Source organism: Microcoleus sp. AT3-A2 (assembly GCF_036705685.1).
Taxonomy (GTDB): Bacteria; Cyanobacteriota; Cyanobacteriia; order Cyanobacteriales; family Microcoleaceae; genus Microcoleus.
The window spans coordinates 1-57,671 of sequence record NZ_JAUBVF010000006.1 but is presented as its reverse complement, the minus strand read 5'-3'; the positions used below and the strand labels follow the sequence as shown (position 1 = coordinate 57,671).

Genomic DNA, 57,671 nt, shown 5'->3' with positions numbered 1-57,671 from the left:
ATCAGGTTAGCCCCGCTGAGATTGGCCCGGCTCAAATCGGTACCGATGAGATTTGCTTCGCTGAGGTTGGCTTCTGTCATGTCCACCCCTGCCAATTTCACCTCGCGCAAGTTCGCTCCCGTCAGGTTAGCGCCTTTAAGGTTTGCGTCTTGGAAATTCGATCTGGTAAAGTTAGCCTCGCTGAGGTTTACCCCTTTTAAGTCGGCCCCGACGAGGTTAATCTCTCGAAAATTTCTTTCTCCGGCCGCATATTGCCTCAGAATTCGATCGGCCTCCATGTCATTCGCCTCGCAATTTTTTTTAAACGTTAGAGTGATGGGTGTTACCACATCATCCCAGATAACCACGGTATTCACTCTGCACGCTGTAGTATCTGTAGAATTTTTCCCTTGCTTTCCGGACACTGCTGTGCCACTGCCTCCTAAAACGTCTGACCGAAAAACGAGACGCAAGCCCCTGGCTTCAGACACGGGGATAAGTCGGCAGCGGTTTCAACCGCCTTCAATTCTTGGTATAATTCACACAGCAAGTAAGAATAACCATCTACGTGTTGAAACAACAAGCGTACGGTGAAATCCCGGCAACGGACATATCCAACTTGATTCGGAATAGTTAAAGGGCAAACAAAAGGCAGGTTGTTGAGCGTACCTATCTGGCATTAGTGGTGGACTCTAAAAGCGCAAAAGCTAAAAGTATACGCAAAGTTTGGATTTGTCTAAGCTGAGTGGGTAGAGGCGCTTTGATTTCGCCTTTGAAAGTTCAGATACGAACTCTTCAAGAATCCCCGTCCCTTTAGGGCCCGGGAGTATCAAAAATATCAAAGCTTCTGAGAAAATCAACAATAGGGTAAAACTCTCGGCGCTCGGCACTGAGTCAGTCGATTTTAGATTTTAGATTTTAGATTTGCTCCACAGATTCATCTGGGAGCCGGAACTTTGGTCTAAAATTATGGGCTCACCACGACGATTATCGGAAACTTGTATTCGTTTTTGGGCGAGCTGGCAGTTGACAACTGACAACTGTCAACTGTCAACTGTCAACTGTCAACTGTCAACAGAGAAAGGAAATTTTAAAATGCCTGAAAATTTGAGAAGCCAAGCTGTGACTGGAGGCGTGCAGCGCGCGCCCAACCGAGCAATGCTGCGGGCAGTCGGTTTTGGTGACGACGATTTCACTAAGCCGATTGTGGGGATTGCCAACGGGTACAGCACGATTACGCCCTGCAATATGGGATTGAACGAGCTCGCTTTGCGCGCTATTGCGGGTGCAAAGGAAGCCGGCGCCATGCCACAGATGTTCGGTACGATTACTATCAGCGACGGGATCTCGATGGGAACTCAAGGGATGAAATATTCTCTGGTGTCGAGAGATGTGATTGCTGATTCGATAGAAACTGTTTGCAACGGCCAAAGTATGGACGGGGTGCTGGCTGTCGGCGGTTGTGATAAAAATATGCCGGGGGCGATGATTGCGATCGCCCGCATGAACATTCCTGCTATTTTTGTTTACGGCGGCACGATCAAACCAGGACACCACAACGGACGCGATTTAACCGTTGTCAGCGCTTTTGAAGCAGTCGGTCAATTCAGCGCGGGCAAAATTGACGAAACAGAACTCAATGCAGTCGAACATAAAGCTTGTCCGGGCGCTGGTTCTTGCGGCGGGATGTTCACAGCAAATACGATGTCGAGCGCTTTTGAAGTGATGGGCATGAGTTTGCCTTATTCTTCGACAATGGCTGCTGAGGATGCCGAAAAAGCTGACAGCGCTGCCGAATCGGCAAAAGTTGTCGTGGAAGCTGTCCGCAAACAGTTGTTACCAAGCCAAATTTTGACGCGCAAGGCCTTTGAAAATGCGATCGCGGTAATCATGGCAATCGGCGGTTCGACCAATGCTGTGCTGCATTTATTAGCCATTTCCAATGCGATCGGCGTTGAGTTGTCCCTCGACGATTTTGAAACTATTCGAGCAAAAGTACCAGTGCTGTGCGACCTCAAACCCAGCGGCAAATACGTAGCAACCGATTTGCACAAAGCCGGCGGCATTCCTCAAGTAATGAAAATGCTGCTAGAAAAAGGTTTACTGCACGGAGACGCGCTGACAATTACCGGCCAAACTGTTGCTGAAGTGTTGGCAGATATTCCAGCCGAACCCCGCACCGACCAAGATGTCATCCGCCCTTGGAACAACCCGCTTTACGCCCAAGGACATTTAGCAATTCTCAGAGGAAATCTAGCAACAGAAGGAGCCGTTGCTAAAATTACTGGCGTTAAAAAACCGCAAATTACCGGCCCGGCGCGGGTATTTGAATCTGAAGAAAATTGTTTGGATGCAATTTTAGCGGGCAAAATTCAAGCCGGCGATGTGATTATCATCCGCTACGAAGGGCCCAAAGGCGGGCCGGGAATGCGCGAAATGTTAGCACCAACTTCGGCAATTATTGGCGCCGGTTTGGGCGATTCCGTAGCATTAATTACTGACGGCCGCTTCTCTGGCGGAACTTACGGCATGGTTGTCGGTCACGTTGCACCGGAGGCGCAAGTAGGAGGCACAATTGCTTTAGTAAAAGAGGGCGATTCGATTACAATTGATGCTCAAAATCGCTTGTTGCAGCTCAATGTTTCTGATGCCGAATTGGAGCAGCGCCGGGCTCTTTGGCAGCCTCCTAAACCTCAGTATACTAAGGGCGTTTTGGCTAAATATGCTAAGTTGGTTTCTTCTAGCAGTCTTGGTGCTGTGACTGATTTGGGTTTGGGTTAAAGTAGGAAATTTTTTAACTGCAGATGAAGGCAGATAAACGCAGATGAACGCAGATAAAATCCTATCTGCGTTCACCTGTGTCCCTCCGCTGATATCTGCGGTTAAAAAATCCTAAATTAAGGGCGCTGATTCAAAAAGCGGCCTGCCATCGACATGGCGTCAGTAATATCTACATCGCCGTCTCCATCTGAATCTAAAAACGTATTCAAAACGGGATTGCTGCCTTGGGCTGGATTTTGGGCGTTGCCGCCGGTTTGTAGCAAATTAAGCAGCAGCGGCACCAAGACAGGTATCATCGCCTGGACTGTGGCGTTATTCAAACCGGTTCTGTGGGCGATATCGTTCACTATCTGCGTCAGTTGGCCGACTCCGAACAAACTCTGTACCGCTTGGGGATTGGGATTTGTACCGCTAAATTGGTTGACAAGTTGTTGAGCTTGTGCGTCTCCTGACTGCGATCGCACGTCTTGTAATGCCGATCGCACGTATCCGCCCAAAACCGACATCGCCAACTGAGTCGTACCCGTATTGACGCCCTGGTTGCCGCTCAACTGCTCTACCGCACCGAGAATGTTGCCCAACTGATTGGGGCTTGCTTGTTGGTTGGGATTGTCGATCGCGCTCAAAATTTGGTCAAATAGTCCCATAATTTTCGCTCCGTACAGTGATTGCTCAACTTTGAATTATAGCAAATCCTGTTTTTCAAGATTACTGAAAATACTTTTGATTTGCGTATTATCACTCATTGAGTGGGAGAGCGACAGCCAATCAGTAAGCAATCTCATACAATTTAGATTGTAGATTGTAGATTTTAGATTTTAGAGTTGGAATAAATTAGGACATCAGAGTTTAGATCGCGGGCTGAGAGTGGTCTTATTTTTTGAAACTGCTATAAAAACTGATAATTTTTAATTTTTTACAGTTTCTCTATCCTCGGACTTGGCTGGTGCCTTACCGTTGTAGAGGGAATTCTCTTCGCGAGCCATTGGAGGTTTTACCTGCGTATTTTGCATCAAATCCTCATGCTTAATCGGCAGGGCGATCGAAAATTCCGTCCCCGTTCCCACCTCCGACCAAAAGTTAATTGTCCCCCCATGTTTCTTAACGATAATTTCGCGACCAATTGCCAATCCCAAACCAGTACCTACACCTCTCGGTTTAGTAGTAAAGAATGTTTCAAACATTTTTTCTTGACTCTCTGGCGCTATTCCCATACCGTTATCAGAAATTCGCACTACCACTGAGTCGTCGTCCAAGTATTCTGTAGCAATCACAATCCTCGGCGAAAAACTCGGTGTTGCCTGGAGTGGCTCCGAAGCCGATTGTTTTTTCGCCTCCTCAGAGCTGGATTTCTCACTTTTTGCTTTCTCTTCTACAGCATCTAGTGCATTGTTGAGAAGGTTCACAAATACCTGGTAAAGCAAACCCATATAGCCTTCCACAGTCGGAATATTGCCGTAATGTCGCACCACTTCAATGCCCTGTTTGATGCGGCTGTTGAGAATCAGCAAACTGCTGTCTATGCAGGCGTGCAAATCGACGGGATGAGGGGCTGTCTCATCGAGGCGAGAAAAATCTTTCAAACTTAAGATAATAGCTTTTGCTCTTTCAGCGCCTACTTGCATTGAGTCAAATATTTTGATCAAATCTTCTTTGAGAAAATCGATGTCTATTTCTTCCCCTTTGGCGATCACAGCAGGAGGGGGGGTGGAAATTTCTGTCTCGTAAGTTTTGAGCAAATCTAAAATATCTTCAACATAATTTCTGGCAGGAGCGATATTGGCATAGATAAAATTGATTGGATTGTTAACTTCGTGAGCAACACCGGCTAACATCCGCCCCAAAGTTGCCATTTTCTCATTTTGAAGTATCTGGCTTTGTTGTTCAGATTTCAATTCTTCGAGCAATTGATTTACTTTCTGAATCAGTTGATTCAGCGAAGCTGCTAATACTCCCACTTCATCGGTGCTGGTAACTGGTACTTGCAACTGAAAATTAGATTCTTCAGTCACTCGCTGAGCGATTTTAGTTACAGCGGCGAGAGGTTTGGCGATCGCCCGACTGGTGAAGCCCGCCAGCACTGCTGCAACGACGATCGACAGTGCCATGCTACCCAAAATTATTTGCACCCGCAGCGCCTGCGCTCGCAGCAGATCCTTCCGCCCTGCATCTTCTTGCTCTTGAGCGCGATCGATAATTTCTGCTATATCATTAACCGCCCTATCGAGTTGCAACCCAATTTTATCTCGATCGAAATTTAACAGCAACTTACGTTTAATACTTTGTTGAGCCGGGTTATTTGGCAACTTACTAATTTTTTTATTAACTATTTCTAGTGGATAAATATAATTAGCCCGTAGCGAATCGCCAGTTTTTCTAATTTTTTCTATCCCTTCAATGTGATCCAGATAGTTAGGTTTTTTAAATTCTGAAAATAACACTTTTAAAGTGGAAAGATTGTTTTGTAACTGTTGGTATTTTCTGTCAAATGTTTGGGGCTGTCCTAGCCCGTAAATCAGCCATTCTTGGCTGTTTTGCGTCCGCAGTAAAGCCACCTGCAACTTATTTAAAATCTGACTTTCTCGCTCGATGTGTACTTGATTATTAGTTATTCGATAGTAATGAGTGCCCACCAACATCCCGACAGCCGTTCCCCCAATCGCAACAAAAAGAGCCAGTGCGTACCCACGGCAGATTTTGTCGTGAATACTGAGGTTGCGGAAGGAACGGGCTATGTGAGCGAAATAATAGGGCTTTGGTGGCTGGGTCTCTTTGATGTGATGCTCGCAAGACGTAGAGAGTTCTTGTGAAGGCTGATTGAGATGTTTGAGGTGCATAGATGCTAACCTGTGAATAATTCACGCACTGACCATTCAGTCTAACTTAAGTCGCGGCTGATTTGAGAGTGCCGCATTGATATTTAATGTGATAATTTTTGTAAATTAGGACGCTCTTATCTTGCCGAAGAAACCCGGTTTCTCGTTTCTACTTTCGGAGCTTCCAGGAGGCACTGGTGTTAAAAAACCAGGTTTCTGTTAATATAGCGCCCATATATTCAATTGCCTCAGTAGAAACATTCTCTGTATTCACTTATTTTTTTAACATAATTCGTTTTTTTCACGCCGAGTTACTTAAACTCTATTTGCTTTGTGACATCGTTTCAGATCAGCGGTTGTCTTCCCTTTCTTTTGATTTATTAGTTTCTTAACAATAATTATACAAATTGATCTTACGGCTAGTTCTTGTAGAATAAGGTTTAACCTAACATTTTTCAAGCGTTATACTTTCAAGGTAATTTGCTGAGAAAATGCCATAGTTTTGGTTCATTACTTAATCCCCCTACACGAGATATTGCTGGTAATGTTTTACGCTTAATATCACAAAATCCCACAGGAAAATAATTAAAAATCTCACAAACTCTCACTTGCGGGAATAGTGTTCGGTATGCTCTGTATAATTCACGGTAATCGTCAATCGTCAACAAATTTTATCGTTACGGCGGGCTCTCCGAGCTTCAACATAGTCGTAAAGTGTTTACGGCACTTTCTATTTTTATTATCTCAGGAAAGTGATGAAACAGCGTTACTTTCTATTTTTATTATCTCAGGAAAGTGATGAAACAGCGTTACTTTCTATTTTTATTATCTCAGGAAAGTGATGAAACAGCGTTACCTTAGAGTCACGGAATTTCCCTAACTGATTTCATGCAGAAGCGAACTGTAAGTAAATATAATATTTAGAGAAAGTCGTGCAGCTAAGTAACTCTTCTCGTTACTATCGCTGACCCCAGGCTACGCTATCAGCTCATGTGTTTAAGGCGAAAAGTTTAAAAAAATAATCAGCAATCAAACCCTATAAACTCATGTTCATGCGTACTACGGCTCTCACTCCAATAGAACTCAGGACTGCGATCGTCCCGGAGCCCTTGGTGGTTTCGCCCGATACGACGGTGATGGATACGATCGCCCAAATGAGCGGCGTGCGATCGCTCTGCAACACCCCTAGAACGGCGGATGGTCAACTCCACGACCTCCACATAGAGACCCGATCGAGCTGCGTGTTGGTAGTGGAAAACGAGCAATTGGTCGGCATACTGACCGAGCGAGACGTGGTGCGGCTGAGTGTCCAGCAGCGTTCCTTGGAGAATTTGGCGCTCCGGGAGGTGATGACACATCCAGTCGTTACCCTTCGCGAGTCCGCCTTCACCGATTTATTTTTTGCGATTAACCTGCTCCAACACCACCAAATTCGCCATTTGCCCATCCTGGACGAACTCGATCGCCTAGTGGGCCTAGTGACTCACGAAAGTCTGCGCCACACCTCTCGACCGATCGACCTGCTGCGGTTGCGTATGGTAGCAGAAGTGATGACCCGCGAAGTGATTTGTGCTGCGCCAGATTCTTCCCTACTGGCGATCGTCCAACTTATGGCAGAGCATCGCGTCAGTTCCGTGGTGATTGTACACCCAGGCGGAATCTCTACTGAACCGCTACAAATTCCAGTGGGGATTGTCACCGAGCGGGATATTGTGCAATTTCAGGCCTTGGGCTTGAAGCTGGAAACCTGTCTGGCTGAGGCGGTAATGAGTACGCCGATTTTTAAGGTCAAGCCAGAGGAGTCACTCTGGACTGTGCAGCAGATCATGGAGCAGCGATCGATCCGTCGGTTGGCGGTGACAGGGGAGCTAGGAGAACTATTAGGCATCGTCACCCAGACCATTTTGCTGCAAGCCCTCAACCCGCTGGAGCTATATAAACTGGTCCAGAAGTGGGAAGAGAAGGTGGTGCGCCTAGAGGCGGAAAAGGTGGCGCTGCTGGCAAATCGCAACCTTGAACTCGAGCAGCAGGTGGAAGCTCGGACAGCCGCCCTCAAAGCAAAGGCCGATCGAGAGCAACTTCTCAATACAATTGCCGAACAGATCCGCTCGTCCCTGAATTTGTCAGATATTCTGCATACTACAGTGCACGAAATTCACTCGCTTCTGGGGTGCGATCGCGTCATCATTTACCAGTTTCGGCCTGACTTTAGCGGCACCGTGATTGCGGAAGCCATTACTGACACAGGGCGATCGGTGCTTCATAGGGACGCCCACGATCCTTGCATGAGCCCAGAATGGCTTGAACCGTATCGCCAGGGCAGAATTCGCGTCATCAACGACATCTACGGCGAAGAAATGACCCTGTGCCATCAGGAAATGTTAGTGGGGTTTGATATTCGCGCCAAGCTGATGGTGCCGATCGTGATTGAGGAACAACTGCGCGGATTAATGATCGCCAGTTATCGAGCCACTCCGCACCCTTGGACGACAGACGAGATCGAACTCCTGCGACAAGTTTGTCTGCAGGTGGCGATCGCCCTGGGGCAAGCCGCGATCCAGCAAAAATTGCAGAATGAACTGGTAAAGCGACAGCGGATCGAAGCCACCCTGATCGAGAGCGAACAACGCTACGCCGCCCTTGCCGCTGCTGCTCCGGTGGGGATTTTTCGCACCGATGCCGAGGGGCTATGTACCTATGTCAACGATCGCTACTTTCAGCTCAGCGGACTCACACCAGGAGCCACGATCGCACAGGGATGGCAACAAGCAGTGCACCCCGACGATCGCGATTTGGTCATTGCCCAATGGAAGCAATTCATTCAAGGAAACCACTCTTTTGAACTCGAATATCGCTTTCAACGTCCCGACGGTACCGTAACGTCGGTTTATGGGCAGGGCGTCGCCGAACTCGATGCCAATGGACATCGGAGCGGCTATATAGGCACCATTACCGACATTAGCGATCGCAAACGAACTGAAGCCCGCCTGCAAGAAAGCGAAAAACGCTACGCCAGCCTAGTGGAAGCCGTACCTGTGGGGATTTTCCGCGCTGATGCTGTGGGCAAGTGCATCTATGTTAACGATTGGTGGTGTCTGATCAGCGGACTCACCCCAAAAACTGCCATCGGGCAAGGATGGCAACAAGGGCTACACCCCGACGATCGCGATTGGGTCATCGCCGAATGGGAGCAATCTATCCAAGAAAGTGGCTCTTTCCAACTCGAATATCGCTTTCAACATCCCGACGGTGCTGTGGCTTGGGTATATGGGCAGTCAGTTCCCGAACTGGATGCAGACGGGCAAGTAGTCGGGTATGTAGGAACTACTACAGACATTAACGATTGCAAACTTGCCGAACAACAACTCCAGCAACTCAACCAACAGCTAGAAACCAAAGTCGTAGAACGCACCCAAGAGCTTTCCCAAGTCAACAGCCTGCAACGCGCCATCCTCAATGGTACTGATTACTCCATTATCTCCACTGACCCAACTGGCATCATCCAGACCTTTAATGCTGGAGCCGAAAAAATGCTGGGTTACACGGCTCAAGAAATCATCGGCAAAGCCTCCCCCGCACTCTTCCACGATGCAAATGAGATAATTGACCGGGCAGCATCACTATCTGCCGAACTAGGGCAAAATATTCCCCCCGGCTTTGAGGTTCTTGTTGCCAAAGCACGCCAAGGTATTGTCAGCGAAGAAGAGTGGAGCTATATCCGCAAAGATGGTTGTCGATTTCCTATGTCACTATCCGTCAGCGCGCTCAAGGATGTCAATCAGCAAATTATCGGCTTTTTAGGCATCGCCCAAGATATTAGCGATCGCAAACGTGCAGAAGTGGAACTACAGAAAGTATCGGATCGCCTCGCCTTGTCCCTCAAATCAGGGGCGATCGGCTGTTGGGACTTCGATATTGTACAGAACACTGTCTTTTGGGATGAGCGAATGTACCAACTGTACGGTGTCACAAAACAATCTGATGCCCCTCTGCCTTACGACATTTGGGCAAACCGGCTACATCCCGAAGACCGCACCGCCACCGAAACATTGCTCCAGCAAGCCGTCTTAGGACACGCAGAATTTAATACCGAATTTCGAGTGTTGCATCCCGATGGCAGCCTCCACTTTATTAAAACCTTTGGTATGGTCTTGCAAGATGCCCAAGGCAATCCCCAGAGCATGATTGGGGTCAACTTGGATATTAGCAGACGCAAACAGGCTGAACTCCAACGCCACCAGTTAATTCAAGAATTATCAGCCTTTAAACAGGCCTTGGATCAGTCTGCCATTGTGGTCATCACCGATCGCGAAGGGGTGATATCCTACGTCAACGATCGCTTCTGTGTAGTCTCTGGCTACTCCCGCGATGAACTGATCGGACAAACCCATCGCATTGTCAACTCTGGCTATCATCCCCCTGCTTTTTTCCAAGACTTGTGGCACACCATTAATAGCAGTCAGATTTGGCGCGGTGAAATTTGCAATCGGACAAAAAACGGTAGCCTGTACTGGGTTGCCACCACCATCGTCCCCTTTGTGGACGAACAAGGGCGACCTTTTCAGTATCTAGCCATTCGCTTCGACATTAGCGATCGCAAGTTGGCCGAAGCAACGCTTCAGCAGGAAAATACTTTCCGTCAACAAATTGTAGAAAACATGGCAGAAGGGCTGTGCGTTTTCCATGAAGTTGAGGAGTTTCCCTTTGTCCGCTTCACAGTCTGGAATCAGCAAATGCAAGTGATTACGGGTTACACCTTAGAAGAAATTAACCGTCTGGGGTATCAAAGCTTGTACCCGAATCTAGAAGATCGAGAACAGGCGATCGCCAACGGTAGACAGATGCAGCCGATCGCTGCGGAAAGGGAAATCCAGCGTCAAGATGGACAGCGGCGCACTATCTCCATTTCCACCTCTATCCTATCGGGTGATGATGGACATCTCTATGCGCTGGCTCTGATCCAAGACATTACCGATCGCCAACAGACAGAGCGAGAAAATCGCCTGTTGAAAGAACGCCTCGAATTTCTTCTGGCATCCAGTCCCGCGATGATCTATAGCTCTAAGCCCTATCGCGACTATGACTCAACCTTCATCAGCAAAAATATCGAAGCCATTTTGGGCTACAAGCCAGAAGAAGTTGTATCGACCCCCAGCTTCTGGATTGACCATCTTCACCCAGAAGATGCCCCTAGAGTTTTGGCAGATCTATCGGCTCTCTTTGAGTACGACACTCATCAGCATGAATATAGATTTTTGCATCGCGATGGTCACTACGTTTGGATACGGGATGCAATGCGCCTGGTGCGAGATGAAGAAGGCAAGCTAACCGAGATTGTTGGCTATTTGGCCGATATTAGCGATATCAAACAAACCCAAGAAACCCTAAAAATACAACTGGCGGCAATTGAGGCGGCGATCGAGGGCATTGCGATTCTCCAAGGAGATACCTACCTCTATTTGAATCAAGCCCATCTAGAATTGTTTGGCTACGAACATCCCCAAGAACTGCTGGGCAAAACCTGGCAACTTTTGTATTCCCAACAGGAGTTAGAACGGTTTGAGCGGGAAGTCTTGCCGGTGCTGAGGCGCGATCGCGCTTGGGAGGGAGAGGCGATCGCCCTCCGCAAAGATGGCTCTACCTTTGCCCAAGAGCTATCCCTGACCCTCACAGACGATGGATTATTCATTTGTGTATGCCGCGATATCAGCGATCGCAAACAGATCGAAGCCGAATTAGCAGAGAGTGAAGCTAAATTCCGGCGGCTGGTAGAAGGCGCTAATGATTTGATCTGGTCATGTGAACCCGATGGCATACTCACTTATTTGTCACCGCAATTCAAGACGATGTTTGGCTGGGAGGAGAGTGCATGGATTGGCAAGTCGTTTATATCTCTGGTGCATCCAGACGATCGCCCTTTGGTGGTTACTGGTTATCGGGAGAATATCAAAGTTAGTAAAAAGTCAAGTGATTATGAGTTCCGACAGCGCCACCGAGATGGCAATTATGTCTGGGTGAGAAGCAGTGCCACACCCGTTATAAATGCTGAAGGGGAATTGATTAGCATCCAGGGAATTTTATCGGATATCAGCGATCGCAAACAAGCTGAACTCGCCAGAGAAAGCAGTGAAATGCGCTTCCGCCGGGTGTTTGATTCCAGTGTGAGCGGCATGATGTTTGCCGATTTTCAGGGGAACATTACCGATGCCAACGATCGCTTCTTACAGATGGTTGGCTACACTAGGGAGGAACTAAATGCTGGGATGATTCATTGGGGTGCTATGACCCCCCCCGAATATCTCGCCGCTGATGTTTTAGCGATCGATCGCCTGAGACAGGAGGGCGAGATCGAGTCCTTGGAAAAGGAATACTACCGTAAGGATGGCAGCCGGATTTCTGTTTTGCTCGGAGCCGCACTCCTCTCAGGCTCAGAGGATCAAACTATTTGTGTATTAGTAGATATCAGCGATCGCAAACAGGCCCAGAAGGCTTTGCAAGAATCTCAGCAGTTTCTGCAAACGGTACTCGATACCATCCCGCTCGCCGTGTTTTGGAAGAATCGAGAGTCTGTTTTTTTAGGATGCAATCAGCAGTTTGCCAAAACTCTAGGCTTGCCATCTACGATCGAAAGTATAGGTAAAAGAGATTTAGATATTTGCCAGAAAGAAGTGGAGGCGAACGAGTATTGTGCGATGGATCGGCGGTTAATCGAAACGGGTGAAGCTATATTAGGGATCGAAGAAACGCTAACTCTACCCAATGGTAAACCAATATTTCTCGAAACCCACAAGGCTCCCCTGCGAGACTGCTCAGGTAATATTATTGGTCTGGTAGGCACGTTTCAGGATATCACCGATCGCAAAGAAGCCGAAGTGAGATTGCAACAACAAGCAAAACATGAACGTTTGCTGGGAGCGATTACTAAACGGATGCGATCGTCTCTGCATCTCGACGAGATTCTCAATAGCACTGTTGAGGAAATCCATCAGCTCTTGCAATCAGATCGAACGCTGGTTTATCGGGTTTTTCCTGAAGGGACGGGGGCTACCATTGCTGAATCTGTTTCGCCAAATAGGCTTAAGCTCCTGGATATCCTATTCCCAGAAGAGGTTTTTCCCGAAGAAAACTACGAGCGCTATATCCAAGGAAGAGTTTATGCCCTCAACGATAGCCAAGATGAAAACGAGTCTATCGTACCTTGCTTAGTCGAATTTCTCGCAGACATCCAGGTCAGAGCCAAACTCGTAGTTCCAATTATTCAGAATCAAACCCTCTGGGGGTTGCTGATTGTTCATCAATGCGATAAACCGCGCCAATGGCAAGACTGGGAAATCAATTTACTTAAACAAATTGCTAACCAATTAGCGATCGCAATTCAGCAATCTTACCTCTACGAACAGGTACAATCAGAATTGGCTATCCGCAAGCAAACAGAAAATGCGATCGCTTTACAACTACAACGGCAGCGAACTTTGGGATTCATCGCCCAGCAAATTCGCGAATCGTTGGATATTAACCAAATTTTGGCGACTGTGACACAGCAAGTCAAAGAAATCTTGCAAGGCGATCGAATCATCGTAATCCGGCTATTTGGCAATGGCAGAAGTCAAATTGTTGAAGAATTTGTGTTGACCGAGTTTCCCGCGCTCAAAAACCTTTACTGGGACGACCAACTGTGGTCTCAAGAAATCCTCAACCATTATTGCCAGGGCAAGCCCCGTATCGTCCCCGATATAACGACCGATATGGGGACTAATTGCTTGGTGGAATACGCAAGCGTTGGTCAAGTCCAGTCCAAAATGGTTGCACCTATCCTGCAAGAAGCCCGAAGCAGCGAAAGCCATAGAGGGGTTGCCCCTGGGCCAACCAACAAGCTCTGGGGGGTTTTAGTTGTCCATGCTTGTCGAGAAAAGCGAGTCTGGCAAGAGTCTGAAGCGCAACTCCTGCAACAAATTGCTAACCAGTTGGCGATCGCTGTTCAACAAGCTAGCCTATTTGAGCAGTTGCAGCAAGAACTCACCGAACGGCAACAAGCCCAGCAGCAACTCACCGAGCGCAACGAACAACTGGCAGTCTCTAACCAAGAATTGGCCCGTGCTACCCGCCTCAAAGACGAATTCCTCGCCAACATGAGCCATGAACTCCGCACCCCCCTCAACGCCATTCTGGGCATGAGCGAGGGGCTACAAGAGCAAGTATTTGGCATCGTCAACGAACAACAAATCAAAGCTTTACAAACCATCGATCGCAGTAGCTCTCACTTGCTAGAGTTAATCAACGACATTTTGGATGTCGCCAAAATTGAATCGGGTCAAATGGAGCTCGATTGCACCCCAGTTTCAATCAATCATCTCTGTCAATCCAGTCTGGCTTTTATCAAACAACAAGCCCTGCAAAAACGCATCCAGCTAGAGATTAAAGTGCCACTCAATCTGCCCGACTTATTGATTGATGAACGGCGGATGCGCCAAGTCTTGATCAACCTTCTCAACAACGCGGTCAAATTCACTCCTAACGGAGGACGCATCACCCTAGAAGTTAGCCGTCAACAGCCCCGGGCCGACCCAGATTCTGCCGATTCCTCACCCCATTTTTTGGTCAAAGAGACTCTGCAAATTGCCGTCATCGATACAGGTATTGGTATTGCCCCAAAACATATCAACAAACTGTTTCAGCCCTTTATCCAAATCGATGGCGCCCTGAATCGTCAATATACAGGCACTGGCTTGGGGCTTGCCCTGGTGAAACGCATTGTCGAACTCCACGGCGGGCAGGTGGGGCTCACCAGCACCGTGGGTGTAGGAAGTTGCTTCGCGATCGACCTTCCCTGCACTGCTTGTGCGCCATCCTCTCTTGCCCTGGAACCCCAGACAGAGTACCGCATCGAACCCAGCGGGCCCGAACAGCAGCGAGGCTCTCCCTTAATCTTGCTGGCGGAAGACAACGAAGCCAATATCAGTACGGTTTCGAGCTACCTGAGAGCTAAAGGCTATCGCATTGTCTTGGCGAAGAATGGAGAAGAGGCGATCGCCCTGGCCAAGTCTGAAAACCCCAATCTAATTTTGATGGACATTCAAATGCCTGGTATGGATGGCCTAGAAGCTATGCAGCAGATTCGCCTCGATCCTAGGTTAGTCGATGTGCCGATCGTTGCCCTAACTGCCTTAGCCATGACTGGCGATCGCGATCGTTGTCTTGCCGCCGGAGCCAATGATTACCTCACCAAACCCGTCAAGCTGAAGCAATTGGCAAGCACTATTCAACAACTTTTAGCTTCTAGGTAAAGATAACCCGTGAACAGACCATCCGTTTTAGTCATTGACGACGATCCCAATAATTTTGATGTAATTGAAACCCTCTTGAGCGAGCAGGATTATCAATTACATTACGCTGCCAGCGGGGTAGAAGCGATCGCATCCCTCGACGTATTTGAGCCTAATCTTATTTTGCTGGATGTGATGATGCCAGGAATAGATGGCATCGAAGTTTGTCGGCAAATCAAAGCCATGACAAAATGGCAAGCCGTTCCCATCATTATGGTGACAGCATTAAACTCAAAATCCGACCTTGCCCATTGTCTCACTGCCGGCGCAGACGATTTCATTAGTAAACCTGTAAATGCTATTGAACTGCGTGCCAGAGTTCACTCCATGCTGCGAATTAAAGACCAGTATGACGACCTGCAAAGCTTACTAAAATTGCGGGAAGATATGGTTAAAATGGTAGTCCACGATTTACGCAATCCCCTGGCTGGTATCTTGCTTGGCTTGGAACTCCTAAAAAGCATAGAGTATCCTAGAGAAAAACAACAAAGGCAACTGGATCGAATTTACTCATCAGCCCAAGCAATACAGCTATTAATTGATGATTTATTGCAAATTGCTTTACTCGAATCCGGTAAAACTCGTCTCAATTACACAGAGATTGATCTGTGCGATCTCATAGAGTCTGCTATATCAAACTTTGAAGCGATCGCTGCTAAAAAAAATCAGTCGCTGGTCGCTCAATTACCAGGAGAAACCAGTAGGAAAGTCTCGGTTGATGCCACTATGATACATCGAGCGCTGGATAACCTTCTCTCGAATGCAATTAAGTTTTCCCCACCCAATAGTCAAATCATAGTGAATGTAGAATTCCTCAGATCTGGCAACGCCAAAATCCAGGTTATAGACTCTGGACCGGGTGTTCCTGATACATTGCGGCACAAGATTTTTGAGAAATACGAGATTGGGAATCTGATGTCGGAGGTCTCTCAAATAGGGTTGGGTTTAGCTTTCTGCAAAATGGTAGTTGAGGCACATGGGGGCGCAATTGGTGTCAAAAACAACCAACCACAAGGTGCCATTTTTGAAATAACTTTGGCAGCATAGCTGACGAGTATCACATTAACTCATAAAACTTTTTACATTATTGAAAGCGTGGAAATGATGTCTCAATTCTCTCTCTTAATTGTTGATGATGAGCCGGATAACTTTGATGTGATTGAAATCCTGTTATCAGAGCAGGATTATCAATTGCATTATGCTGCCAGCGGGCAAGAAGCGATCGCATCCCTGGATATATTCGATCCGGATCTTATTTTGCTGGATGTGATGATGCCGGGAATAGACGGTATCGAGATTTGTCGGCAAATCAAAGCCATGTCAAAATGGCAAGCCGTTCCCATCATTATGGTGACAGCATTAAGCTCAAAATCAGACCTTGCCAACTGTCTAACTGCCGGAGCCGACGACTTCATCAGTAAACCTGTAAATGCTATTGAACTGCGTGCTCGCGTGCATTCAATGCTCAGAATCAAGCAACAGTATGATAATATCCAGAACTTATACCACATCCAAGAAAATACCACCAATCTCTTGGAAAGCACCCTTAATGAGCTGCGTGGCAACTTAGCTTCTACTCTATCCCACGAACTGAATACGCCTCTCAATGGCATCTTAGGCACGATCGGGTGGCTCAAGGACGAGCTCGAAGGCATGGAGATAGCCCAAATCCGTGAGATGTTAGGCTGGGCACATGACTCTGCCCGTCGCCTAGAAAAATTAACGAATAAATTCCTGATTTATTTAGGATTAGAACTATCCGCAAGTCAACAGCACAAGATGGAATCTGCCCGGACTCAATTTGTAGCTTCCGCCATTGAAGCCGAGTTGAAATACCAGGCTCAGAAGGTAAACCGTAGCAACGATTTGTTGTTAACTCTTGAGGAAGCGGATATCGCTCTATCAGAACGATATCTATCAAGGCTGCTCTATGAATTAATTGATAATGCACTGAAATTCTCCTCACCAGAGACAACCATTAAAGTTAGTAGTCAAGTCGTAGGGGAGATGCTGCATTTATCTGTACATGACTCAGGGCAGGGCATGACAGAAGAGCAAATTGCTAAAATTGGTGCCTTCATGCAGTTTGAGCGCAAAAAGTATGAGCAACAGGGCACCGGTATCGGCTTAAAAATTGTCCAGAAAATTGTCGAACTGGCAGGAGGAGAGTTCTCAATTACCAGTATCTATAAAAAGGAAACAACGGTACATCTCACTCTGCCGATTGTCTGCAATTAGCAATCGATTCCGGTTGCACTCCTTATCATTGTTGACTGTTGACTGTTGACTGTTGACTGTTGACTGTTGACTGTTGACGTTGACTGTTGACTGTTGACTGTTGACTGTTGACTGTTGACTGTGAGTCAAAAAAATGAAAATGGCGTGAATTATTTGTTGGCATCGGGATTCGACTTTACGCCCGACGATGAAGCGCGGATTTGATATCATTCCGGCGCAGCCGGAATTGATGGGAGAAGGAATAAATTTCTTTGCATGGGAGTGGCAACACATCAAAAAAGATGAACGATCAGGACAAATATTTGACTCCGAATTAGAGCTTGCTTCTGGGGTAATTCATGGGGTGAAAGGTAAATAAAAAACCGTACACAACCTATTAAACTTAACTCGAATCACTCTACTTAATCTTTTGTTACATACTGGCGAATTTTGCCACCGACTTAGTAAGTTCTCGTGCAAGCTACAATTGCAGACTGCGGGCGCGATCGCACTTTATCTGCACCCGCTATCCCTAAAACCCCGCAAATCGCGCCCGCAGTGCGACAGAATCGGGATTTGCGGGCTCGCGCAGTACCATCGGGCGCTTCGCCATTTTAGATTTTAGATTTTAGATTTTAGATTTGCAATGACTGATGACTATCGGCGTAATGTAAAAATCAAAGCATAACCCTTTTATTTGCCACTTTCCTCATGCCTTTGCCGCGCCTGTTAACCTTAATTGCTGCTTTCTGCCTCGCCCTGGGGCTGATTATTGGGCTGGTGAGTTCCTTAACAGGGCTTTACAGTCAAGTTGCGTGGTCTGCTTCTCCGCTGCTGGCTAATGTGCTGATTTTCCTGATAATTGTACTTTTGGCGACCCTAATTTTTGCGCTGGTTTACTATTTTAGGTTGCTGCAACGCCCTCAGAAAATTAAGGGAAAACGGCCAATTACTCCGAAGATTCCTGTTGTGAAAAGTGAAGCTGCTTCGGAAAATCTTAAAGCAATTCGGCAACAAGTCGATCGCATTCAAGATGAAGTAGCGCGGCAAGCTTTGCTGTTGAGAGCCCGCGAAATTGAAGCTAGCATGGCGAGGGGCAGCGTTCGAGTAGTTGTTTTCGGCACCGGTTCTGCGGGCAAAACTTCCGCTGTGAATGCGCTGGTGGGGCGGATGGCGGGACAGGTGGGCGCGCCGATGGGAACTACCGAAGTTGGGGAAACTTACACTCTGAAATTGAAAGGAATCGATCGAGAATTAGCAATTACTGATACCCCAGGCATCTTGGAAGCGGGAGTTGCGGGAACTTATAGAGAGGAATTGGCGAGGCAGTTGGCGGCGAGGGCAGATTTGATTTTATTTGTTTTGGACGGCGATTTACGAAAATCCGAGTACGAACCGCTGCGGACTTTGGCGGAAATTGGCAAAAGGTCGATCGTGGTTTTTAATAAAGTTGACCTTTATCCCGACACCGACAGAGATGAAATTCTCGATCGACTGCGGCAGCGTGTTAAAGGTTTTGTATCAGCAATGGATGTAGTAGCAATTAGCGCCAATCCGCAAAAAGTTGTACTAGAAGACGGCACAATTTTTCAGCCATACCCGGATATTATGCCATTAATTCGGCGCGTCGCTGCAATTTTGCGAGCTGAAGGCGAAGACTTAATTGCGGACAATATTTTGCTGCAATCTCAGCACTTGGGAGACCAAGCGCGCAAGTTAATTGACGCTCAAAGAAGGCGGCAAGCTGATAAAGCAGTAGAGCGATTTCAGTGGATCGGAGCTGGAGTAATTGCCGTAACGCCTTTGCCAGTTGTGGATTTGTTAGCGACAGCAGCAGTTAACGCTCAAATGGTAGTAGAAATTGCTAAGATTTACGGCTGCGAATTAAATATCGATCGCGCCAAAGAGTTGGCATTGTCTCTAGCAAAAACCCTAGCAAGTTTGGGAATAGTTGAAGGTGTAATTCAAGTAGTATCAAGGGCGCTGCAGTTAAGCGTAGCCGGGTTTGTACTTGGCAAAGCAATTCAAGCAGTCAGTGCGGCTTATTTAACCAGAATTGCCGGTAAAAGTTTTATTGAATATTTCCGCCATGACCAAGATTGGGGCGATGGTGGCATCGCCGAAGTTGTACAAAGGCAGTTTCAGTTAAATCGGAAAGACGAGTTTGTCAAAGCATTTGTCAAAGATGCGATCGCCCGCGTTGTCGAACCTCTGAACATCTATCAGCAAGAATCGGAACCAGAATTAGAAATGTCAGCGGAATTGGAACCAGAATCTTTGTATCAGGCGCCGCAACAAGACGATTGGGAAACTTACAGCAACAAACGCAACGATGAGTGGTAACTGGGAATGGGGAATGGGGAATGGGGAATGGGGAATTTGGAATTGTCAACTGTCAACTGTCAACTGTCAACTGACAACTCACAACTGACTAATAACTAATTTCGCCCCACCAACAAATAAACGATCATTTCTCCTTTACCTTTAATCTCAACAGCACCGCGCTTTTTAAACAAAAATTTATCTTTTAAACGATCGTAAACCGCAGCAGTCACCTGAATTTCCCCCGGAATACCGCTTGATTCCATCCGCTGAGCAACATTTACTGTATCCCCCCACAAATCGTAACTAAATTTAGTTAAACCAATGACTCCCGCCACCACCCCACCAATATTTATCCCAATGCGGAGACTAAAGTTGTGATTGTTTTGGACATTGAAGCTAGCGACAGCAGCTTGCATATCCAGCGCCATTTGGGTAATAGCAAAAGCGTGATTTTCCTGCGGATCGGGCAAACCGCCGACTACCATGTAAGCGTCACCCATAGTTTTGATTTTCTCCAAACCGTGCCGTAAGGACAACTCGTCAAATTGACTAAAAATTTGATTGAGAACTTTCACAGTTTCGACAGCACTTTTTTGAGAGGCAAAATTCGTAAATCCCACCAAATCGGCGAATAAAACGCTGACCTCCGCAAAGCTGTCAGCAATTATGCTTTGTCCCTCCTGCAAGCGGTCTGCAATCGGTTTCGGCAAAATATTTAATAGCAATTCTTCAATTTTTTCTTTCTGAGACTTGGTTTTTTCCAACAGCAACCGCGTTTCCATTTCTGCCTGTTCCCGATAGGCGATTTCCTGCTGCAACATCAGATTTTTATCCCTCAGTTGCAACTCTAGTTCCCGCAGCCGCAATTGATTTTCTACCCTAGCTACCACCTCTACGGTTTGAAAAGGTTTAGTAATGTAGTCCGCCCCCCCAGCATTAAAGGCTTTCACCTTCTCAGAAGCTTGTACCACAGCACTCAGAAAAATAATGGGAATGCCACGAGTGCGATCGATCGCTTTCAAGCGACTGCAAACTTCATAGCCATCCATATCGGGCATCATTATATCCAGCAAAATCAAGTCAGGCTGAGCCAAATCCACAGAATCGAGTGCCTGTTGCCCGCTAGATGCAGCTTCTACTGTATAACCTTTCCTCGATAAGATCAGCTCCAGTAACAATAAATTGTTAAGACTGTCGTCCACAATTAAAATACTGCCCCTTAATTTTTCTGAAGATGGTTGATTCATCGGCTTGTTACGGGCTTAGTTAAACTTAATAAACTTAAGATTTGTTTAAATTTATAAATTACGCACGGGTGCATCCAAACCTATTTTTTTTCACGGAAAGACGCATTGCCGAAGGCAAGCAAGAGGAAAAAAACAGGTTTGTGAGGGCATGATTGCCTCATGAACTCAAATTTATTATACTAATTTGTCAAAACAGCGAAAGCTGGGGCTAAAACTTCATATTGCGGATAAATTCGATCGGCCTGGGCGTCGATTGATTGATTGACTGGCAAATTGATTCACTGCTTGCGGCCGGTTTTGAAAGCACAAATATCCCACAAGCCCCACCGCTGCAATTGGCACTACAAAAGACAAAAGAGACTACCCGGACACTTTACAGGGGTGATTTTCCCGAAATTCTGACAATAGCTGGATTCAAAAGTACGATCGACATCTTGGGCGGTAAGAAATGGGCGTGATTTTTTAATCTGATGCTCCCTGAGTTTCCGGTGCCGTATTATATTAAGAAATATAACAATAATTTTACACATTGGGAAGACTCCGGGGGGAAGCAAGTCAAACCGAGCGATCGGATCGAACACAATTTTGATAAGATTTAAGATTGACAACAAAATTTGCTATTGTGCGTCCGGGTAAAAACAATGAGCGATCGACCAATTATTCTCGGTATTGTCGGAGACAGCGCAGCGGGCAAAACCACCCTGACGCGGGGAATTGCCCAAGTATTAGGGCCAGAAAATGTCACTGTGATTTGCACGGACGACTATCATCGCTACGACAGAAAGCAGCGGGCAGAAATCGGAATCACAGCATTGCATCCCGACTGCAATCACCTCGACATCATGCAGCAGCACCTCAGCCTGCTGCGTACCGGACAAGCAATTCTCAAACCCATCTACAACCACACGACAGGTACATTCGACCCGCCGGAATACATCAAGCCCAGTAAATTTGTAATAGTTGAAGGTTTGCTGGGTTACGCAACCCGAACAATCCGCGATTCTTACGACGTAAAAGTGTATCTTGCTCCTCCCGAAGAGTTGCGAACTCAGTGGAAAGTTAAGCGCGATATTATGAAGCGTGGTTATACTGAAGAACAGGTGCTTGCAGAAATAAAAAAACGCGAACCGGACTCTGAAGACTTCATTCGTCCTCAGCGCAAATCGGCCGACGTTGTAGTTAGTTTTTACCCGCCCGAAGCGGACAATGAATCGAATTTGAGCGTCCGTTTAGTGCTCAGACCGACAATTCCTCATCCTGATTTTACTGAAATATTAGGTCGAGGCAGCGAGAGTTTTAAACCTGCAATTCGCTTGGGACTCGATCGGGATATGGGCAAACCTGTTGACGTTTTGGAGGTAGACTCCCACGCTACCAGCGATCAAGTAAACGAACTAGAAATGATTTTGTGCAGCGAGTTGCCCCACCTGCGGGGATTTTGCTCCGCCCAAGGCAACCCGGAAATTGGCAAACTTATCGGCACAACTGGCGAAGTTTTGCAAAGTTACCCGCTAGCTTTGACGCAGTTGCTAGTTGCATATCACATGATGAAAGCAATTCATGTGTATTAGTTAGTTGTTAGTTGTTAATTGTTATTAGGTTTTTGGTCATTAGCTTCACTTACTATTACCAATTATAATTAGTAACAAATAACAACTAACCCATGACTAATGACTCATAATTTGAGAGTCTGCAATTTTCCAGATGCCATCCCAATACTCTAAGGTATAGCGAACTACCTTAGTATTGAAACTGCTACTATCGACTCTGTCATTTCGGTACACTGTGGCATCTTCGGTGACTGTGACTTCAATAGTGGCTTTGTTTCCAGATGCTGCAAAGCGTTCGACGGATTCAACTTTTTGGACACCGTATCTGTACTGAGAATTGCTGTTTGTCAGATAGTCTATCGCTTTGACTGTATCGGCATACAAAATACCTGTAGTCATTTTAGCCAGCAATTGGCGATCGAATGGAGGAGCAAAGATTCTCTGCTTTGCCTCCAGCCACTTGCTAATTAAATCCGAAGCTTGTCCCAGAGTAATATTCTGAGCTTGACTAATATGATCTTTGCAGTAATTTGTTGCAATCCGTTGTCGGGTACAAGTAATATTTTCCGCTTTGGCGGGCGGAGTCAACCACAAAGGAGTTAAGATAGCGAGTAGGATTATCGGTTTCATATCTAAAGTCCTCACTTATGCTGAATTGAATTTATTTAGCCAAAATTTAGGTGAGAATTCTTAGGAGATAATGTCAACCTATCGTTAGTTGGTCAGTAATTTTGTCTACATCATGTACTGGGGGGATTTCGGAATTTGAATTGTATTATTTTTGTCACAATTGAGAATAAATCCTCGGTGCTCGCAAAGTCGGGTTAGCAGTGCCTAATTGCTGAAGTGGCATGGAGACTGGCAACTGACTTTGAGGTGCAGGCAACATTTCGCCTCGGAAGTCGAGGAGGGTGACGAGTAGCAGATAGGCAACTGCTAAAATTATAGAAATCACCCCAGTGATAATAGCAATAATTTTTGAACGATCCATATTCGGCAAATTTTAACTACAGTTAATATTAGTTTAACATTAAAAATATCAACATTATTACTTAACTTATGCAATAGAATATAATCAGGTGCTAGTTATTTCTCTGACCAAAATGGAACCTCTTGTAGATGCGCCAAATCCCATCGAGATGCCCGGAGCTACCCCAGTGGTGGAAACATTTAATCTGGGGAAGTTCTACCGTACCGGCTTCTGGATGAATGAAAAAATTGAATCGCTCAAAAATTGCACTCTGACTGTCTCTGAGGGCGAAACTTTCGGGCTGTTAGGGCAAAATGGAGCGGGGAAAACTACGCTGTTGAAAACTTTGCTGGGTATCGTGCGGCCCACTTCTGGCAGGGCGCTGCTGTTGGGGAGGCCTTTGGGCGATCGCACCGTGAAGCAGCGAGTCGGCTATTTGCCAGAAAATCCCTATTTTTACGATTATCTCACGGGCTGGGAATTCTTGCAGTTTGCGGCGGGGTTATTTCAAATTCCCCCCTCGATTCAGCGGCAGCGAATTCCGCATTTGCTAGACTTAGTTGGCTTATCTCAATCGGCGGCCATTAAAAAACAGTTGCGCCAGTATTCTAAGGGAATGCTGCAACGGATCGGCATGGCTCAAGCTTTGATTAACAATCCAGATGTGGTATTTTTAGATGAGCCGATGTCGGGTTTAGATCCGATGGGACGCTATCAGATGCGGGAGATAATTTTATCGCTGAAAAATCAAGGAAAAACGATTTTTTTTAATTCGCATATATTGTCGGATGTGGAGAAGATTTGCGATCGAGTGGCAATTTTGGCGAAGGGTGAGTTAATCTGCATTGGTGCGATCGACGAACTCCTCGGCACTACTGAAACTTACCGGGTTGAAGGTAGGGGCGGCCACTTGAATATCCTGAAAAAATGGATACCGGATATGGAAGTTGATGAGGATTTGTGGTACGGTCATTTGCAGGGCGCTCCGAAAGAGTTTCTTTCTACTCTGAGCGGTACGGGAGGGCAGCTAATTGGGATGAATTTGGCTAAGCCTAGTTTGGAAGAATTTTTTATGCAGCAACTGCAAGAAAGAGGGATTTATTCTAGTGGTTGAACTCAATACATCTGATTTGTTGTGCGTTGGGCATTTTGCCCGCCCCTGACCAGATTTTCGGTTTTTTTGAAGTAGTCATTTTGAGCGTTGATGGCGGCAGTAATGTCGCCGTTGGAGAGGGTGAATAGCAGCGAGTCAATTGTGCGATCGAAGGGGGGTGCTTTGCCAGTTGCCGATTGCAAGGATTGCCCAGCGATCGCCCTTCATCCATCCCCGTTCATCCCCGTTCATCTGCGGTTCAAAAAAGAGCGATCGCCCTTAATCCAAAAAGTGCGATCGCCCATTTCAATTCCTAACCAGAAATCACCTCACTCAAAAGATGAGCCTGAGAACCCTCAAGCCGAGGCCCATGAATCTGCACCACTCTAGAAGCCAAGAAATTGCCCCAGCGCGCCGCTTGTGTAGAACTTAAACCGTTAGTAATTCCAAACAAAACACCCCCCGCAAAAGCATCACCAGCACCAACAGTATCGATCGCCTTTACCGGAAATCCAGCCACATCAACAATCTGTTTGTTCTCCACCACCATGCAGCCTTTATCCCCATTAGTGATAAAAGCCAAATCCGAAATCTCGCTCATTTTCCGAGCGCACTCTTCCAGAGATTCCTCCTTAAAAAAGCTCCGAACTTCATCAGCATTGCAAAAAATTACATCGCAATATTCCGAAACCACCTTGTGAAAATCATCAGCAAATCGATCGACTAAAAAGCCATCCGAAAAAGTAAAAGCCACCTTCACACCCAGACGCTTAGACTGTTCCATCGTCTCAATGCTAGCCTTTCTCGGATCGGGAGCATCCCAAAGATAGCCCTCAACATAACTGTACTTGCAGTGAGCCAGTCGATCGACATCAATATCAGTCGCAGCCAAAGTAGTAGAAACCCCCAGATTAGTACACATCGTGCGTTCCGCATCCGGCGTAGTCAGCACAACACAAGTACCAGTGGGCTCCTTCGACTCAGCAGCAGGATGCACGTTAAAATCAATCCCCGCCGCCAGCAAATCTTGCCGATAAAATTCCCCGTTAGTATCCTTAGCAACCTTCCCGGAATAATACGCTTTACCGCCGCTCTGAGCCAAACCAATCATCGTATTTGCCGCCGAACCCCCCGATCGCATTTGCAGCGAATTGTGCTCTAAATCGTGCAAAATCCCCCCCTGCGTTTCCGAATTCATCAGCGTCATCCCGCCGCGATTCAGCCCGTGGCCGAGTACAAATTCATCTTCCACCAATGCTAGGATGTCTACAAGGGCATTTCCCACGCCAAACACATCCACGGAACGGGAATCTTGATTGTTTTCTGTCATCAGTAATTTTTGGTTTACACTAACTATCAACTCTATAATAAATCGGATTAAAGTCAACATCCCCACTCCCAATCTAAAGTCCCCAACTTAAAATCTAAAATTCACAATCCAAAATCCCCAATCTAAAATCTAACTAAAATCCAAAATCTAAAATCGCTATGACTTCTCTCCCACCTCTGATTCAGCAAATGTTGCAACCCGGGTTTTACCCGCACGGGGTGACAGAACCAGTGCAGCTACTTCAGACTCATGCTTCCTTTGTTTTGCTGACAGGAGATTATACTTACAAAATCAAGAAACCAGTCAATTTTGGCTTTTTGGACTATTCAACTTTGGAGAAACGGCAGCATTTCTGCAACGAAGAATTGCTGCTGAACCGACGCACTGCACCGGAAATTTATCTAGAAGTTTTGCCAATTGTTAAAATTGGGGATTCGTTTCAATTTGGCAGCAACTTACCTGCTATAACTCCGGTTGAATTTGCTGTAGAATATGTTCTGAAAATGCGGGAGTTTCCTCAAGATTCGCTGTTGCTTAGTTTGTTGGAACGCGGACTGTTGACACAGCAACTTATGGCAGACTTAGGGCGGGAAGTTGCCAACTTTCACAGCAGGGCAATTAGTAATAGCTACATTCGCACATTTGGCGAAGTCAGTCAGATTCGCACAGCAATAAACAACAATTACCTGATTTCGCAAAAATATATCGGCGGGCCGCAGACTCAGGTGCAATTTCAGGAAACTAAAGATTATACGGATACGTTTTTTGCGAGAAATAAAGACTTATTTAACTTGCGGGTTGCCAATAATAAAATTCGCGAGTGCCACGGAGATTTGCACTTGCGGAATATAGCATTCTGGCAAGATAAAATATTACTGTTCGACTGCATTGAATTTAACGAGCCTTTTCGCTTTGTTGATGTCATGTACGATGTCGCTTTTACAGTAATGGATTTGGAAGCGCGGGGGCGCAGAGACTTAGGCAATGCTTTTCTCAATACTTACATCGAACAAACAGGGGATTGGGAAGGACTGCAACTGTTACCTCTGTATTTGAGCCGTCAAGCTTATGTTAGAGCAAAAGTAACTTCCTTAATGTTGGACGATGCCGCTATTTCAACTACCCAAAAAGCAGAGATTTCACAGACGGCAGCTCATTACTATAAACTGGCTTGGCAATACACAAAACCGCGCCGGGGAAAGTTAACTTTGATGTCCGGTTTATCGGGCTCTGGCAAGAGTACAGCAGCTCGATATTTGGCTCGCAGCACTGGGGCAATTCACATTCGATCCGATGCGATTCGCAAACATTTAGGCGGAATTCCTTTAAATGAACGCGGGGGGCAAGATTTGTACTCGGATGAAATGACGGCACAAACTTATGGTAGATTGTTAGAGTTGGGGATAATGCTAGCTGACCGAGGTTGGAATGTGATTTTAGATGCCAAGTTCGATCGCCAAAACTGGAGAACCGATGCGATGAATCAGGCTCAATCCCACGGCTTGCCCCTGCAAATCATTTACTGCACCGCACCCATTGAAGTATTGCGAGAACGACTGCAACAGCGCCGGGGCGATATTGCCGACGCGAAAGCCGAACTATTGAGTTCGCAGCAAGCAGCTTTTGAATCTTTTACAGAATTAGAGAAAATTTCTGTAAACATTGTAGATACTCTGCAAGACTTAGAGGTACAATTAAACTTGATTGGTGGAGAGTAGTTGCAGTTCGATCGCCCTTGGCAATTTGATTGTCTGCTAATATTGTAAATATCTTACTGTGTTATTACAAAAAAAAGTTGCAGCTCATGCCAAAATTTACCGGAGACTCCAAGGGGTTTAGCCCCGCGCTGATATGGTTTGTGTTGTTTACCGTTGGGTTTCGCTTAGTAGGATCTACGCTGCCCCTGAGTCTTGGCCTGGGTGTCATCGGTGGCGTGGCAGCAGGTTTAATTGTCGCTTGGTGGCACAACGAATTACTACTCAACCCGAATATGAATTCCCAGGACAAAACCTCGGATGCTATCCTCAATAAAGAAGTAGTGCAAAGGGACGGCCATAAATATAGCAAAACCTCTAGGGGTGATGCTTCTACATTGTTTGGCTGGTTATCTGGGCCAGAGGATCGTAGGTAGCACCGAAAAGAGTTTTGAGTATTGAGTTTTAAGTTTTAAGTTTTAAGTTAAAGAGTTCATAATTCACAACTCAATACTAAAAATTTACCACTCCCGCCCCCTAAATTACTAATTACAGATTAGCCAGTAACGAGGGTAGATTTCCAATTACCTACCGCTAACGAGAAATTTTAATTACTTGCTGAATGTTTGTATTTCTATCGAAACTCCTGCCGCTGTTTATTTATCCTTTGGGGTTGAGTTGCCTGTTAATGATGGCGGCTTTAATAACACTTTGGAAGCGTCCCAAATGGGCGGCGGCGCCAATTGCTGCGGCTTTAATTATTTTACTCCTCGGAAGTAGCGGTTGGGTTTCAAAATCGTTAGTTCGATCGCTCGAATGGCAAAACTTACCAACCGCCGAACTCCCCCAAGCTGAAGCGATTATCGTCTTGGGCGGCGGTGTCAAAGCAGCTTTACCTCCCCGTCCTTGGGTAGAATTAGCGGAAGCGGGCGATCGAATAATCTACGGTTCTCGACTTTACCGGCAAGGCAAAGCTTCCCTCTTAATTCTCAGCGGCGGTAGAGTAGATTGGAAAGGCGGCGGGCCTGCCGAATCGGCAGACATGGCAGAAATTGCCCAAACAATGGGTGTCCCGACATCAGCAATTCTGCAAGACCCCGATTCACACAACACTTATCAAAATGCGGTCAACGTGCGGAAAATTTTAGATGCTAAAGGCATAAAAGGGCCGGTTTTGCTAGTGACATCGGCGATGCACATGACTCGATCGCTCTTAATTTTCCAGCGTCAGGGAATAAAAGCAATTCCGGCACCAACAGACTTTCAGATCACACAGCAGGATATCGCAGCATCCCAAAACAATTGGCAAGCAGTCGCCTTGGATTTATTGCCGGATACCTATCAGTTAAACCAGTCAACTAAAGCTTTGAAAGAATACATCGGCTTAATCGTTTATCGTCTGCGGGGATGGCTTTAACAGAATTTTAGATTTTAAATTTTGGATTTTAGATTGAAGAATTTAAACTAATATCAAATCCGGTTGCATCCTAATTATAGGGACGGGGCGGGTTTATATAATTTGTCTATACTTATCAAATATCTGGGCGAACTCGTCCCTACAAAACTTCATCAGATAAAATTCCAAATCAAACGGATACGATCTAAAATCTAAAATCCAAAATCTAAAATCCAAAATAGATTGAGTGTGCTAGCTTAAAGTCATTAGAGCCAATATTAGCCATAGTCGCCCCCAAACAATCATGCTGCCCCACGAGTTGCAAAACATTGCCCCAGAACCGACTCCTGCGGCCGAAATTTTTCAGAGACACCAAATTGTCCGCGAGTTTTACGACGAAATTAAGTACCGTCAAGAACTAGAACTTCACTGCCAGTGGTATTACGCTACAGCCAAGCAGCATCAGCAGGAATTGCAGAAAATGCAGGGAGATTGGAATATTTTAGGTTGGTTCAGCCGCAGACGGTCGAAAAATTAAGGAGTGAACACAAAAAATGGTTTGTAGTAAGGACTTTAGTCCCGTCGATCGACTAAAAGCCACAGAAAAAACTGAACTCCTCACTACAAACTCTAAAACAGTTATATGACCCGCCCGAAAACAAATAATTCTTTTCCGACAGGATCACTGATCAGCCCAAAATTTTAGACCAGAGTTCAAGCTTCCAGATTCATCTTTGGAGTAAATCTAAAATCTAAAATCTAAAATCTAAAATTGACTGCCCGGATTGGATATTGTCTTTGGGCTCCGGCTTCTACTTGGGAGAGAGCTAGACTTCCGAAGATATCAATTCGACCTCATCCTCTTTCAGGTGAGCTCGAAATTTTTTGTCAAATTGTACTAGAACCGGCCAATTAGCACTGACAGGTCGGCCGTGCCATTCGTGAACGATCGCCACGACTTCTCCTTCCATACCCTTAATATCAAATGGTTGACTGCGATTTTCAGGGTGGTGGTAGACAACAACAGAGTTTTTAATGCAAACGCGATCGCCAACTTTCATAAATTTAAACTTAGTGTTCTTTCTTCCAAACTATACAAAGCGTGCAAGTGCAGAACACCTGTACGCTTTGGCGACAGTCTTTTTATCTTCCCACACAAGTAGAGCGAAAGCTCAAAGAAACTTGTCGGTTCTCTGTGGGTGCTTCGATCGCCCGCCTCGATCCCGGGAAGCCTCAATGCCGATCGATCCTCGGTTGATCCTGCAGGCCCGATCGAGATTTAAATCTCGATCGGGCGGATTCTCAAGGGCGGGAATAGATGCAGGCTAATCAGGAAACTATTTACTTAACTGATTTAACCAACACTCAACATAAACAGCCAAGGTTTGACCCAACTCCAGCAACTGCCGGATCGAAGACAAGTCCCAGCCTGCGCCGGAACCTGCAATCCCCAAGGCAACAGCAGCCACCACACTCTCGCCCTCCGAGGCATCTTGCAGTTGCAGCCAGCCCAAACACAGAGGCACAATTTGACTGTACAGAGAATCGAAATACAGTTCCTGCGATCGATCCAGACACAAACCCAAACTCAGCCGATCGCCCACCGAAATCAAACGCTTGATCGTGCGGATATCAGCTTCTAACTTGACAGGCGAGCGATCCTCCGCGCCCGATCCTGCTTGCAGCAGCGCGTCTAGCGATCGCCAAACCATCTTTTCCAAAATTTCCTTGACTTCGGGAACGTTCAACCGACAGCGGAGATGGCCGCTTTCAGTGGCGATCGCCTCAATTTCCGCCAGCAGCGGTTCGACATCCTCGGTTTCCACTTCTAGGGCCTTGGCCGCCGTCAAACAGCGGTGTCCCAAAGCCACCTCAGCAGCCACCTGCAACTCTACCGGCACCTGCAACTCATCACGGTGGAACGCCATCATCACCCCGTAATTTTCGCGGTAAACCTGAGTGTAAAGCTGATCCAACCGAGTCAAATTTTCCTGACTCAGCAACTGCACGATCCGGTGGCGTTCCTCAGCGAATAAATCCCGTAAGCTAAAGGACTGATCCCCAAACAGCCGCACCATTTCCAGAATCGCGTGGGCCGCCGAAGCTTCTTGCATAACTCCAAACAACCGCTCTTTGAGCATAGTGTAAGACCGGCGGCTGCCAAAAGGCTGAATGCAGCAGTGGAAGTCCCAGCCGCCGAGGTGCAACGCAGCAAACACAAAAATCTCTGTTTCCCGCGTAATTTCCGAGGTTAACTGCAATTGACCCACAGCCAGAGTCATCGAGCCCATGCGCTGAATTTGGAAATCTTGCTGCTCGGCCTGGTAGCAGTAAAGTCGCTCTTCGCGGGAAAATTTGGCAAACAGAGAACTGATTGCGTAGTGGGCGGCCACTTGTTTGAGACTAATTTGGGCTGTAACCACGAGTTTGCGGTAAACTTCGGCCCCTGTTTGGAAATACTCAACGTTGCTGGGTACGAGGGCTAGTCGATCGACAAAATCCTTTTCTAGCTGGATGCCGGTAACTTCACCCGCCAATTCCAGCGCCCGGGCCGCGTAGCGGAGAATTTGCACGCCTTCTGGCCGCGAGATTTCTTCAAAAAACCAGCCGCAGCTAGTGAACATTAACAGGGCGTGGCGCTGCATTTCCAGCAGTCGCAGGGCGTCCACCTGTTCTCCGGCATCGAGGGGGCGCACTTGATGGCGTTGAAGGAAACTGTCAACATTACTGGGCGATCGATCCCGGATAACCTCAATATATTCATCTCTGGCTTTCCAGGGATCGCACAACAGCTTGCGCCCCGCTTCTTCATAAATCGGAATCAGTTGATCGCGCAGCCAATTCAGAGTATCCCGCAGAGGGCGGCGCCATTTGAGGTGCCATCCGCCGCCACCACCGCAGCCGCAATCATCTTGCCAGCGATCGACCCCGTGAGAACAACTCCACGCCGTCACGGGTTTGAGTTCCACTTCCCAAGCGCTCGGATTTTGACTTAAATAATGAGCAAAATTCGTCACCGTCCAGCCTCGGCGGGGAAACTCTTCTGTGAAGGCGTAGGCGAGGCATTTTTCGGTACTGTGTTTGTGGTGGCCGAAAGTTTCGCCGTCCGTCGCCACGCAGATTAATTGAGCCGGTCGGTGGTCTCCCCGCACTGCTTGACCCAAGCGCCCGGCTAAGTGGTGGCTGCTGCTGAGAACGTCATTGAAGCCCATATCTCGCGAGATCGGGCCGTCGTAGAAAAAGATATCAATGTAAGGAGTGTTGGCAGGGGGGGCTTCGGAATTTTGGAAGTGCCTGCCACCAAAATGGTGAGTGCTCAGCGGCGAGAGTTGGTGGTTAGCCATCAACCGCATTTCTGGTTTCAAATAGCAGCGGTACGGGCGAGTCGGATCGATTTGACCGCCTCCGACTTCGTGCCATTCGGAATTATGCCCTGGTTCCCCTTCGTGGTTTTGCCCGATTAGCGGGCGGCAGCGTTCGGCTTGGGAGGGGGCTAAGACAATGAAGCGGATGCCTTCAGCGACTAAAACTTCGAGGGTGGCGTAGTCTACGGCGGTTTCGGCGAGCCACATTCCTTCGGGATCGCGATCGAAACGGGAGCGAAAATCAGCGATCCCCCAGCGAATTTGGGTGTATTTGTCTCGCTCATTAGCCAGCGGCATGATGATGTGATTGTAGACTTGGGCGATCGCGTTGCCGTGACCGTTGAGCCGCTGACAGCTTTTGCGATCGGCTTCCAGAATCCGCTGGTAGACTTCGGCGTCGTAGCGTTCGAGCCAGCTCATCAGGGTCGGCCCGATGTTGAAGCTCATATACTCGTAGTTGTTGACGATCCCCGTGACTTCGCCGCGATCGTTGAGTATGCGGGCAAAGGCGTTCGGGCGGTAGCACTCGATGTCAATGCGTTCGTTCCAGTCGTGGGCGGGCTCGGCGCTGGCTTGGCGTTCGATCGCATCCAGGTAAGGGTTTTCCCGGGGTGGCTGGTAAAAGTGACCGTGAACCGTCACGCAGACCCCTGTTGCAGCAGCCACGCTGGTTTGGGTTGCAGCCGTTACGGTTGGCGAAGACAAAGGTAGCAGATCGGATTGAGTTGTAGAAATCGAAACCATGCGATCGAATCCTCAAGTAGTTAAAGACAATAAAACCAGCCTAATTAGAAACTGAAACCTTACGCAGCAAGAGTTACAGCTAGGCATCTGTTAGGACTAAATTTGGCTGACAAGTTTTGATACATTTGTAGTATTGCGAGCAAAGCATTCGTTCCAAGATGCCAACCGTCGATCCCTGGTTTTTTTGCCAATGCTTTGCTGTTGAAAGACTTAAAAAAGGTAGCTTTTGCTGCTTTTTGGCACTTGCGACCCATTTCGGGTTCGTGCTTGCAGGGCTGCTCATTGAGATTTTGATTTACATTGCTGGATCTTAAAGTCTTATTCATTAAATAGCAAGTTTTCGCCGGAAAAATTTAAAATTTGGCGATAAATCTTGGCGGTTGTGGATATCGGTTTAATACCCGATCGATTTATAGAATAAGAGTTTTGTCCTAGTTTCGCATCATACTTTAGGTGCTTTTTACCGAAGTCCTGGAGAAGTTAGGCTAGTTGGGTTAGGGCGGGGCAGATTTGCTGCAAATGTACTTTCCAGAAGAGTTGTAACACTTGTGCGGAGTCAAAAGGCAACAAAAAACCCAAACGGTAAGTGTTATGTTTTAACTCCTGAGAGGTATGTGGGGGCGGAGGCGGAGGCATTGGAGGATGAGGAGGGTTTCGACGAGAAGATGCTGCATTTGACGGCTAAGTGGGAAAAAAAACTAGGTTGCTGGCGATCGCCTAGTGCAAGCACCTCTTGCAGAAATTCATTGGGGCATAATCTCCGCATTCTGAATGCTGTGAAAGCTCCTGTTGAGCGCGAGTGCTACCTTCGCTATACTATCAAGCAAGGATGGAGTCGAAATGTGTTAGTTCATGCTATCTGATGAATCAGGAGAAAGCCCGCAGGTTTGCAGTTATTCGTGAGGTGAAATCACCAAGTATTTTAAAAAATAAAATCGAGTTAAACCAATAGAAAAATGCCACGAGTAATGATATGAGTTCCAATCAAAACAATAACGTTGTCCATAACACTTGGTTCTTAACCAACATTGACTATGAAGGAGAAGGACGGGCTGAATTTGAAAATCCTAAAGGATATATCGAAGGATTGGTTAAAGTTTCCTTTGATGAATTCGGCAACTCCAGTATCGAAATGAACGTAGCCAACTGCTATACAGAACAGCCCCTCCGCGTTGGTTTTATAGAATTTTTTAATGCAGATACCCCCATAGAGGAAGAGGGTCGTTTCTCTTTTACAAATCGTTTAGGGAGCAACCCGTGTAAAAGTTTAACTGTCAATACTCCCGATGGGATTTATTCCGCACAGGGAAGTATAGTCTACCAGCCTAGCATTGCTTTGGGCGGGGATAACACGAGAGTTGAATTTTATTTGGTTCCTTCATATTTTGACAATATAAATGCTGAAATTCCTAAATATTGGGTATTTCCAATATTTAACTTAATCTCAGATTTTACTCAGCTAAATTCACAGCTTGATTGCCATCCCCTGCGTATTCTTCCCAGGCTTGACGATGCAGAGAATACTACATGGACACCATTATTCAGGAAGCTTTTTTTCAATATTCATCGTTTAATTGTCTTTGATTTCAAAGGAACTAAGGGATTTATTCAAAAATTGCTTGATTTTAAGGAACGTAAAAAAAAGCTGTACTCGGGTCAGGTGCAACGTACAATCACAGCGGTAATGGTTGGGGAAGTTGGCTCTGAATCCATTGACATAGATAAATTGACGAACTGGCTACCATTCGGTCTTCTCCCTTTACTGAGTCTTGCTACTGGTTCTGAGGTAGGAATTCCTTGGATTGAATTTAGAGATGCTAATGGTGGGCTTGTCCGACGCATCCATAAGAGATTCGGTCAGCCAAAATTTTCAAGAGGACACACTACTATTTCGGAACAATATAATCAGGGAACTGGCTATTTACTCACCGGCGCTCAGTCTTCAACGCCTTATGGAAAAGAACCTCTAGGTTCTGTAATATTTGACCTAGTTCAAAGCAGTTCACATAGCCTTACTATTGAAGACAAGCTAAATAAAATTTGTCGAGCCTTTGATTATTTATGTCAGCACTATAAGCTAGACACACAAAATTTACTTCTTGGCTTAGATGATGATTATAAGGAGTTCGTCAAAAAAACTCTTAAGTCTGCGGCACAAGATATTCGTTCTGTGGGACAAGCTGCAAGTGATTCAGGGCAAAGCAAGTTACTTAACAAAATTGCTGATAAAACGATCAACTCTAGCAACATAGACAGGGATTTCGGTCTAGCTGTAACTGACTTACTAAAGCATTTGGGTTTACATGATGCTGACATTATTGATGCCTACTATCAAAGTAACCCACGAGCTGATGGAAGGACTCATTGGAGCAGTGTTATGTCTAGATATCGTGGAATTGCAGTGCATACGGGTGACTTTAGCTTCCAAGAAAAAACATACGATATACATGATGTTGTAAGAATTACTTATCATTTATACGATATTCTGGTACGCATTGTTTTTAAGATGCTTGGGTATGATGGTACATACCAGCCAATAATCAGAAATCAAACCTCACAGCCTGTCGATTGGGTAAAGGCTGATCTTCAAGCCAGCGAATTAGGGTATTAACCCAAGAATATATGGTTTAGATTTAATCGCCAAAACATTGAAGTGGACATCAACCAACAAAAAGAACAATTCAGCAACATCTACCTGCAAGCTGTCACCACCGTTGCCGGCTATTCCCTCTACAAACCCTTCGTAGACGATGACAGCGTAGACTGGGGAGTAGCTGCGAAAGGCGGGACTGGCCGCATCAGAGCACCTCGCTTGGAATTGCAGTTAAAATCTACATCAAGAGATATCCAAGACGATAACTCCATCCGCTACCCCCTCAAGCTCAAAAACTACGACGACTTAAGAATGGATAACTTCGCCATTCCCCGAATTTTAGTTGTCGTTTTAATCCCCGAAACACCCGAAGACTGGTTAACCCAGTCGGAAACAGAACTCTGCATCAGAAACTGCGGATATTGGATCTCGCTGCGGGGAAAGCGAGAAACACCAAACACAAACTCTGTCAACGTCACCATCCCCAGAACCAACCAATTTACAGTCGCCGCCCTTCAGTCAATTATGGAGAGAATTAGCCAAGGAGTTCAACCATGAAAATCACCGTAAAAGATAGCCAAACTCTCGAAACAATCAAGCTAAATCAACTGAGAAATTACTTACAAACTCACGGCTGGCATGAAGACCAACCTTTCTTAGATAATGCCACACTTTGGCACAAACCAACAGCCGATGCAGAAGAATTTGAAATATTGCTACCTAACCGGGAAAACCTGGGAGATTATGCAGCCCGCATCCGCGAGGCAATCCAAACCCTAGAAAACGCAGAAAATCGCCCTCAACTTGAAATTTTAAGCGAACTACTTACCCGCATTCCCAACACGACTATTCAGGGAATTGTTATGCAAATTCACACCCCAAATACCAAAAAATTAAGTGGCGAAATTACTCTCCTCGGCCTTGTAGTTGCCAAATTGCAGAAAATTCAAACTTCACTCGCAGACAAAGATTATATCCTGGCGATTAAAGCTTATCAAGAACGCTTACCGATTCTCTGTAGCGGTGACTTAATCAAAGACAACAACGCCTTCATCCTCACAAACCCCCACAACTTAACTCTCGATGAATTGTGGTAAAACTAACAGATTTTGTCGATCTATATTAAACACCTTCCAAACAGATATCAAGTTCCCTAGCAAAGGCCTCTGGTGCATCCAGCATCAGCCAGTGTCCAGTATCGGCGATCGTAGTTCTCGTCAGTGTGGGACGGAGGATGTGGAGGCTGAACGGAAAAGTGTTTGAGGGAGCAATAATGGCGTGGGCCCGTGTTCCAGGGGCTGCTAGGTAGGGATCGAGAGCATCAACTGCTTCAAAGGCAAACATCCCGCGGTACATTCCACGCAGACAATCCCGTGGAGTCGCCGCCAAGCAAGCGAGTATCCGATCGCGCGTCTGGGCCGTGCTTCCTGTCAGCGCCTCATTGAAGCTGGTTTCCACAGCAGCCCGCCAATCCTCCATCTCCAGCGCCCTCTGAAAGGAGACGATCAGTTCGTACACATCTGCAGGCACCTTGGTAAAATCTCCCGGTGGGTCTGCCAGGATCAACTGCGCGATGCGGTGCGGTGCGGTGGCTGCTGTGGCGAGGGCAATAAAAGCACCGAAACTGTGGCCGACGATCGCCACTCGATCGAGTCCCAGCCCATCCAGTACCGCCAAAACATCCGCTACACAGGAGGCGGGCGCATAGTTGCCGTCCTCCGGCGGTGCAGAATCACCGTGTCCCCGCACGTCAAGGGCGATCGCGCGTCGGGTACGGGCGACATGGGCAAGCTGCGCCTCCCAAATGCTCGCGGAAACCGCCATACCGTGGACGAACACCACCGGCAGCGGTTCCGACTCCGCAGCGGTTACAGGGGGGCTGGCTTCGATGATGTGAATAGTGCCGATCGGTCCTTTGATATTTGTCGATCGCATAAAAACTTCTCCTAAGTTTTATAGTCCTAGACGCACGGCTAGTCAGAAACCGGGTTTTTCGCAAAAATACTCGGTTAGAGCATCGCAGAAAAGATAAAAACCCGGTTTCTTTGGTTTGGATGGGTAAGTCAGGTTTTAATTTCCTATAGCGGTTCTCAAAAAAGTGAGGTATGCCCTACGCCCAGTCGTACCTCATCTTTCGCTCGAAAGGCTATATTTTCACACAACCAATTTTACCTCTGTTACTCCTTGGCGCAATTCATACTGTCCTTTTACCCAAAATTGTTTAATTTTTTCACCCAAAAACGGAGCAGCTTGCATCATCAATAAACGCAACAATCCATTTTTTCGCAGTTGTTCGCCTTTCCACGCTTCTTGTGCTTGAAGTTGTTGGGCGCGAATAATTTCCGGTTCGCGTTCTGCCTGAATCCGCGATAATGCTAAGTCAATATCCTCGGAATTAGCCCCTGCTTTCAATAAAGGTACAAGGTGATTGGCCGCAACAATTACATCGCGGAACGCCATGTTAATTCCTTGAGCGCGAACCGGAGACATCGGATGTGCAGCATCCCCCAAAAGTATGATTCCTGGTCGATGCCAGCGCGGACAGCGACCAACCACAACAGATAATCGCATCGGAGATTCGATCGTATCCGCACAGTTGCGGAAATGTTCTGCCATCCACGCAGGCGATCGCGATGCGAAAGTTTCTGCCCAGTCTGTGTGTTTCCAATCCGTTTTGTCATCTGCCGATAGCACCCAAGCCAGATGAAGTTTTCCTGATTCTGCCCCATGAAAAACACTAAATCCGCTACCGCCATTCAGGATGGAATAAAATACATTATCCGCCACAAACCGAGGATGAGCGGCAAGTTTAAACCACAGAACATCTATACTATTCTGCTGTTTTACTAACTCTAATTCTGCACGCTGTCGTACAACCGAGTTTCTACCATCTGTACCAATCACAAGTGCAGCAGCAATCTCTCGCCCATCTCCTAGCTTTACACCCGCAATGCGATCGTTGCTGTACAGTAAATCTTTGACGGGAACACCTGCGATAAATTCAAACTCTGGATGCAACTGAGCTTCTGAAATTAGTGTTTCTAGCAAAGGCGGTTGCGATACCAGCGTACAAGGTCGATTTGACCCCATTGGCTCATCAACTCGAAATAGTTGCCGATCGCCCACAATGAACTCCCAGGCATCAATTTGTCGGTGTGGAACACCTTCTAGCATAGTGGATAAGCCCATTTGTGCGATCGCATCCAATCCGCTGGGCATTAACCCTTCACCGCGAAAGACTCGGTAGGCATCTTTTGCAGCCTCAACCAAAGTTACAGCAATACCTCGTTTCACCAGCAGCAAGGCAAGTGCCGCACCAGTTGGCCCCGATCCCACAATTACAACTTGTGTCATTGCCATTCCCCATTGCTTTTTGCGGATATTGAGATGTCAACAAAGGTGGTAAAAAGAGGCGCAATCCCCTATTCCCAGCTATTTCTGGAGTGCCTGTTGAAAAGTCTTAACTGCATCAACATGATTCACCATATTGATGCAACGCAACAACAAATCCAAATCGATCCCTTTCACCTCCTCACTACTAGAAACCTTTTCATAATAAAGTGTATTGCCCTCTCCCCGGAGGTGATAAACCTCTAACAATCCATCTTCCCAGAACCACACTTCCTTTATCTTCAGCCGCTTGTATGCCTCAAGTTGGTTGATGCCACCACTAGAAAACACGACCTCGATCGCCAAATCGGGTAGCCTACGACCAGGGGCAAGTTTATAAGATTTATCGGCCTCTCGCTTGACTTTTCCAGTTTCACTTTCCAGAGTCATTGAGCCAGTTGGAGTAAAGTCAAACCCCCCCATCAGCAGGTAAAGCTCCAACAATGCACCAATTCTTTCTTTAACGGTTTCGTGGGGTTCTCCAGGCATTAGTTTAATCTCGAAAACTCCATCCAGGAAAGAAAGTCGATATCCTGGACGGTCTAACAATTGCTCAACTGCTTTGAACTCTCTCCAAGTGAGTCCCTCAAACAGAAGGGGTGATTCTTTTCTGGGTGGTGCGATGATTGCTGCAGTCATTTGATTCTCCAGTCTATTTCCAGATGAGAAACGATCGGGTTTGGAGGGCGATTTGTTTATTATAACTTTAAGTAGCTTTCTCCACTGTAAATCCGATTTCTTGCCCGTAGGATAGTTCCAGGGTGTGACCGTCCGGGTCTCGCAAAAAAGCCCAGTAGCCGATCGGATATCCAGCATCTTTTGGCCCTTCAAGCAATACGCCTTCTTGACGTGCTTTGTCGCAGAGTTCGTCCATATATTCGCGACTTTTGCAACCTACTCCGAGGTGTGCAAAGGGAGACAGAACGGGATGTACGGAGTCTGTTTGAATTAGCACAATTACAAAAGGGCGAGTGCGATCGGAAAGCCAGACCACAGCAACACCTGCTTTGGCATCGATGCGGCGGTGAACGACCTGCATTCCAGCATACTTGGAGTAGAATTCGATAGTGCGATCGACATCAGAAACGGGCAGTGCGATGTGTGTGAGACCGATATCACTCATATGTTATGTTGCTCCAATCATATTAGGCTTAACATCAAGAATTGCCACTTCCACTATCATAATTTTAATGAGATGCTCGCCACTTAGCCGCTTTCAGATCCATTGCTTTAATGAACCCATCTTTTTCGTCCATGTACGCCTCAATATTATCAGGGTATTTTTCGGCAAGTTTTCTCTTTAGTTCGCTGTATTCCTGCGCGGCTTCAGAATGGGTAATCATATAATCTCGAAACGCTAAGTGGCGCTCTATCTGCGGTGAACCAACTTCAAAACTGTGAATGTGGTGGGTTCTATCCTTGCGAAAATAACGACGACCGGATATCCCAAACTCACCCATTGCTTGATAACCTAATGCCTCCATTTCTGAACTCTGTGTATCGATTTTAAGAATATCTTTAACCTCAACTAGCATATCGATAATCGGCTTTGCATGAATTTGTGGAATGGCTGTGCTACCAATGTGATGTATAGCAACCACATTTTCCCTAAGTGCAAGTGCAATCAGTTTCGACTCAGTTTCAAAGGCGCTTCGCCAATTTGGATCGTGGGGGACGACTTCTACTTTGAAAAAATCTACTTTTATTGACATGGCTGATAATTATTTGCTTTTTTTGTCATCTCATTGATTTACGATCGCATTTAAGCGAAACTGATTTTATTATCCCTCATATTTTACGGGCTGCGCCCAAAGCTCTTAAACATACGGACAGCGGGGAGAAACTGACTGTTTGGGAGAGAAATTTCAAAGCGCTCAATCACCTGATAGTCAAATTTTGTGTAAAATGGCTCTCCCGCTAGCGTCGCAATCATCTCAACTTCCTTAAATCCAGCACGATCAGCAGCCAGTTCGCATACTCGCATAATCTGACTTCCAATTCCTCGACGTGCCCATGTTGGATGAACAAAGAATGCACGAATCTTTGCCGAGTCGCTGTCTGGGTTGAGCAGGCTGTTTCCTGGATTATTTTTGCCTGAATCACCTCCATAAAGCGTTTTACGCTTACTCCAACCACCGCAACTAACAATTGTTTGGTGATTGTTCTGAGCAACAAAGTATGTTTGGTCTTGAATCAGTTGACTGTCAACTCCAAAGACTGTGCCTAGTGCGCCTTCAATCTGCTCTGAAGTGTAGTAGCCTGCAGGCACAAGCTCTAGCAGAATCAGGAATTAAAGTTGTCAGCTTAGGAATGTCTTCTAAGGAAGCTAATCGAATACAAAAATCCATTGAACCGATCGGCTAAACAAATCGCTCTCTTAGTTTGTCACATCCGTGAAAGTCGCAATATAGCGATCGCCCGATCCTTCGCCCCCAGCTTTAAGCCAACACCCAAATATCGAACCCTCCCTGTTTCTTAAACTGTGTGGCAGGCTATGATTGACGGTTGGCAGCTTTTGAGAATCTAAATGCTAAACACAAATACAATAATTTCCAGTCTGCTGTTATTTATCCCGGTTTCCATCGCCGGACACTTTCTCGGCTGGGAATCCTCCACAATCTTCATCACCTCGGCTTTAGCCATCATCCCTCTAGCCGCGTGGATGGGCACGGCCACCGAAGAAATCGCTGTCGTCCTCGGCGCCAACTTGGGCGGTTTGCTGAACGCTACCTTCGGAAATGCCACGGAACTGATTATCGGCATCGTCGCCCTCAACGCCGGACTAATAGATGTTGTTAAGGCCAGCATTACCGGTTCAATTATGAGCAACCTGCTGCTGGTGATGGGATTGGCGATGCTGCTGGGCGGCTTGCGCTACAAAGAACAAGATTTTCAGCCGACAGTCGCCCGGTTAAATGCTTCAGCGATGAACTTAGCCGTGATTGCCATTTTGGTGCCAACTGCAGTTAATGCCACCTCTATTGGCATCCCCGCAGAAACTATGCAGAACCTCTCTAGCGCTGTCGCTGTAGTGCTGATTGTCGTCTACGTGCTGACGCTGCTGTTTTCGATGAAAACCCACAGTTATCTGTACGATGCAGGGGTGGCAGAAATAGAAATGCTTGAAGATTTAGCCGAAAATAACTTAGCACCAGACAGTCCTGACCACAAAGTCAATCTGCCGTTGTGGATTTCGGTGCTGTTGGCCTGTACCCTGATGGTAGCTGTCGAGTCGGAACTGTTGGTGGGTACTCTCGAAGAAGCGACAGCGCGTTTGGGACTGACATCACTGTTTACCGGGGTGATTTTAGTGCCGATTATTGGCAATGCTGCCGAACATACGACGGCGGTGACGGTGGCGATGAAAAATAAAATGGATTTGTCGGTTTCTGTGGCCGTGGGTTCGAGTTTGCAAATTGCTTTGTTTGTTGCGCCGGTGTTGGTTTTGGCAGGTTTTGTCTTGGGCAAACCGATGGACTTGAATTTCAACCCGTTTGAACTTGTAGCGGTTGCGGTGTCGGTGCTGATCGCCAATTCTATCAGTTCTGACGGCAATTCTAACTGGCTCGAAGGTACTTTGCTGTTGGCAGCTTATACGGTTTTGGCGCTGGCTTTCTACTTCCATCCGGTAATTGAGGGACTTGTGTAAAAGGCTTTCTTATCGGGAAGGAAGAAGGAAGAGGGAAGAGGGAAGAAGGCAGATTTTTTCACTCCCTCACTCGCCCACTATCCCACTCTCACTTCTTTCTTCGAGAGTGGTGGTTGCGATCGTACAATTGAAATGTGGCTGCTCTCTCGTTATTAGTTCTGGTGTGTTTATACATTATGTGCTGTCATCAGGGATTTGTGACCTCGATCGGCTGTGACAAACAATAAAACCTTTGCCCTCAAGCCGATCGTTAGATCCCACGGCCACCGGTTATACAAAAACACGGGAGGCTGAAGTCTAGCGAGACTAAAGCCTCGCTAGACTTCAGAGACGTTGGAAGATTTCAATCAAGGGTGCTGATGAGTCTTTTACTAGGTGTGCTACGATCGTCATAAGTTGAAAATTGAGTCTAACTAGACAAAGTAAAACCTCGTACTCTTATTGTTGAGTACGTTGTCCCACAAACACGGTGTTGCCGTCTAGGAAAACTCGTATTTGAACAAAAACCGAACTAGATTTAAAGAGGACTAATCAAATACGGTATGCCATACCAGAATTAACGATTTTAGAAAAGACACCTCTAATGCGGCTTGAGTAATCTTGTCAAGGCAAGTAACGCAAGCTGAATCAAAAATCTCACTCACCAAGAGTGCACAGAGGTTAATCTAATCGCTTAATACTTGATTAAACTTCCTCCGAGCTACTTATGACAAGCATATTGACAGAGGCGCAGTTTTGTGCAACATTCTCAGAATAATGCCCAAAATCTGCAGGAAAAATTTTCTGGAAGAGTAAACGACGGTCTATTTAAAACTGACCAGCCTATAAAAAGGTCGAACGGGATACCACGATTCGTTAAATTGGTTGAAAATAATGGTTAAACAATGGCTAAAAGCTTCCACAATAATAAATAGTTGTAGAGACTTCAAAAATAGGGTGCTGCTCCACCCGAATTTACGCCTGTGGACAAGTAAGAGCCGACTCTCTTGGCAGAAGCAGGAATCAGACCCTCTAGAAAATACTTCTAGTTGAATGGTGAAGCTTAGATAAGTTTAGCCAAGTTTTGTAGAGCAGTGTCAAAGTAAAACTTGATAGAGCAACCTCAATCAGGGTTATGTGGCTTCTGTGAGTTATTGCCTCAATCCCAAATGCCCGAATCCCTCCGATCCAGCCAACTCTGGTAAATCCGTGTGTATCCACTGCGGGTCAGAACTTTTGTTGCAAGGTCGATATCGGCTAGTCGCGCCTCTCGGAGGCGGCGGCTTTGGCAGAACATTTGAAGTGGACGACAACGGCGCCCGAAGAGTGCTCAAAGTCCTGCTGAAAGAACATCCCAAAGCTGTAGAACTGTTTAAGCAAGAAGCCGACGTGTTGGTCAGGCTCAGACATCCAGGTATTCCAAAAGTCGATCGCGACGGTTATTTTATATTTACGCCCGCTCACAGCACAGAGTCTTTTCACTGCCTCGTGATGGAGAAAATTGCTGGTGCCAATTTGCAAGACTGGCTGAAACATCGGGGCCGCCCCATCAGTCAAGAACAAGCTGTGAACTGGCTCAAACAACTGTCGGAAATTTTAGACCAAGTTCACCGCCTCAACTATTTCCATCGGGATATCAAGCCGCACAATATTATGTGCAAGCCAAACGGGCAGTTAGTGCTGATTGACTTCGGGACTGCTCGGGAAGTGTCGGCGACTTATTTCGCTAAGGTGGGCCAGGGGCAAAATGTGACTGGTATTGTTTCCCCCGGCTACACGCCGCCCGAACAAACAAATGGCAAGGCTGTTCCCCAGTCAGATTTTTTTGCTCTGGGGCGCACTTTTGTTTATTTGCTGACTGGAAAGCCACCAACTGCGTTTCCAGAGAACCCGCGCACGGGCAGATTAATGTGGCGCAAAGGAGCTCCTCAGGTTTCCGACGCCGTGGCTAATGTAATCGATTATCTGATGGCGCCTTTTCCGGGAAATCGACCTCAAAGCCCGCAGATGGTTTTGCAGTGCTTGGAGGAAATTAATCTCGACGGCGCTGAAAGTCAGTTGCCAACTCAGTTGCCGACGACGGGGCAAACTAAAATTCGCGGAACTGCCGGGCCGTCTGGGGCGAAGAAGCAGAGTTCCATGAACCGCCTCAGACCTCTGAATTCGGGATTGAACAAGACCGATAAAGATGTTTTTGATTGGAAAAAGAAGTTGCTGGCGGGCGCGGCTGTTTTGATGGTGAGTGTTGGCGCGTCTCAAATTTACGGTTCGCTGCGTTACGGGGTGTTTCCGGCAAACCCGGTGTGGCTGCTTTCTACTTTACCTACCACTCATTTTTTGCAAAAAAGTTTGGATAATGTTGGGAGTGTAAATGCGATCGCCCTGTCGCCTGACGGTAAAACTTTGGTGAGCGCAAGCTTTGGGACGATTAGAATTTGGAATGTGAGGACGGGACGCCTAGTGCGGACTCTCAATTCGGTGCATTCTAAAAAATCGGTCAAGACGGTGGCGGTGAGCCCGGACAGCTCGATTTTGGCCAGTGGGGGCGACGACAATAATGTGATTCTCTGGGATTTGAAGACGGGGCGACGGATGCAGACGATTGCCGCTCACAAAGCCACCGTCAACGAGATCGCTTTTAGCAGGGACGGTCAAACTCTGGCTAGCGGCAGCGATGACAAAACTGTTCGCTTGTGGAATGTCAGAACCGGCAGCAGGTTGCGGACTTTGAGCGGCCACGCCGGAGGAGTAAACGCGATCGCTTTGAGCGGGGATGGTAAAACTCTCGCTAGCGGCAGTGAGGACAAGACTGTGCGTTTGTGGAATCTCGCCACCGGTGAAGTCAGAAGAATTATCACAGGTCACCGGGGCCCCGTTACTGCTGTGGCTTTTAGCCCGAACGGGAAAATTGTGGCTAGTGCTAGCACCGACAATACGATCCGTTTGTCGAACGTCCAAGACGGGAAGCGCACCCGCACTTTTAAAGGGCATTCGAGCTCGGTGAGGACGATCGCCTTTAGCCCGGACAGCCGGACTTTGATCAGCGGGGGCGAAGATATTATAGTTTGGGATTTGAAGACGGGAAAAGAAAGAAGCACTCTTTCTGGTCACACTCAGTTTGTGAGTTCTGTTGCTATTTCCAGAGATAGCAAGACTTTTGTGACCGGCAGTCCCGATCGCACTATTAAAATTTGGCGAATGCCATAGTCCTACTATTTTAGATTTGAGATTTGAGATTTTAGGTTGAAAAGCCGAGGCGATCGAGAAATCGCATCCCGACTCCGACGTGGAAGTCTGGGCATTGCCCGCCCTACAACTGTTACTTGCCGCAATTGGCAAAAGCAGAAAACAGGTTAAATTCTGTAACCCTCCACGCTTGCCATGTCTGCGCGCCCGCAAAAAGACTGTACCTTGTTATGCTTTTATCGCTGTCAACATAACTTTGCCAACTTAATGAAGCAACAGTTGGATACTGGGCTGGAAACTCCCCTGGTATAGGACTTACTTGCGAGCTCATGTTCCATCCTACTTGCTTGCTAAAATCTTGAATTTGACCTTCGCAAGTTCGACAGTTAGAACCGCCCACTTTCTGCCAAATCTCTAACTGTGGAGTCAATCCATACTTGCCATTGCTCGATCGCATCCACATTTGATCGATCGCCCGGAGGTTCGGACAAGACAGATTAGCGGAGTTGTTGCGGATCAGAGAGACTGTTTCTTGATCTGCTTCGTACCATTTTTCGGCTTCTAATAAGGATTAAAGTTTGCTAAATTCGCTGTTACTTTCTTGTGAATTAGCGGGAAATGCTGGTTGCAAAACTGCCATAAATGTGCCTATTAATGCGAGTGATTGTTTGCTAAGTTTAAACATGATATTTTTCTGAGTAAAAGTGATTTAACAAATGACTGTTTACCATCTCTAAACAGAGACGAAATCTTCAGAGCCGATGAGGTTTGGAGCAACGCCTGTCAAAGAAGCTAAAACTTCACCGCTGCTGGCTACTCTAATTAATGTGGCGTTAGTTCCAGGGGAAATTGATAGCTGTCCGAAGGTCAAGCCATTGATTAATTGAATGGTATCTTGAGATTTGGTGAAATCAGAGATTGTATCAACTCCCAATCCCGCACCTAAAACAAATACATCGTTGCCCGCGCCGCCGACTAGATTATCGTTGCCCAAACCGCCGTTGAGGGTATCAAAACCTTTGCCGCCAAATAGGATATCGCTGCCGCCTCCCCCGATAAGAATATCGTTGCCTTGTCTGCCGGCGATCGTGTCATCGCCGTCTAAACCGCTGATATTATCGCTGCTGGGAGTGCCTGTGAGGTTGTCGTTGCCGTTTGTGCCGTTGATGTTGTTACTAGAAGTATTGATAACGCCTGGAATGTTGGTTAAGTCAACAATAAAGAGGTCTGGGCCATTGTTGGTATCTCCCGGCACGAGGTTGGAGGCCTTAGATGAAAACGCCACTTTCTGCCCGTTGGCGGAGATGGAGGGGCTGTAGGATTCGCCGTTCCCCTGATTGCCCGCCCCTGAAACAGAGACGCGAGTGGTGGTATTGGTTGACAAGTCGCGCACGAAGATGTCAGTGCTATTGTTAGTGTCCCCCCGCACGAGGTTGGAGGCATCAGATTCAAACACCACAAACCGTCCGTCGGCGGAGATCGAGCTATAGTCGGCGGAGATCGAGCTATAGAGGGAGGAGTCGTTCCCCGGATTGCCTGCTGAGTCAACTGAGACGCAGGTAGTGGTATTGGTTAACAAGTCGCGCACGAAGATGTCGCCGCGATTGTTAATGTCCCCCGGCACGAGGTTGGTGGCATCCGATGCAAACGTCACAAACCGCCCGTCGGCGGAGATGGAGGGAATGCCGGAGGAGTCGTTTCCCTGAATGCCTGCTGAATCTACAGAGACGCGGGTAGTGGTATTCGTTAACAAGTCGCGGACGAAGGTATCGCGACTATTGTTAGTGTCTCCCGGCACGAGGTTGGAGGCATTAGATGCAAACCCCACAAACCGCCCGTCGGCGGAGATGGAGGGGAACTCGGAAATGCCGTTCCCCTGATTGCCTGCTGAATCTACAGAGACGCGGGTGGTAGTGTTTGTTAACAAGTCACGCACGAAGATATCACGGGTATCGTTAGTGTCTCCCGCCACAAGGTTGGTGGAATCCGATGCAAACGTCACAAACCGCCCGTCGGCGGAGATGGAGGTCAACAAGGAATAGGAAATGCCGTTCCCCTGATTGCCTGCTGAGTCTACAGAGACGCGGGTAGTGATATTCGTTAACAAGTCGCGGACGAAGATGTCGGCTCTACCGTTAGTGTCCCCCGGCACGAGGTTGGAGGCATTAGATGCAAACGCCACAAAGCGCCCGTTACCGGAGATGGAGGGGAGTACGGACAAGGCGTTCCCCTGATTGCCTGCTGAGTCTACAGAGACGCGGGTGATAATATTCGTTAACAAGTCGCGCACGAAGATGTCATCGGTATTGTTAGTGTCCCCTGGCACGAGGTTGGTGGCATTAGATAAAAACGCCACAAACCTCCCGTCGGCAGAGATGGAGGGGATCTCGGAGTCGCCGATCGCCTGATTGCCTGCTGAGTCAACTGAGACGCGAGTAATCGTCATAAGCCCTGACATTTAAGAGTACAAGTTTGGAACTTCGTGCGGTTGATTGACATCATTCAATAACCAGCTCTCAAAGTCAATTCATAAAATTCATAACATTGAGTTCATAAAAGTCATATTTATCAACAACTGTTGCCGACAGTAGACAAAATAGCCAAACTCATATGCAGTCAGCGAGCGAATGATACTTACTCCAGAATTAAAGAAGTTTTCTGTAAGCTGTTCAGCATTTAAATTTTTTGCCTGAAAGCCAGGGTGCAAAGAGTCTAGGGTTCAAAAATCCCAATTTAAATGCGTATCAGCTTATTGCAAAATCTAATAACTAATTCCCCGCCCGTTTTTGGCAAATTCATCAACAGTTTGCTGCGAAAGTTCGTGAACTGCGATCGCCTGCAACAGGTCAAAAGGCAATGTCAAATGATGTGCTCCAGCTAATAAAGTCTTTACCGCTTCTTCCGGCGATTTAATGCTAGCTGCCAAAATCTCAGTATTAGTTCTCTGCAACACATTGGCCATATCCCGCACTAACGCAAAACCGTCTCCCAACAATCTGGTGGCGCGATTCACATAGGCGATCGCATATTTGGCCCCCGCTTCTGCTGAGACAACTGCTTGTGATGCGCTGTATATCGCCGTCACCGCGCAAGGAATGGACGGTGACAAATGTGCTACTGCTTGGAAACCAGCCGCCGTTGCTGGAACTTTCAACACTGTTTGCTGTCCAATTAATTCAAAAGCCGCTTTTCCTTCTGCTACCATGCCATCAACATCAGATGCCCTTAGCTGATAATACACTTCCCCAGGAATCAGTTGTGCCAGTTGTTTAAGGGTTTGCTCAGGAGATAACTCACTTTTTGTCAAAAGTGTCGGATTAGTAGTAATTCCCGCTACCCATCCGAACTTGCTCGCCCGTGCGGCTTCCGCTACAATTGCAGTATCAACATAAATTGCCATCGGCTCTACACCTTCAGTTTGTTAAAAATTTCCAGACGGTTGCTTGCAGATTGATATAAATCCGAGCAAAATTAATTGTTAAGCTTTAACAATATCAGAATCTCGGAAATATTACTGTTAAGTAAATATAACAATTCAGTGATGTGCATCATCGGTAGTAGTGTGTGAGTTTTGAATTTAACAGGACTTAGGCTCAGAAATCCCGTTTCTTACAAAAAATTGGTGGAGGACGACCTATCTGTGAATAAACCTCGTTTTTGAGGAAAATTGGGTAAGTGCGATTTAAGATAGCTAACAACTAACATCAAAACTTTTAAGTCAGTTGGTAACTGCGATTGTCGGGTAAGGAAAACTTGACTCGCCAAATCCCGGATACAAATAAGTTACATTTGTATTAAGGGTTATGTATGCAATAACTCCAGGAGGTGACTCAGAAAATGACCGAAGAAAAAAATCAGCAGCCACAAGTCAGCCTTGAGACATCTTCTGAACAACCTCAGTTGGAAAAGTCAGCAGAAACTGCTGAAGAATTGTCGAAAAATCTTAAGTCTGAAACTCTGTCTCAAACGGTTGAAAATAACGCCGAAGAACGTTTGAAGGCTCTAGGCCGCTTAATGATGGTGAGCCTAACTTGGTCGCTGGCTGGTCTTTCCAAACGCGAGTAAGTTATGGAACACTACCGCAACGGGCCAGCTATGATTTGTGAGTTTTGTTGTAAGTTTTGTTTAACTCAAAACTTACAACTCCCGGACTTACCTGATGTCCGGTTAGTTGTAATAAAACCCGTTTTTAGTGAAGACTTTAGTCCTTAAAGCAAGGACTAAAGTTTTCAACAGACCACTCATCACTTTTCTTTAATTCCTTCAAACGGCCCCAAAAAAGTCGGTTCGGGACGGGTAACACGCACTTCCCAAAGCGCTTTAATTACTGCCAAAAATTCGCGAAAACTGTAGTGAATCATGCCCTTATGGCTAAATTTTCCCCAATCCGGCGTTCCTAAGCCGATCGCCTGTATGCCCAACCGGCGACAGGTATAAACAGCGCGGGCTAAGTGAAAGTTTTGGGTAACTAAAACAGCCTGCGTTATGCCAAAAATTTCTTTCGCCCGGTAGCAACTTTCATAGGTACTAAATCCGGCATAATCGAGAACGATATTATTAATCGGTACGCCTTGGGCTTCGGCGTAGTCCTGCATTGCTTGGACTTCGTTGTAATCGACGCTGCTATTGTCTCCTGTCATCAAAAGTTTGTCCACTCGCCCCGCTTTGTACAAATCGACGGCTGCTTGCACTCGATCGGCTAACATGGGGCTTGGAGTGCCGTCTTCCCAAACTCCGGCACCAAAAACTATAGCGATGGGTTCTGCAGGCACGTTAGCTATATCGCTGTAGCGGTAGTTGCTGGTAACAAGTCTGACGTAGTAGTTGAGGGCTAGAGGTGTGAGTAATGAGGTTAATATTAACAGCCCGATGGCAAGACGCCATTGAAATATAAAGGGTTTAGGCAACATAAATTCAAGTTATCTTCCTATATAATTACACGAACAGGAACCTTCGGGGATCTAAAAACTGTCTAGTTACCGAATTTACATTATATTAAAAAAAACATGATTCAACAACAGCCAAAATTTGAATTGCTAGAATCATTTTTATGGGAGCCAAAAAACGGTTATTTTTTGCTAGACAGACATCTTCAAAGATTAGAACGATCGGCTGATTATTTTAATTTTCCCCTATTGCTAACAGAAACAAGCAAAGCTTTACAAGCATTAAGTATTACTTGCAGGTCAGTCAAACAAAAAATACGGTTAACAATATCTTGTGAGGGAAACATAACATTACAAGCTCAGGCACTAGATAGCGGTATCTTAAAAATCGGTGCATCTGTGGGAATTGCCCGCCAACCGATCGATTCTCAAAACCCATTTCTTTACCACAAGACAACTTACCGATTGCCTTATACAATGGCTTTGGAGTCGCAGCCCGAATATCAGGATGTCTTTCTGTGGAATCAAGATGGAATGATCACCGAATCCACGATCGCCAATATCGTGCTCGATACACCCGCAGGCCTAATCACACCTCCCGTCAAGTGCGGTTTATTACCGGGGACGTTTCGTTCTCAACTTTTAGAGGAAGGAAAAATCAGAGAAGAATTAATTACCTTAGATGATTTGCACAGTACCCAAACTCTATTTCTCATTAACTCCGTTAGGGGTTGGATACGCCTCAAAAAAGAGGAAAACCGAGATATTTGGAAAGTTGTAATTAATGGCTGAGATAACACTTTCACTCGATTTTAGAAGGGTGCATAATATGCACTTTACTACTATAGATAGTGTCAAAATTGAATCATTGCGTAAGTTCTGAAAGTGTTAACCATAGTGCAATCTATTATGAAACAAATACAACCTTGGCATTGGCGAAAGCTTCCCCTAAATCAGCGCAGCGGATCGGAGATTTTTCAAACTTTATTTCTAGGTCAAACCGCCGACAGTGCAAGCTCAATATCGGATTTCCCCCCCCGCGATATGGCTGTTCTGCTAGAAAGTCCAGTTACATCTTCTACTAACTTGGCACGATATTCTATTTGTGCAGGTTCTCCCCGGATAATTGATAGTCAACCTCAGCTATGGACACCGCCAGTCGGTGAAATTTTACCTTTTTTACGCGCTCTTTTGGAATCTCAAAAGCAAAATTTAGCAGTCAATGTACCGCCGGAAATTCCTTTTACTGGGGGTTGGTTGGGATGGCTAGGTTATGATTTAGCATGGGAAATCGAACACCTGCCCCAACTCAATACTGATCCGCTTCCTTTCCCGGTTAGCTGTTGGTACGAACCAGAATCTTTTGCGGTTTTAGACCATCAAACGCAAATTCTCTGGTTGGCTGCGAGTCAACCTTCTCACCTCGATGTTATGCAGCATCAATTAGAGCAAACTGAGCGAGAAATAATCGAGAATAATTTACCGGAAAATTCTCAACAAAATTCGGCTACTCCTATTTTTCAATTATCTCAGAGTCAGTATAAAGAAATAGTGCGAAAAGCTCAGAAGTATATTCAGGCGGGCGATATTTTTCAGGCTAATTTATCTTTGCGGTTTGAAGCCCGTACAGATTGCAGCAGTTGGTCAATTTACCGCGCTTTGCAACGGATAAATCCTTCGCCTTTTGCAAGTTATTGGCAAACTCCGTGGGGGGCGATAGTTAGTTGTTCGCCGGAAAGACTGGTTCAATTATTAGGAAAAAAAGTGGATACTAGACCGATCGCGGGAACGAGACCGCGAGGTTTAACCTGCATTCAAGATGATCGCTTAGCACAGGAATTAATAGAGAATATCAAAGAAAGAGCCGAACATATTATGTTAGTTGACTTAGAGCGCAACGATATCGGGAGGGTGTGTGAATGGGGGTCGGTAAAAGTTAACGAATTTCTGACTATTGAACGCTACAGTCACGTGATGCACCTCGTCAGTAATGTTATCGGTACATTAAGACAAGATTGCGACGCGATCGACTTAATTCGAGGGGTATTTCCGGGCGGTACGATTACAGGTTGTCCGAAAGTGCGCTGTCTGGAAATCATCGAAGAATTGGAACCCGTGAAGCGCAATTTATTTTACGGTTCCTGCGGTTATTTGGACTGGCGCGGCAACCTGGATTTAAATATTTTGATTCGCACCCTTTTATATGCACCAAAAAGTGACGGTACAACCGGGGGAGTTGTTTGGGGACAAGTGGGTGCGGGGATTGTTGCTGATAGCGATCCAGAAAGGGAATGGCAGGAGTCGCTGCATAAAGCTCAAGCTCAAGTTAATGCTTTGAAATTAGCGGAAATATTTGATTATAGGCTTTCTCAGTAACATGAGGTGTTCTTGGGCATTGGGCATTGGGCATTGGGCATTGGGCATTGGGCATTGGGCATTGGGCATTGGGCATTGGAAGAGTACCTTACTTTCCTGAGAACCGCTATAGTTTTTTTAGCGATCGCACTGTGAGTCATATCAATTCCGGCAGTAAGGCCGGAATGATATCAAATCCGAGCTTCTAAGTCGGGCGTAAAGTCGAATCAAGCTGTCAACAAATAATTCGCGTAATTTTCATTTTTTTACTCACAGTCAACAGTCAACAGTCAACAGTCAACTGTCTATTGATTGTCCGAACCTACTGCCTCAGAAATCGAACTAAATCCGCGTTCTTCTAACTTTTGCAACAAACCTTGGAGAATCCGACGCACCATCCAAGGCCCTTCGTAAACCCAACCAGTGTAAACTTGAATTAAACTCGCACCGGCGGCTATTTTTTCCCAAGCATCTTCGGCGGTGAAAATGCCGCCAACTCCAATTATGGGCAATTCGCCTTTTGTATATTGCCAGATAAATCGGATTACTTCTGTCGATCGCTCCCGCACGGGAAGTCCGCTAATTCCCCCGGCTTCTTCGGCGATTGGTTGGTTTGTTTCTCGCAATATTTGTGTTTTCAATCCGTCGCGGCGGATGGTGGTATTTGTGGCGATAATTCCTGCTAGTTGGTAGGTTTTTGCTAAGTCGAGGATTGATACGATCGCCTCCGACTCCAAATCCGGCGCAATCTTGACTAAAATTGGCTTGATTCCTTGATTTTCTTGTTGCAAAATTTCCAAAATTGTGCTAAGCCCAGCAGCATCTTGGAGCGATCGCAACCCAGGCGTATTCGGAGAAGAAACGTTCACTACAAAATAGTCGCCCCAATCTTTCAGCAGCTTAAAACTCTCCAAATAGTCGGCTGCTGCCTGCTCTAACGGTGTTACCTTAGATTTACCGAGATTGATGCCCAAGGGGAACGGAGACTGAGCCATGGGGCGCTGGGCATCGAATTTTGACTGTTTCTGTGCTGCCTGAAACCGGGCTGCCATTGCCGCGGCTCCTTGATTGTTAAATCCCATGCGGTTGAGGGCTGCACTGTCCTCCGTCAAGCGAAACAAGCGAGGTTGAGGGTTTCCCGGCTGCGGTTGACAAGTGACAGTGCCAAGTTCGGCAAAGCCAAAGCCAAAATTTGCCCAAATGTCAGCAGCTACGCCGTTTTTATCAAATCCGGCGGCCAAGCCGACAGGATTGTTAAAGCTCAGTCCCCACAAAGATTGTTCGAGGCGAGAATCTTGGACTCCCAAAGATTTCTGCAATCGAGAGAGCATTTGGCTGGTTGCGGGGTTTGACTGGGTTCTGGCTGCGAGTTCGAGAACTTGGAGAGTGCGGTTGTGCAGCCACTCGGCATCGGTTTTCAATACGGAAAACAACAGCGGGCGTACACTTGATTGATAAATATCCAATGATTTGTACTGGGGCAATTTACAAATTAGAAATGAGAAGGGAAATAAAAATATTCACGAGCCGACAGCGAAGGCGAAGTTTTTACTTCAACTTCGATCGACTTTATCCAATGTTTGAGATTGAAGGATAAGTGAGACGATTATATTATAAGTTGATTCTTTGGCATTTTATTTTTTTGAATATTTAAGTTAGTAATTTTAAATTAGACAAGGTGCGGGGAAGCTTGGAAATGGGGCAGCAGCAAAGACCGAAGGATTTAGACGAACAAATCGCGACCCTAGAGCGCGTTCTCCAGACTCTCCGAGAAGAGGAGAATGTTGATGTGCTACTTTCGACCACACTCGGTTACTTGCAAGCGGAATTTGACTGGCGGTTGATTTGGATCGGGTTGTACGATCGACAGGCGCACAGATTGTTCGGGAAAGGCGGCATGACTCCTAACGGCGACCAGTCTTTTCTCAAACAGCGGTTTGCCCTCAGCCCAGGAGATTTGCTCGAACAAGTGGTGATTCAGCTCCGCCCGGTGGGAGTCCCGGATTTGCGATCGGAAAGTAGAGCCGGAGAATGGCGCAAAGCAGCTCAAACTTTCAATATTCAAGGCACGACTCTGTTTCCCCTGCGCTACAAAGACCGCTGCTACGGCGTGATTTTGCTCGGCACTGAGGTATGGGGAGCGTCGCCAAAGTCCGGGGAAAAAACGCAGTTGGCGATCGTATTTGGAGCGCTGGCAACTGCTCTTTACCAAATAGAAAAAGACTGGCAGCGACAACAAGTTAAACACCCAGATGAGTCTCTTTTAGCGCTGATTTCGCAGTTGGGGGAATTGCGATCGCTCGACCAATACTTGCAAGCTGTTGTCGAACAAACTCATGAATTTATCGAGCCGACACGCACCAATGTTTATTGGTTCGAGCGAGAGCGACGCTATTTTTGGCGCCGAGTCAGCAACCGCGAAGTTACTCCGGGTTTGGGCGGGCCGGCCCGACCGGCTTCGGGCATCACCGTCCAAGACTTGGGAGAATTTTATCAGGCTTTGGGCAGGGAAGAAATGGTTTGGATCGGTGAATCTCAAAGTTCTCTGAAAACTGAGCTAACGGGGCGGTTGATGCAGCAAATCCGCGCTCGCTCTCTGTTGGCTGCGCCGATTGTTTCGGAAGGGGAATTGTTGGGATTTTTGGCAGTCGAAGCCGGCGAACCCCGGATTTGGCAAGACAATGAAAAGCATTATCTGCGGGGAGTGGCGCAGTTAGTGGCTCTGACGGCTCCTGTCTCGGAGATGGAGGAGAAAATTCAGCAAATTGAGATCGATCGAGATTTAACTGCCGGAATAGCTCACGCCATCTACAGCGATGCTGACTGGGAGACGACTTTGAAAAATACCGCCGAACAGTTGTGCGATCGGCTCAAATGCGAATACTTTTTGCTGCTGCTGTACGGCGAAGAACAAAATCGCTTTGAAATTGTCTGCCAAAATCTGCCCCGCAACCGCAGGTCAGTGCCGTCGCCACTCAACGCCCTCGATGTGGCTGACGTGGGGCTGTTGGAAGAAAGTGCACCTCTAGCTATTGAAAATTGGGAGGAAGACGAGCGGTTGGGCGCTTGGCGGGATGTGTTGGGGGAAGCGGGGGTGCGATCGCTTTTGGCATCGAGCACGAGGGGGAAAAAGAAAGACGGAGAAAACCCCAATCTAAAATCGAAAATCGCCAATGGCAAATCGATCGAGGGTTTGCTGGTTGTCGGACACAATGCAACTCGCACTTGGAGGCGATCTGAGCAAGAATTAGTTCGGCTAGTGGGCGAACAACTCGGATTGATCCTGCACTCGTGGCAGCAGAGTTCGGCAATCGACAAATATCAGCAATTTGAGCGATCTCTCAAATCGGGTTTGGCGGTTTTGCACCATTATCCTGATGAGCAATCTGAGCAAGAGATAGCTGCTGCTTCACCGACGATGTTCCCAGAGTTGCCGCTACAAAAGCTCGATCGTAACTTTGCTCAACACGTTTCCCAGACAATTTCCTGTCCTTTAGTAGCCGTAATTACTTGGAATCCCGGTGAGGAGGAAGGTTCCATCGTAGCGACGGTAGCTGCCAATCCCGTATTTGCCCTCAATCCCGAGGCGGTGATTCCTGTCAAAACAGATGCTTTGATCCAACAAACCCTGGCTGCTAACTCCGTGGTGCAACAGAGCACGAGCCAACTGCAACTGGCGACGAAGCGGTGGCTCCGCAGTCCGGGAATTGGCGAGATTCTGACGGTGGCGCTGCGGACGGCCCCAGAACACGCTCCGGCGGGCATTGTGGTGGCTGCGGACGCTCCGGGCCGCCAGTGGTCGGAGTTGTCGGTGAGTTTACTCAGCTCGATGGCGTCTCAGTTGGCTTGGTGGCGCAGGTATTTGGCGGTGCAATCGATCCAGGAGTCGCAGCGATTGGATCTGGAGTTGCTCAACTGGTACAAACAGCGCCGTTTTGAGGAGTTTTACCGCACGGTGGGAGCGGGGGTGAAGGAGTTGGGGGAGTTGAGTCAGTCGATTTTGCAGTCGGCGAAGGAACAAAAGGATGCTCTGAAAATTTTGCGCTACCAACAGGTTTTGCGGCAAATGGGCAATGCTTTGGGGTCAACTCATTTGCTGCTGAAACAGGAACATTGGCGGCTGCAATTCGGACAAGATGCGGTGCCTGTGAGCGCTTGGCTGAGGCGATCGCTCGATCGAACTGCCTCCCTGGTCAAACAGTCGAAAGTCTTGCTGGATGTGCACAGAGAAACTGCTGTGTCGATGCCTGCGGGTCAGACTTTGAGCGTTCGCGGGGACAGTATCAAGCTGGATTTGATCCTGTGCGAATTGCTGGCGACGGCTTGCAGGCGCTCTGCTGTTGGCGCCAAGATTGAGATTCGCTCTCAGTTGTTGGGGGAAGATTTGTTAGAATTGTCTGTGATCGATAGCGGCGCGTGCGATCGACAGTTAATTGCTGCCTTCAACGGCGGTTCCGAACCCGATATATTAGCGGTTTCTAGTTCCCATAGGTCGATCGTGCAAAATCTTTTAATTTGTCAGCGAGCAGTACGCTTAATGGGGGGAAACTTTTCTCTAGAAATGTTAGAAAACAATTTAATTGTGGCTCGTTTAGTGCTGCCCCTAGCCAATTCTTAAAATTCTGTACGGGCGAGTTCGCCCGTACTTATAGTTATTGTAGGGTGCGTCAGGGGAAAATTTTTTAGTCTTTAGTGGTCACATTCAGCCCTGACGCACCCTACTAACTAGGACTTGCTGAATAATCGATCGCAAACTAAGAACAGGAGCTCACAATATCTGAAATCTCAGTTAAATATAAGTTT

The 57,671-nt window shown here is 46.8% G+C and carries 44 protein-coding genes and 1 pseudogene (1 of these 45 running past the window's edge); 23 read left to right on the top strand and 22 right to left on the bottom strand.

The window, feature by feature from the left end; genetic code table 11:
- Positions 1-278, bottom strand: the start of a protein-coding gene (locus QUB37_RS05835) for a pentapeptide repeat-containing protein (RefSeq protein ID WP_333092378.1). 565 nt of this gene lie to the left of the window's left edge; the window shows 278 of its 843 coding nt (coding positions 1-278); it begins with the start codon at positions 276-278; its stop codon lies beyond the left edge, outside the window.
- Between the two features lie 796 nt (positions 279-1,074).
- On the opposite strand from QUB37_RS05835, the gene ilvD reads away from it, so the two are divergent.
- Positions 1,075-2,760, top strand: a complete 1,686-nt coding sequence (gene ilvD, locus QUB37_RS05830; RefSeq protein WP_333160003.1) for a dihydroxy-acid dehydratase — start codon at positions 1,075-1,077, stop codon at positions 2,758-2,760.
- Positions 2,761-2,876: 116 nt separating this feature from the next.
- Here ilvD and QUB37_RS05825 read toward each other — a convergent pair whose 3' ends face one another.
- Together QUB37_RS05825 and QUB37_RS05820 are read right to left on the bottom strand one after the other, a co-directional pair.
- Entirely contained in the window at positions 2,877-3,407 is a 531-nt protein-coding gene (locus QUB37_RS05825; protein WP_333160001.1) for a hypothetical protein, read from the bottom strand.
- A gap of 261 nt (positions 3,408-3,668) precedes the next feature.
- Positions 3,669-5,597, bottom strand: coding sequence for an ATP-binding protein (locus QUB37_RS05820; protein WP_333159999.1), 1,929 nt, complete (start codon positions 5,595-5,597; stop codon positions 3,669-3,671).
- A gap of 1,025 nt (positions 5,598-6,622) precedes the next feature.
- On the opposite strand from QUB37_RS05820, the gene QUB37_RS05815 reads away from it, so the two are divergent.
- The 6 genes from QUB37_RS05815 to QUB37_RS05790 all read left to right on the top strand — a co-directional run bounded on the left by QUB37_RS05815 (position 6,623) and on the right by QUB37_RS05790 (position 19,459).
- Positions 6,623-14,860 carry a PAS domain S-box protein gene (locus QUB37_RS05815; protein ID WP_445300006.1) on the top strand — a complete coding sequence of 2,746 codons (8,238 nt, stop codon included), beginning with the start codon at positions 6,623-6,625 and terminating at the stop codon, positions 14,858-14,860.
- A 9-nt stretch (positions 14,861-14,869) separates the two neighbouring features.
- Positions 14,870-15,946, top strand: a complete 1,077-nt coding sequence (locus tag QUB37_RS05810; RefSeq protein WP_333159995.1) for a hybrid sensor histidine kinase/response regulator — start codon at positions 14,870-14,872, stop codon at positions 15,944-15,946.
- A 57-nt stretch (positions 15,947-16,003) separates the two neighbouring features.
- Entirely contained in the window at positions 16,004-17,137 is a 1,134-nt protein-coding gene (locus QUB37_RS05805) for a hybrid sensor histidine kinase/response regulator (RefSeq protein ID WP_445299890.1), read from the top strand.
- Positions 17,138-17,324: 187 nt separating this feature from the next.
- Positions 17,325-17,495 (top strand): hypothetical protein, encoded by a 171-nt coding sequence (locus QUB37_RS05800; RefSeq protein ID WP_333159992.1) that lies wholly within the window; start codon positions 17,325-17,327, stop codon positions 17,493-17,495.
- Between the two features lie 95 nt (positions 17,496-17,590).
- Positions 17,591-17,734 (top strand): hypothetical protein, encoded by a 144-nt coding sequence (locus tag QUB37_RS05795; RefSeq protein ID WP_333159990.1) that lies wholly within the window; start codon positions 17,591-17,593, stop codon positions 17,732-17,734.
- Positions 17,735-17,827: 93 nt separating this feature from the next.
- Positions 17,828-19,459, top strand: coding sequence for a GTP-binding protein (locus QUB37_RS05790; RefSeq protein ID WP_333159988.1), 1,632 nt, complete (start codon positions 17,828-17,830; stop codon positions 19,457-19,459).
- Between the two features lie 95 nt (positions 19,460-19,554).
- Here the strand turns inward: QUB37_RS05790 and QUB37_RS05785 are convergent, their stop codons facing one another.
- Positions 19,555-20,688, bottom strand: coding sequence for an adenylate/guanylate cyclase domain-containing protein (locus tag QUB37_RS05785; protein ID WP_333159987.1), 1,134 nt, complete (start codon positions 20,686-20,688; stop codon positions 19,555-19,557).
- A gap of 641 nt (positions 20,689-21,329) precedes the next feature.
- On the opposite strand from QUB37_RS05785, the gene QUB37_RS05780 reads away from it, so the two are divergent.
- Positions 21,330-22,259: a phosphoribulokinase gene (locus tag QUB37_RS05780; protein ID WP_333159985.1), complete on the top strand. Its 930-nt coding sequence runs from the start codon at positions 21,330-21,332 to the stop codon at positions 22,257-22,259.
- Between the two features lie 96 nt (positions 22,260-22,355).
- Here QUB37_RS05780 and QUB37_RS05775 read toward each other — a convergent pair whose 3' ends face one another.
- Both QUB37_RS05775 and QUB37_RS05770 read right to left on the bottom strand, forming a co-directional pair.
- A complete protein-coding gene (locus tag QUB37_RS05775; RefSeq protein ID WP_333159983.1) occupies positions 22,356-22,868 on the bottom strand; it encodes an ARC6/PARC6 family protein in 513 nt (170 codons plus the stop codon).
- Positions 22,869-23,022: 154 nt separating this feature from the next.
- Positions 23,023-23,229 carry a hypothetical protein gene (locus QUB37_RS05770; protein WP_333159981.1) on the bottom strand — a complete coding sequence of 69 codons (207 nt, stop codon included), beginning with the start codon at positions 23,227-23,229 and terminating at the stop codon, positions 23,023-23,025.
- A gap of 112 nt (positions 23,230-23,341) precedes the next feature.
- On the opposite strand from QUB37_RS05770, the gene QUB37_RS05765 reads away from it, so the two are divergent.
- Positions 23,342-24,322 (top strand): ABC transporter ATP-binding protein, encoded by a 981-nt coding sequence (locus tag QUB37_RS05765; RefSeq protein WP_333159979.1) that lies wholly within the window; start codon positions 23,342-23,344, stop codon positions 24,320-24,322.
- A gap of 2 nt (positions 24,323-24,324) precedes the next feature.
- Here the strand turns inward: QUB37_RS05765 and QUB37_RS05760 are convergent, their stop codons facing one another.
- A complete protein-coding gene (locus tag QUB37_RS05760; RefSeq protein ID WP_333159978.1) occupies positions 24,325-24,504 on the bottom strand; it encodes a hypothetical protein in 180 nt (59 codons plus the stop codon).
- 110 nt (positions 24,505-24,614) lie between these two features.
- On the bottom strand, positions 24,615-25,631 hold the full coding sequence (locus QUB37_RS05755; protein WP_333159976.1) for an adenosine kinase: 1,017 nt from the start codon (positions 25,629-25,631) through the stop codon (positions 24,615-24,617).
- A 158-nt stretch (positions 25,632-25,789) separates the two neighbouring features.
- On the opposite strand from QUB37_RS05755, the gene QUB37_RS05750 reads away from it, so the two are divergent.
- From QUB37_RS05750 to QUB37_RS05735, 4 genes are all read left to right on the top strand, one after another.
- Positions 25,790-27,349 (top strand): AAA family ATPase, encoded by a 1,560-nt coding sequence (locus tag QUB37_RS05750; RefSeq protein ID WP_333159974.1) that lies wholly within the window; start codon positions 25,790-25,792, stop codon positions 27,347-27,349.
- A gap of 86 nt (positions 27,350-27,435) precedes the next feature.
- Positions 27,436-27,762: a hypothetical protein gene (locus QUB37_RS05745; RefSeq protein ID WP_333159972.1), complete on the top strand. Its 327-nt coding sequence runs from the start codon at positions 27,436-27,438 to the stop codon at positions 27,760-27,762.
- Between the two features lie 185 nt (positions 27,763-27,947).
- The gene (locus QUB37_RS05740) at positions 27,948-28,742 is read left to right on the top strand and encodes a YdcF family protein (RefSeq protein WP_333159970.1); all 795 of its coding nucleotides are present in this window, start codon (positions 27,948-27,950) and stop codon (positions 28,740-28,742) included.
- Positions 28,743-29,025: 283 nt separating this feature from the next.
- Positions 29,026-29,259 (top strand): hypothetical protein, encoded by a 234-nt coding sequence (locus QUB37_RS05735; RefSeq protein WP_333035767.1) that lies wholly within the window; start codon positions 29,026-29,028, stop codon positions 29,257-29,259.
- A gap of 289 nt (positions 29,260-29,548) precedes the next feature.
- On the opposite strand, the gene QUB37_RS05730 is transcribed toward QUB37_RS05735, so the two are convergent.
- From QUB37_RS05730 to QUB37_RS05720, 3 genes are all read right to left on the bottom strand, one after another.
- Positions 29,549-29,782 carry a ferredoxin-thioredoxin reductase variable chain gene (locus tag QUB37_RS05730; RefSeq protein WP_242722517.1) on the bottom strand — a complete coding sequence of 78 codons (234 nt, stop codon included), beginning with the start codon at positions 29,780-29,782 and terminating at the stop codon, positions 29,549-29,551.
- Positions 29,783-30,058: 276 nt separating this feature from the next.
- Complete coding sequence (locus tag QUB37_RS05725; protein WP_333159968.1) at positions 30,059-32,830, bottom strand: DUF3536 domain-containing protein; 2,772 nt, start codon at positions 32,828-32,830, stop codon at positions 30,059-30,061.
- A 59-nt stretch (positions 32,831-32,889) separates the two neighbouring features.
- Positions 32,890-33,156, bottom strand: coding sequence for a hypothetical protein (locus tag QUB37_RS05720; RefSeq protein WP_333159966.1), 267 nt, complete (start codon positions 33,154-33,156; stop codon positions 32,890-32,892).
- A gap of 222 nt (positions 33,157-33,378) precedes the next feature.
- On the opposite strand from QUB37_RS05720, the gene QUB37_RS05715 reads away from it, so the two are divergent.
- From QUB37_RS05715 to QUB37_RS05700, 4 genes are all read left to right on the top strand, one after another.
- Entirely contained in the window at positions 33,379-33,693 is a 315-nt protein-coding gene (locus tag QUB37_RS05715) for a hypothetical protein (RefSeq protein WP_333159964.1), read from the top strand.
- Between the two features lie 110 nt (positions 33,694-33,803).
- Positions 33,804-35,441, top strand: a complete 1,638-nt coding sequence (locus tag QUB37_RS05710) for a hypothetical protein (protein WP_333159963.1) — start codon at positions 33,804-33,806, stop codon at positions 35,439-35,441.
- A gap of 42 nt (positions 35,442-35,483) precedes the next feature.
- A complete protein-coding gene (locus tag QUB37_RS05705; protein ID WP_333159961.1) occupies positions 35,484-35,981 on the top strand; it encodes a DUF4365 domain-containing protein in 498 nt (165 codons plus the stop codon).
- Complete coding sequence (locus QUB37_RS05700) at positions 35,978-36,520, top strand: hypothetical protein (RefSeq protein WP_333159959.1); 543 nt, start codon at positions 35,978-35,980, stop codon at positions 36,518-36,520. Before QUB37_RS05705 ends, QUB37_RS05700 begins: the two co-directional genes overlap by 4 nt.
- Positions 36,521-36,545: 25 nt before the next feature.
- Here the strand turns inward: QUB37_RS05700 and QUB37_RS05695 are convergent, their stop codons facing one another.
- From QUB37_RS05695 to QUB37_RS05670, 6 genes are all read right to left on the bottom strand, one after another.
- The gene (locus tag QUB37_RS05695; protein ID WP_333159957.1) at positions 36,546-37,358 is read right to left on the bottom strand and encodes an alpha/beta hydrolase; all 813 of its coding nucleotides are present in this window, start codon (positions 37,356-37,358) and stop codon (positions 36,546-36,548) included.
- Positions 37,359-37,577: 219 nt separating this feature from the next.
- Entirely contained in the window at positions 37,578-38,777 is a 1,200-nt protein-coding gene (locus tag QUB37_RS05690) for an FAD-dependent monooxygenase (RefSeq protein WP_333159954.1), read from the bottom strand.
- A gap of 78 nt (positions 38,778-38,855) precedes the next feature.
- Positions 38,856-39,452, bottom strand: a complete 597-nt coding sequence (locus tag QUB37_RS05685) for a Uma2 family endonuclease (protein WP_333159952.1) — start codon at positions 39,450-39,452, stop codon at positions 38,856-38,858.
- Between the two features lie 67 nt (positions 39,453-39,519).
- A complete protein-coding gene (locus tag QUB37_RS05680; RefSeq protein ID WP_333159950.1) occupies positions 39,520-39,936 on the bottom strand; it encodes a VOC family protein in 417 nt (138 codons plus the stop codon).
- Between the two features lie 64 nt (positions 39,937-40,000).
- Positions 40,001-40,525, bottom strand: a complete 525-nt coding sequence (locus QUB37_RS05675; protein ID WP_333159947.1) for a GrpB family protein — start codon at positions 40,523-40,525, stop codon at positions 40,001-40,003.
- Positions 40,526-40,608: 83 nt separating this feature from the next.
- A complete protein-coding gene (locus tag QUB37_RS05670; protein ID WP_333159945.1) occupies positions 40,609-41,082 on the bottom strand; it encodes a GNAT family N-acetyltransferase in 474 nt (157 codons plus the stop codon).
- 258 nt (positions 41,083-41,340) lie between these two features.
- Here QUB37_RS05670 and cax point away from each other — a divergent pair, with 258 nt between their 5' ends.
- Positions 41,341-42,462, top strand: a complete 1,122-nt coding sequence (gene cax, locus QUB37_RS05665; protein WP_333159943.1) for a calcium/proton exchanger — start codon at positions 41,341-41,343, stop codon at positions 42,460-42,462.
- Positions 42,463-43,578: 1,116 nt separating this feature from the next.
- Positions 43,579-45,648, top strand: a complete 2,070-nt coding sequence (locus QUB37_RS05660; RefSeq protein WP_333159941.1) for a serine/threonine-protein kinase — start codon at positions 43,579-43,581, stop codon at positions 45,646-45,648.
- A gap of 112 nt (positions 45,649-45,760) precedes the next feature.
- Here the strand turns inward: QUB37_RS05660 and QUB37_RS05655 are convergent.
- The 3 genes and pseudogenes from QUB37_RS05655 to QUB37_RS05645 form a co-directional block, all read right to left on the bottom strand.
- Positions 45,761-46,162 (bottom strand): annotated as a pseudogene (locus tag QUB37_RS05655) (GUN4 domain-containing protein); the annotation flags it as partial.
- Positions 46,163-46,360: 198 nt separating this feature from the next.
- Positions 46,361-48,073 carry a calcium-binding protein gene (locus QUB37_RS05650; protein WP_333159939.1) on the bottom strand — a complete coding sequence of 571 codons (1,713 nt, stop codon included), beginning with the start codon at positions 48,071-48,073 and terminating at the stop codon, positions 46,361-46,363.
- A gap of 315 nt (positions 48,074-48,388) precedes the next feature.
- A complete protein-coding gene (locus QUB37_RS05645; protein ID WP_333159937.1) occupies positions 48,389-49,027 on the bottom strand; it encodes a transaldolase family protein in 639 nt (212 codons plus the stop codon).
- A 437-nt stretch (positions 49,028-49,464) separates the two neighbouring features.
- On the opposite strand from QUB37_RS05645, the gene QUB37_RS05640 reads away from it, so the two are divergent.
- Complete coding sequence (locus QUB37_RS05640; RefSeq protein ID WP_333159935.1) at positions 49,465-49,692, top strand: hypothetical protein; 228 nt, start codon at positions 49,465-49,467, stop codon at positions 49,690-49,692.
- 179 nt (positions 49,693-49,871) lie between these two features.
- On the opposite strand, the gene QUB37_RS05635 is transcribed toward QUB37_RS05640, so the two are convergent.
- The gene (locus QUB37_RS05635) at positions 49,872-50,537 is read right to left on the bottom strand and encodes an ElyC/SanA/YdcF family protein (protein ID WP_333159933.1); all 666 of its coding nucleotides are present in this window, start codon (positions 50,535-50,537) and stop codon (positions 49,872-49,874) included.
- 96 nt (positions 50,538-50,633) lie between these two features.
- On the opposite strand from QUB37_RS05635, the gene QUB37_RS05630 reads away from it, so the two are divergent.
- Together QUB37_RS05630 and QUB37_RS05625 are read left to right on the top strand one after the other, a co-directional pair.
- The gene (locus QUB37_RS05630; protein WP_333159932.1) at positions 50,634-51,305 is read left to right on the top strand and encodes an aminotransferase class IV; all 672 of its coding nucleotides are present in this window, start codon (positions 50,634-50,636) and stop codon (positions 51,303-51,305) included.
- A gap of 117 nt (positions 51,306-51,422) precedes the next feature.
- Entirely contained in the window at positions 51,423-52,889 is a 1,467-nt protein-coding gene (locus tag QUB37_RS05625) for an anthranilate synthase component I (RefSeq protein ID WP_333159930.1), read from the top strand.
- A gap of 284 nt (positions 52,890-53,173) precedes the next feature.
- Here QUB37_RS05625 and QUB37_RS05620 read toward each other — a convergent pair whose 3' ends face one another.
- Positions 53,174-54,334 carry a quinone-dependent dihydroorotate dehydrogenase gene (locus QUB37_RS05620; RefSeq protein ID WP_333159928.1) on the bottom strand — a complete coding sequence of 387 codons (1,161 nt, stop codon included), beginning with the start codon at positions 54,332-54,334 and terminating at the stop codon, positions 53,174-53,176.
- A 230-nt stretch (positions 54,335-54,564) separates the two neighbouring features.
- Here QUB37_RS05620 and QUB37_RS05615 point away from each other — a divergent pair, with 230 nt between their 5' ends.
- Positions 54,565-57,486 carry a GAF domain-containing protein gene (locus QUB37_RS05615; RefSeq protein WP_333159926.1) on the top strand — a complete coding sequence of 974 codons (2,922 nt, stop codon included), beginning with the start codon at positions 54,565-54,567 and terminating at the stop codon, positions 57,484-57,486.
- Positions 57,487-57,671 lie beyond the last annotated feature (185 nt).

Excerpts from the sequence above, each read along its gene's own strand:
- QUB37_RS05735 (WP_333035767.1), top strand. The coding sequence starts at position 29,026 with ATGCTGCCCCACGAGTTGCAAAACATTGCCCCAGAACCGACTCCTGCG.
- QUB37_RS05800 (WP_333159992.1), top strand. The coding sequence starts at position 17,325 with ATGAAGCGCGGATTTGATATCATTCCGGCGCAGCCGGAATTGATGGGA.
- QUB37_RS05685 (WP_333159952.1), bottom strand. The coding sequence starts at position 39,452 with ATGACTGCAGCAATCATCGCACCACCCAGAAAAGAATCACCCCTTCTG.
- QUB37_RS05820 (WP_333159999.1), bottom strand. The coding sequence starts at position 5,597 with ATGCACCTCAAACATCTCAATCAGCCTTCACAAGAACTCTCTACGTCT.
- QUB37_RS05625 (WP_333159930.1), top strand. The coding sequence starts at position 51,423 with ATGAAACAAATACAACCTTGGCATTGGCGAAAGCTTCCCCTAAATCAG.
- QUB37_RS05755 (WP_333159976.1), bottom strand. The coding sequence starts at position 25,631 with ATGACAGAAAACAATCAAGATTCCCGTTCCGTGGATGTGTTTGGCGTG.
- ilvD (WP_333160003.1), top strand. The coding sequence starts at position 1,075 with ATGCCTGAAAATTTGAGAAGCCAAGCTGTGACTGGAGGCGTGCAGCGC.
- QUB37_RS05740 (WP_333159970.1), top strand. The coding sequence starts at position 27,948 with ATGTTTGTATTTCTATCGAAACTCCTGCCGCTGTTTATTTATCCTTTG.
- QUB37_RS05730 (WP_242722517.1), bottom strand. The coding sequence starts at position 29,782 with ATGAAAGTTGGCGATCGCGTTTGCATTAAAAACTCTGTTGTTGTCTAC.
- QUB37_RS05770 (WP_333159981.1), bottom strand. The coding sequence starts at position 23,229 with ATGGATCGTTCAAAAATTATTGCTATTATCACTGGGGTGATTTCTATA.
- QUB37_RS05785 (WP_333159987.1), bottom strand. The coding sequence starts at position 20,688 with ATGAATCAACCATCTTCAGAAAAATTAAGGGGCAGTATTTTAATTGTG.
- QUB37_RS05780 (WP_333159985.1), top strand. The coding sequence starts at position 21,330 with ATGAGCGATCGACCAATTATTCTCGGTATTGTCGGAGACAGCGCAGCG.
- QUB37_RS05695 (WP_333159957.1), bottom strand. The coding sequence starts at position 37,358 with ATGCGATCGACAAATATCAAAGGACCGATCGGCACTATTCACATCATC.
- QUB37_RS05825 (WP_333160001.1), bottom strand. The coding sequence starts at position 3,407 with ATGGGACTATTTGACCAAATTTTGAGCGCGATCGACAATCCCAACCAA.
- QUB37_RS05645 (WP_333159937.1), bottom strand. The coding sequence starts at position 49,027 with ATGGCAATTTATGTTGATACTGCAATTGTAGCGGAAGCCGCACGGGCG.
- cax (WP_333159943.1), top strand. The coding sequence starts at position 41,341 with ATGCTAAACACAAATACAATAATTTCCAGTCTGCTGTTATTTATCCCG.
- QUB37_RS05690 (WP_333159954.1), bottom strand. The coding sequence starts at position 38,777 with ATGACACAAGTTGTAATTGTGGGATCGGGGCCAACTGGTGCGGCACTT.
- QUB37_RS05720 (WP_333159966.1), bottom strand. The coding sequence starts at position 33,156 with ATGAATAAGACTTTAAGATCCAGCAATGTAAATCAAAATCTCAATGAG.
- QUB37_RS05630 (WP_333159932.1), top strand. The coding sequence starts at position 50,634 with ATGATTCAACAACAGCCAAAATTTGAATTGCTAGAATCATTTTTATGG.
- QUB37_RS05750 (WP_333159974.1), top strand. The coding sequence starts at position 25,790 with ATGACTTCTCTCCCACCTCTGATTCAGCAAATGTTGCAACCCGGGTTT.
- QUB37_RS05710 (WP_333159963.1), top strand. The coding sequence starts at position 33,804 with ATGAGTTCCAATCAAAACAATAACGTTGTCCATAACACTTGGTTCTTA.
- QUB37_RS05615 (WP_333159926.1), top strand. The coding sequence starts at position 54,565 with ATGGGGCAGCAGCAAAGACCGAAGGATTTAGACGAACAAATCGCGACC.
- QUB37_RS05815 (WP_445300006.1), top strand. The coding sequence starts at position 6,623 with ATGTTCATGCGTACTACGGCTCTCACTCCAATAGAACTCAGGACTGCG.
- QUB37_RS05700 (WP_333159959.1), top strand. The coding sequence starts at position 35,978 with ATGAAAATCACCGTAAAAGATAGCCAAACTCTCGAAACAATCAAGCTA.
- QUB37_RS05745 (WP_333159972.1), top strand. The coding sequence starts at position 27,436 with ATGCCAAAATTTACCGGAGACTCCAAGGGGTTTAGCCCCGCGCTGATA.
- QUB37_RS05765 (WP_333159979.1), top strand. The coding sequence starts at position 23,342 with ATGGAACCTCTTGTAGATGCGCCAAATCCCATCGAGATGCCCGGAGCT.
- QUB37_RS05775 (WP_333159983.1), bottom strand. The coding sequence starts at position 22,868 with ATGAAACCGATAATCCTACTCGCTATCTTAACTCCTTTGTGGTTGACT.
- QUB37_RS05725 (WP_333159968.1), bottom strand. The coding sequence starts at position 32,830 with ATGGTTTCGATTTCTACAACTCAATCCGATCTGCTACCTTTGTCTTCG.
- QUB37_RS05790 (WP_333159988.1), top strand. The coding sequence starts at position 17,828 with ATGCCTTTGCCGCGCCTGTTAACCTTAATTGCTGCTTTCTGCCTCGCC.
- QUB37_RS05635 (WP_333159933.1), bottom strand. The coding sequence starts at position 50,537 with ATGTTGCCTAAACCCTTTATATTTCAATGGCGTCTTGCCATCGGGCTG.
- QUB37_RS05805 (WP_445299890.1), top strand. The coding sequence starts at position 16,004 with ATGTCTCAATTCTCTCTCTTAATTGTTGATGATGAGCCGGATAACTTT.
- QUB37_RS05675 (WP_333159947.1), bottom strand. The coding sequence starts at position 40,525 with ATGTCAATAAAAGTAGATTTTTTCAAAGTAGAAGTCGTCCCCCACGAT.
- QUB37_RS05640 (WP_333159935.1), top strand. The coding sequence starts at position 49,465 with ATGACCGAAGAAAAAAATCAGCAGCCACAAGTCAGCCTTGAGACATCT.
- QUB37_RS05680 (WP_333159950.1), bottom strand. The coding sequence starts at position 39,936 with ATGAGTGATATCGGTCTCACACACATCGCACTGCCCGTTTCTGATGTC.
- QUB37_RS05650 (WP_333159939.1), bottom strand. The coding sequence starts at position 48,073 with ATGACGATTACTCGCGTCTCAGTTGACTCAGCAGGCAATCAGGCGATC.